The sequence below is a fragment of the Lyngbya sp. CCY1209 genome (genome assembly GCF_055795065.1).
In genome coordinates this window covers 1-52,660 of record NZ_JAYFER010000653.1, presented here as the reverse complement: position 1 = coordinate 52,660, position 52,660 = coordinate 1, and the positions used below count along the sequence as shown (strand labels likewise).

42 protein-coding genes are annotated in these 52,660 nt (G+C 50.3%); 16 read left to right on the top strand and 26 right to left on the bottom strand.

All coding sequences use genetic code 11. The annotated features are described in order from the left end of the window. Positions 1–422: 422 nt before the first annotated feature. The 4 genes from AC0QHF_RS27015 to AC0QHF_RS27000 all read right to left on the bottom strand — a co-directional run bounded on the left by AC0QHF_RS27015 (position 423) and on the right by AC0QHF_RS27000 (position 3,564). A complete protein-coding gene (locus AC0QHF_RS27015) occupies positions 423–695 on the bottom strand; it encodes a YciI family protein (protein ID WP_324707381.1) in 273 nt (90 codons plus the stop codon). Between the two features lie 14 nt (positions 696–709). Continuing rightward, complete coding sequence (locus AC0QHF_RS27010) at positions 710–2,038, bottom strand: DUF3370 domain-containing protein (RefSeq protein ID WP_324707380.1); 1,329 nt, start codon at positions 2,036–2,038, stop codon at positions 710–712. Positions 2,039–2,082: 44 nt separating this feature from the next. After that, positions 2,083–2,451 (bottom strand): response regulator transcription factor, encoded by a 369-nt coding sequence (locus tag AC0QHF_RS27005; RefSeq protein ID WP_324707379.1) that lies wholly within the window; start codon positions 2,449–2,451, stop codon positions 2,083–2,085. Positions 2,452–2,640: 189 nt separating this feature from the next. Further along, positions 2,641–3,564, bottom strand: coding sequence for a nucleoside hydrolase (locus AC0QHF_RS27000; RefSeq protein ID WP_324707378.1), 924 nt, complete (start codon positions 3,562–3,564; stop codon positions 2,641–2,643). Positions 3,565–3,658: 94 nt separating this feature from the next. On the opposite strand from AC0QHF_RS27000, the gene AC0QHF_RS26995 reads away from it, so the two are divergent. From AC0QHF_RS26995 to AC0QHF_RS26985, 3 genes are all read left to right on the top strand, one after another. Beyond that, the gene (locus AC0QHF_RS26995; RefSeq protein ID WP_324707377.1) at positions 3,659–4,453 is read left to right on the top strand and encodes a 2OG-Fe(II) oxygenase; all 795 of its coding nucleotides are present in this window, start codon (positions 3,659–3,661) and stop codon (positions 4,451–4,453) included. A 172-nt stretch (positions 4,454–4,625) separates the two neighbouring features. Beyond that, on the top strand, positions 4,626–5,117 hold the full coding sequence (locus AC0QHF_RS26990) for a DUF1269 domain-containing protein (RefSeq protein ID WP_324707376.1): 492 nt from the start codon (positions 4,626–4,628) through the stop codon (positions 5,115–5,117). A gap of 76 nt (positions 5,118–5,193) precedes the next feature. Then, a complete protein-coding gene (locus tag AC0QHF_RS26985; RefSeq protein ID WP_324707375.1) occupies positions 5,194–5,403 on the top strand; it encodes a hypothetical protein in 210 nt (69 codons plus the stop codon). A gap of 112 nt (positions 5,404–5,515) precedes the next feature. Here the strand turns inward: AC0QHF_RS26985 and AC0QHF_RS26980 are convergent, their stop codons facing one another. From AC0QHF_RS26980 to AC0QHF_RS26935, 10 genes are all read right to left on the bottom strand, one after another. Further along, a complete protein-coding gene (locus AC0QHF_RS26980; RefSeq protein ID WP_324707374.1) occupies positions 5,516–7,804 on the bottom strand; it encodes a beta propeller repeat protein in 2,289 nt (762 codons plus the stop codon). A gap of 350 nt (positions 7,805–8,154) precedes the next feature. Further along, the gene (locus AC0QHF_RS26975) at positions 8,155–9,138 is read right to left on the bottom strand and encodes a sulfotransferase family protein (protein WP_324707373.1); all 984 of its coding nucleotides are present in this window, start codon (positions 9,136–9,138) and stop codon (positions 8,155–8,157) included. A 388-nt stretch (positions 9,139–9,526) separates the two neighbouring features. Continuing rightward, positions 9,527–10,144, bottom strand: coding sequence for a serine O-acetyltransferase (locus AC0QHF_RS26970; protein WP_324707372.1), 618 nt, complete (start codon positions 10,142–10,144; stop codon positions 9,527–9,529). A 77-nt stretch (positions 10,145–10,221) separates the two neighbouring features. After that, positions 10,222–11,310 carry a glycosyltransferase gene (locus AC0QHF_RS26965; RefSeq protein WP_324707371.1) on the bottom strand — a complete coding sequence of 363 codons (1,089 nt, stop codon included), beginning with the start codon at positions 11,308–11,310 and terminating at the stop codon, positions 10,222–10,224. Positions 11,311–11,351: 41 nt separating this feature from the next. Further along, a complete protein-coding gene (locus AC0QHF_RS26960; protein ID WP_324707370.1) occupies positions 11,352–12,623 on the bottom strand; it encodes an O-antigen ligase family protein in 1,272 nt (423 codons plus the stop codon). 11 nt (positions 12,624–12,634) lie between these two features. Beyond that, on the bottom strand, positions 12,635–13,549 hold the full coding sequence (locus tag AC0QHF_RS26955) for a glycosyltransferase family 2 protein (protein WP_324707369.1): 915 nt from the start codon (positions 13,547–13,549) through the stop codon (positions 12,635–12,637). Between the two features lie 61 nt (positions 13,550–13,610). Next, positions 13,611–14,507, bottom strand: a complete 897-nt coding sequence (locus AC0QHF_RS26950; RefSeq protein ID WP_324707368.1) for a sulfotransferase family protein — start codon at positions 14,505–14,507, stop codon at positions 13,611–13,613. Between the two features lie 17 nt (positions 14,508–14,524). After that, positions 14,525–15,871 (bottom strand): flippase, encoded by a 1,347-nt coding sequence (locus tag AC0QHF_RS26945; protein ID WP_324707367.1) that lies wholly within the window; start codon positions 15,869–15,871, stop codon positions 14,525–14,527. 82 nt (positions 15,872–15,953) lie between these two features. Continuing rightward, positions 15,954–18,164, bottom strand: coding sequence for a GumC family protein (locus tag AC0QHF_RS26940; RefSeq protein WP_324707366.1), 2,211 nt, complete (start codon positions 18,162–18,164; stop codon positions 15,954–15,956). A 94-nt stretch (positions 18,165–18,258) separates the two neighbouring features. Further along, a complete protein-coding gene (locus tag AC0QHF_RS26935) occupies positions 18,259–19,347 on the bottom strand; it encodes a glycosyltransferase family 4 protein (protein WP_324707365.1) in 1,089 nt (362 codons plus the stop codon). Between the two features lie 712 nt (positions 19,348–20,059). On the opposite strand from AC0QHF_RS26935, the gene AC0QHF_RS26930 reads away from it, so the two are divergent. Then, complete coding sequence (locus AC0QHF_RS26930; RefSeq protein ID WP_324707364.1) at positions 20,060–21,268, top strand: glycosyltransferase family 2 protein; 1,209 nt, start codon at positions 20,060–20,062, stop codon at positions 21,266–21,268. Positions 21,269–21,322: 54 nt separating this feature from the next. Here AC0QHF_RS26930 and AC0QHF_RS26925 read toward each other — a convergent pair whose 3' ends face one another. After that, on the bottom strand, positions 21,323–21,598 hold the full coding sequence (locus AC0QHF_RS26925) for a hypothetical protein (RefSeq protein ID WP_324707363.1): 276 nt from the start codon (positions 21,596–21,598) through the stop codon (positions 21,323–21,325). 554 nt (positions 21,599–22,152) lie between these two features. Here AC0QHF_RS26925 and AC0QHF_RS26920 point away from each other — a divergent pair. Both AC0QHF_RS26920 and AC0QHF_RS26915 read left to right on the top strand, forming a co-directional pair. Beyond that, positions 22,153–24,891, top strand: a complete 2,739-nt coding sequence (locus AC0QHF_RS26920) for a cation-translocating P-type ATPase (RefSeq protein WP_324707362.1) — start codon at positions 22,153–22,155, stop codon at positions 24,889–24,891. A gap of 79 nt (positions 24,892–24,970) precedes the next feature. Further along, entirely contained in the window at positions 24,971–26,029 is a 1,059-nt protein-coding gene (locus AC0QHF_RS26915) for an AI-2E family transporter (protein ID WP_324707361.1), read from the top strand. A 197-nt stretch (positions 26,030–26,226) separates the two neighbouring features. On the opposite strand, the gene AC0QHF_RS26910 is transcribed toward AC0QHF_RS26915, so the two are convergent. The 4 genes from AC0QHF_RS26910 to AC0QHF_RS26895 form a co-directional block, all read right to left on the bottom strand. After that, positions 26,227–26,883 (bottom strand): HAD family hydrolase, encoded by a 657-nt coding sequence (locus AC0QHF_RS26910; protein WP_324707360.1) that lies wholly within the window; start codon positions 26,881–26,883, stop codon positions 26,227–26,229. A 99-nt stretch (positions 26,884–26,982) separates the two neighbouring features. Beyond that, entirely contained in the window at positions 26,983–30,657 is a 3,675-nt protein-coding gene (locus AC0QHF_RS26905; RefSeq protein ID WP_324707359.1) for an Eco57I restriction-modification methylase domain-containing protein, read from the bottom strand. Between the two features lie 83 nt (positions 30,658–30,740). Continuing rightward, entirely contained in the window at positions 30,741–33,914 is a 3,174-nt protein-coding gene (locus tag AC0QHF_RS26900; RefSeq protein ID WP_324707358.1) for a helicase-related protein, read from the bottom strand. Between the two features lie 164 nt (positions 33,915–34,078). After that, the gene (locus AC0QHF_RS26895) at positions 34,079–35,086 is read right to left on the bottom strand and encodes an NAD(P)-dependent alcohol dehydrogenase (protein ID WP_324707357.1); all 1,008 of its coding nucleotides are present in this window, start codon (positions 35,084–35,086) and stop codon (positions 34,079–34,081) included. A gap of 333 nt (positions 35,087–35,419) precedes the next feature. Here AC0QHF_RS26895 and AC0QHF_RS26890 point away from each other — a divergent pair, with 333 nt between their 5' ends. From AC0QHF_RS26890 to AC0QHF_RS26880, 3 genes are all read left to right on the top strand, one after another. After that, complete coding sequence (locus AC0QHF_RS26890) at positions 35,420–36,427, top strand: 2-hydroxyacid dehydrogenase (protein WP_324707356.1); 1,008 nt, start codon at positions 35,420–35,422, stop codon at positions 36,425–36,427. Between the two features lie 47 nt (positions 36,428–36,474). Further along, positions 36,475–38,058, top strand: coding sequence for a glucose-6-phosphate isomerase (locus tag AC0QHF_RS26885; RefSeq protein WP_324707355.1), 1,584 nt, complete (start codon positions 36,475–36,477; stop codon positions 38,056–38,058). Positions 38,059–38,146: 88 nt separating this feature from the next. Next, on the top strand, positions 38,147–38,842 hold the full coding sequence (locus AC0QHF_RS26880; protein ID WP_324707354.1) for a 2,3-bisphosphoglycerate-dependent phosphoglycerate mutase: 696 nt from the start codon (positions 38,147–38,149) through the stop codon (positions 38,840–38,842). A 3-nt stretch (positions 38,843–38,845) separates the two neighbouring features. Here the strand turns inward: AC0QHF_RS26880 and AC0QHF_RS26875 are convergent, their stop codons facing one another. After that, complete coding sequence (locus AC0QHF_RS26875) at positions 38,846–38,968, bottom strand: hypothetical protein (RefSeq protein ID WP_324707353.1); 123 nt, start codon at positions 38,966–38,968, stop codon at positions 38,846–38,848. 15 nt (positions 38,969–38,983) lie between these two features. On the opposite strand from AC0QHF_RS26875, the gene AC0QHF_RS26870 reads away from it, so the two are divergent. Both AC0QHF_RS26870 and AC0QHF_RS26865 read left to right on the top strand, forming a co-directional pair. Further along, the gene (locus tag AC0QHF_RS26870) at positions 38,984–41,209 is read left to right on the top strand and encodes a mucoidy inhibitor MuiA family protein (protein ID WP_324707352.1); all 2,226 of its coding nucleotides are present in this window, start codon (positions 38,984–38,986) and stop codon (positions 41,207–41,209) included. Between the two features lie 2 nt (positions 41,210–41,211). Continuing rightward, positions 41,212–42,786: a mucoidy inhibitor MuiA family protein gene (locus tag AC0QHF_RS26865; protein WP_324707351.1), complete on the top strand. Its 1,575-nt coding sequence runs from the start codon at positions 41,212–41,214 to the stop codon at positions 42,784–42,786. Positions 42,787–42,897: 111 nt separating this feature from the next. Here the strand turns inward: AC0QHF_RS26865 and AC0QHF_RS26860 are convergent, their stop codons facing one another. Next, positions 42,898–43,659: a peptidoglycan-binding domain-containing protein gene (locus AC0QHF_RS26860; protein ID WP_324707350.1), complete on the bottom strand. Its 762-nt coding sequence runs from the start codon at positions 43,657–43,659 to the stop codon at positions 42,898–42,900. 290 nt (positions 43,660–43,949) lie between these two features. Here AC0QHF_RS26860 and AC0QHF_RS26855 point away from each other — a divergent pair, with 290 nt between their 5' ends. Beyond that, positions 43,950–44,177, top strand: coding sequence for a LapA family protein (locus AC0QHF_RS26855; protein ID WP_324707349.1), 228 nt, complete (start codon positions 43,950–43,952; stop codon positions 44,175–44,177). Between the two features lie 105 nt (positions 44,178–44,282). On the opposite strand, the gene AC0QHF_RS26850 is transcribed toward AC0QHF_RS26855, so the two are convergent. The 4 genes from AC0QHF_RS26850 to AC0QHF_RS26835 form a co-directional block, all read right to left on the bottom strand. Beyond that, positions 44,283–46,559 (bottom strand): amylo-alpha-1,6-glucosidase, encoded by a 2,277-nt coding sequence (locus AC0QHF_RS26850; RefSeq protein WP_324707348.1) that lies wholly within the window; start codon positions 46,557–46,559, stop codon positions 44,283–44,285. Positions 46,560–46,728: 169 nt separating this feature from the next. Then, complete coding sequence (locus tag AC0QHF_RS26845; protein ID WP_324707347.1) at positions 46,729–46,959, bottom strand: hypothetical protein; 231 nt, start codon at positions 46,957–46,959, stop codon at positions 46,729–46,731. 48 nt (positions 46,960–47,007) lie between these two features. Continuing rightward, complete coding sequence (locus AC0QHF_RS26840) at positions 47,008–47,349, bottom strand: hypothetical protein (RefSeq protein ID WP_324707346.1); 342 nt, start codon at positions 47,347–47,349, stop codon at positions 47,008–47,010. A 14-nt stretch (positions 47,350–47,363) separates the two neighbouring features. Continuing rightward, positions 47,364–48,443, bottom strand: coding sequence for a glycosyltransferase family 4 protein (locus tag AC0QHF_RS26835; protein ID WP_324707345.1), 1,080 nt, complete (start codon positions 48,441–48,443; stop codon positions 47,364–47,366). Positions 48,444–48,818: 375 nt separating this feature from the next. Between AC0QHF_RS26835 and AC0QHF_RS26830 the strand changes: the two genes are divergently transcribed. The 4 genes from AC0QHF_RS26830 to AC0QHF_RS26815 all read left to right on the top strand — a co-directional run bounded on the left by AC0QHF_RS26830 (position 48,819) and on the right by AC0QHF_RS26815 (position 51,957). After that, positions 48,819–49,889: a hypothetical protein gene (locus AC0QHF_RS26830; RefSeq protein ID WP_324707344.1), complete on the top strand. Its 1,071-nt coding sequence runs from the start codon at positions 48,819–48,821 to the stop codon at positions 49,887–49,889. Between the two features lie 69 nt (positions 49,890–49,958). Next, positions 49,959–50,219: a hypothetical protein gene (locus AC0QHF_RS26825; protein WP_324707343.1), complete on the top strand. Its 261-nt coding sequence runs from the start codon at positions 49,959–49,961 to the stop codon at positions 50,217–50,219. A 70-nt stretch (positions 50,220–50,289) separates the two neighbouring features. After that, positions 50,290–51,459: a cupin domain-containing protein gene (locus AC0QHF_RS26820; protein ID WP_324707342.1), complete on the top strand. Its 1,170-nt coding sequence runs from the start codon at positions 50,290–50,292 to the stop codon at positions 51,457–51,459. Positions 51,460–51,552: 93 nt separating this feature from the next. Then, a complete protein-coding gene (locus AC0QHF_RS26815; RefSeq protein WP_324707341.1) occupies positions 51,553–51,957 on the top strand; it encodes a hypothetical protein in 405 nt (134 codons plus the stop codon). Between the two features lie 34 nt (positions 51,958–51,991). On the opposite strand, the gene AC0QHF_RS26810 is transcribed toward AC0QHF_RS26815, so the two are convergent. After that, positions 51,992–52,660 (bottom strand): Uma2 family endonuclease (locus AC0QHF_RS26810; protein ID WP_324707340.1); only part of this gene is annotated, 669 nt, incomplete at its 5' end.

The following is a 52,660-nucleotide window of genomic DNA, read 5'->3' as shown; positions in this document are numbered from 1 at the left end:
GAAAATCGGATCATCCACATTATCCCCGATGTGGTGCCGATGTGGGGCAAAGACGGCACGGGCGATCGCATGGTGTCTATGGGGTCTGCGGAGCGAATTGTGGCGGTGAATCGGCCTATACAGGTGATGGAGGGTGAAGGTTCAGGCAATGGCTAAAGTCGTCCTAGTTTAAGGTGTGTCAGTCCACTACTGGAATGTTTTATTTAAAACTATGAATTAGAAAGGAAATGGTGGGTTACGGCGCGGATGGAAAGTTGTGGGTTTTTCCGAAAAATTACTGCCTCGCCTAACCCACCCTACTATTGCCTTATCAAGGGGGGCTAGGGGGGATCGAAATAGAATATGTCGGCACATTTTCCCATTGTAAAAATTGTACCCCGAACTGTTGTGAAAGTCAACCTTTCTCTTTCACTTTCCACACCCTAATTTTCCCCCGCCACCACGCACCACTCATAGAGCTCGTAGGTGACGCAGTTGTTGGCGATCAGGGGGTCGGCGGCGACGATCGCTTCTGCGGCTTCCATCGATTCGGCTTCAAAAAGTAACATCCCTCCCCCCCGACGTTTCCAATAGCCGCTGCGGGCGTGATGTCCCTTGGCCGCCAGTTCTTTCACATAGGCGACGTGGGCCCGAACGTATTGGTCGAAAACCGATTTTTCGACGATTCCAGTTTCGATTTTGGCAAACCAAGGCATGATCGGCGCGATCGCTAATTTAGCGTTTGGATGGTCAACACTTGGGGCGGCGTGGCATCGGGGGGATAGAGAAACTCGAACTCCACCCGCCGCCGCGCCTGCGGCTCGATTTCCAATTGTATCAGGGGGGTGCCCTGCTGTCCCCGCTTTTGGACTAAGTGAAAATAGCGATTTTGCATCTCTCCCCCGGCGTCGGCGTAGCGGAAACGCACCGTCCCCCGGAAAAAAACGGCGTCGGGGAGTTCGTCGAAAAATTGCAGGCCCCCGGAGAGTCCGTCGGTTTTGAGGGGGGTTTCCAGGGTTAACGCCACGGTTTTGGGTTCGTCGGTGGGGTTGTAGAGGGGGAGATCGAGGGCGTAGCGGATGCCATAGTTGCCGTGGGCTCGGTAGGCGGTGTCGGGATAGCGGACGGCTAAAGGTGCACTTTGGATTTGGTCGGTGCCGAGTTGTCCGCCGGGGAGGGAACTGAGAACGTAGGAAATGGCGGCGCCGGGTCGGGGGATTTCCAGTTCGGGGATTTCGGCGTTCCAGGCGGAACCGAGGGCGACTCCGGCCACTCTGCCATATATAACAGTATCGGTTTCGGCGTCGGGGGGGGTGGGGACGCGATCGCGCGGCGTGGCGAGTTGTCCCCGGTTCAACAATTTAATCCAAGATTCTAGGGGCGGGGCGGATTCGCTCCCGTCGGGGTTCTGAACGGCGTATTGGGCTAAACTGGCGACATAAACCGGGTCGCTGCCCTGCAACTGCATCAGGAGCGATCGCCCGTTCAGGGGCGGTTCTAAGGGACGCACGGGGATGGGGGCGTTGATTAACATCCGATACCCTCGCGGCGGTATCGTGATCGTTTCGGGAAATTCGGACCCTCGCTTGCCCCGCAAAATATCGGCCATCACCCGAGAGCCGGGGCCGGCGTACACCTCACCTTGATTATTTTCTGCGATCGGGGGCAATTCTACAAAAGGCGCATCCGGCTGACTCAAATAACTTGCCGCCGTCAATATCTCTAATGTCACGGGTTCCGTCCCCGGATTGTAAACCAAAATCCCCAAATATAATGTCCGCAAATCCCCCGGTTCGGCGGGTTTGGCGACGTGGTGGGCAAAAATATCGAATCGCCCGTCCAGGGGAAAATTGAGGTGGGCCGTCGGTTGGCGTTTCCCCCGGGGCGAAAAGGTGGAGAGCAAAATTCCTTCGGACAGGACCAGTTCGGGACTGTTGCTGTTGAAAACGGGGATGCGATCGAGTTCTCCGGGCAGGGGGCGGACGTCGCGGGGTTCGGTAATGACGGGGGATGGAACTTGGGCGAATAGGGCAGGAGGCGTAAACGGCGATAGAAACATGGAGGCAAATTGATTCTGGATATCTGGATGATTATCAGATTTTTTTAGTCAAATAGTAAATTGTCTTCGAGCAACCGGGCGATCAGGGCGGCCCGGGTATTGACGCCCAATTTTCCGAACATCCGCCGCAGGTGGGTCGCCACCGTCCACGGGCTGATTCCCAACTGTTTGCCGATGATTTTATTGGGCAAACCTTCGGCGATCAGTCGGGCGATTTCTTGCTCTCGATTCGTGAGGTTGATGGCGGGATCTTCCGACGGGGAGCGACGGCGCACCAAATAATAGCGATCGCCGTCAATTTCGGCATCAAAAAGCACTTCATCGATCGCCTCATCGGTCTGTTTCAAAAGTTTTGCGGAAACTGAGGTTTGATTTTGATTCAGGAGAGATTTCAACATTTCGTGGAATGTCATCGCCTTACTCCGGTTAATGGTTTTTTGAGTAGTCGTCACCCCGATTCAATGAACTTTATGATGGCAGAATATAGCGGTTATCGATTTGCTGCGATACGGTTCGATCCCCCTAAATCCCCCTTAATAAGGGGGACTTGAAGTTGAAATCTGTATCGCCAGGACTGGAAAATTGCTGTATCTGCTCTGTCATTAGCGTCGCCACTGTTCCAAAATATAGGAATAGAACCAGTCGAGATCGACCCGTTTCATCATTTTAATCCTCCGACCTCCGGATTGTAAAACGATCCGGCCCTGACTTTCGCCCTGAGTGATTACGCCCGTTTCCAGGATTTGTAATTCATAGCGTTCGGGAGCTGCCAAATATGCAGTCGCCAGCACGTCCCAGAAGTAGTAATCTTGGGACATGGCGATCGCATAACACTGTCCGGCTAAATCGGAGAGGGGATACCGTCGCTGTCGGCCGAGTTGGCGGATCAAGTCGGAGGTCAGCGGGACAGTGTTGGTGATGTCGAGGGCACAGAGGACGACGGGAATCTGGGTTTCCCAAATTTGCGCGATCGCGAACGGGTCCCAGTAGGCATTCCACTCGGCCGAACCGTCTTGTCCGGGTTCGATGTCTTTGCCGACGTTTCCCGGTACGCTGAGGGCCCCTCCCATCCAGACAATCTTCTCGATGTTCGATTCGATATCCGGAGCAATTTTCAGGGCTTCGGCCACGGTGGTCAGGGGGCCCGTGACCAGCAGGGTGACGGGTTCGGCCGCGTTTCGGACCGCCTCGGCTAAAAATTCCTGTCCGGGTTCTGGGGCGAGGGGGGTGGCGATCGCATCCCGCTCATTTAAAATGGGCAGGTGATCGACGACGAAACAATCCCGTCGGAACCGGCCGGGAAAGGGATTCACGCCCCGAACCGTACTTTCGGCGACGGTGACATCAGTTTTCCCCATCAGATCCAAAATCTTTCGGGTCGCACTCACTGCCGGTCCGATGTAGCAGTCGGCGGGGGTGACGACGACTCCCAACGGTTGCACCCCGTCCATCGTCATCAGCAAAACGGTGGACAGGAAATCGTCAACGGCCCCGTCGTGGTCTAAGATTACCGGCAATTTGGACATGGGTGATGGAGAGGTTTCTGTTCGACGTTGTTATTTTATAGGGGAAGAATGGGAGAATATGCAGGTCGGGGCGTTTCGGGAGGAGATTTCGTCCATGTCCGATCGGGGTCAGATGCTGTCACAAAAGAGCGATCGCCTGGGGAAACTGGCGGCGCGATCGCTCGATACGTTAGAATCCCTGTTGCAGGATCGGGAGCTCTGCTTGCGGGAACGGGCCGCGATCGGCCTGAAAATTTTGGAGTTGGCGGGGGAAAGTCCGCCACCATCTCCCCCCAAGGATTCGCAATTTCTGCCGGGACGGTTCGTCCGCATCGAAAATTTTCTCTCCCCCGCCGAGAACCGACAAATCTTAGAATTGGCGATCGCGAATCAAAGTCAATTTGTCGCCTCCACGACCACGGGGGATGTCGCCAACTACCGGGAATCTTCTATCCTCTATGCGACCCACTTTCCCGACTATTATCAATTTTTCCAAGACCGCATTCTGCACACCCTCCCCACCGTCCTCTCAAAATTAAACCACCCCCGCTTTTCGGTGGATCAGGTGCAGATGCAACTGACGGCCCACCACGACGGCGACTATTACAAAATCCACAATGACGCCAGCAGTGCCAAGACCAAAACCCGCGCGATCACTTACGTTTATTATTTCCACCGATATCCGAAAACTTTTTCCGGCGGGGAGTTGCAACTTTACGATACGGAATGGCGCAACGGTTCGGCATCGGCCGGGGAGCGATCGACCATTATCGAGCCGCGCAACAATAGTATCGTCTTTTTTAACAGCCGATGTCAACATCAAGTCCTGCCGATCCGCTGTTCGTCCGGGCAATTTGAAGACGGCCGCTTCACCCTCAACGGCTGGCTGAGAAGGACAATTAATAATTAATAATTAATAATTCTATTAAATTTTGGGGGTTGGCTTTCCGAAAATTTGTGGGGGCGGGATCGGTCTTTGGGGATGGGGCGTTCAGTGCTTGGGGATTCTTAACCTGAAGATTATCCGATCGCGTGCCCTTTTGATTTATAATGCGCCCAATCGCTTTTTGAGGAGCTAAACGATGGCAACCTTAACTGTTTGGAAATATAATAGCGCCGACGGCGCCCAAAATGCCCTGAATAAGCTGAAGGAACTGCAAAAACAGCTTTTGATTGAAATTGAGGATGCGGCGATCGTCTATTGGCCGCAAGGTCGCAAGAAGCCCAAAACCACTCAGGCTGTCGATCTCGTCGGCGCGGGGGCCTTCGGCGGCGCGTTCTGGGGGTTGCTGTTCGGCCTGATTTTCTTCGTGCCCCTGTTCGGAATGGCCGTCGGCGCGTTGGCGGGGGCGCTGTCGGGACATTTCACGGATTACGGCATCGACGACGATTTTATCAAAGATGTCCGCAACCAAGTCACCGAAGGGACTTCCGCCCTGTTTTTGTTGACGGGTAAGGTGACGATGGATAAGGTCGAGGAAGCCTTCAAGGACGAAGAAAAAGGTCAATTAATTAAATCTAATTTGACATCCGAACAAGAAGCAAAATTGCGCGAAGATTTCGGAGACGAATAATTTCCATCTCAACAACGTCGGGGCGATCGCTCCGGCGTTTTGTCAAATCATTTTTCTCGATGGAGGGGGATTCAATATGTGGATCAAAGTGACCGATGAGGCGACGTACCTGATGAATGGCGATCGCCACATCGAAAAAGTGACCGGAAATGTGGTGGTGGAACGGGAGGGAAAAAAAATTACCATTCAAAATTTGCCCCGCCAGTGGTTCGTTTCGGAATCCCTCAACGTGGTCGTCGAATTGGATGCGGTGGAAGCGGACGTGCCGGAAATGAGGCCGATGTGAATTTCCGGGAGTTGGAGCGATCGCATCGGGATTTGTCAGCATCAAAACTGAGTCATTTTTGAGCTGCGATGGTTCTGGCAGATTCCGACCAATCCAATAATATCGATGTCGTTCAGTTGTTATTGTCATCGAAGGGCTGTCCGTAAATAAATCCATTTCCTGCCGTCCCCAGAAAGACCCGTCCAAATACATTCATGTCGCCCGTAATCACTCGACTTTTTTCAAAATAACCCATCGGATAATCGGCAATTTGAACCCAATTTTCGCCCAAATCTGTCGAGCGAAAAACGCCGGTTTCGCCGTCGATTTTACCTTGAATAAAGACGGTGGGTTGAGTGGTATCCGGTGCGGCTTTTCCAAAACCGAGAACGTTCGCTTCCTCGACGGCAACTTTGACAAAATCTTCTCCGAAATTGCTGGAACGGTACAAACCCTTTTCGCTGAGACTCACCCAAACCTCGCCCGCCATACCGGGTGCCGTTTTGACATTGGCACCCTGCCAGACCCCATCCGGTAGGGTTTCATTGACGATTTTCCAAGTTTCGCCACCATCGTCGCTGCGAATCAAACGTCCGCCGACATGGTGATAAATATAGAACGTTTCCCCGCGAACGGGATCGGCGGCCAACGCCTGCTGTCGGTTCCACAGATGAGTATGGGCGCCGCCCCCAATTTCTTCCCGTTCAAAGAAGGAAATCCGTCGCCAAGTCTTTCCTCGATCTCGGGTAAAATAGGGCGGTTTACCATTGCTGGGTTGCCAAACAATATTATTAGTATCAGTTGCAGAAACTGCAATATTACCGAATATTAAATCTTGGGGATGAGTTCCATTTTGAATCGAAGCAAAGTTGCTCCAAGTTCGGGCATAATTTGGCGAAAAGCCCGCCCGCATTTCCTGGGGATTGTGATGACTGGCTCCCACAGAAACAATAAAATTAGGATGATTGCTGCTGTAAGCTAAACTGGTGGTTGTAATAAAATTGCCATTCCCATGATTTTTGATCGGTGGAGAACATAAAGATTCATGGCGAAATCCGTCAAAGTCTGCGATCGCCGTGATCGGAGCGTCTTCTCCTGGGGTGCTGATAGCATCAAACGCAACGGTTTCTTCTAATCCGTTAACTGTAGCAGACCAATTGACGCTGCGATCGTTACCATTTTCTGTTTTCCAAATCCCAATACCATTGGTGAGCCAAACTTGACTCGAATCAAATGGAGAGACTGCAATACCTCCTGTCAGGCTATAGAAAATCCACTCCGGCCACCAAGAGAGTCCGTTGAGTTGATTGTTGAGCGCGATCCAGTTTTGTCCCCCGTCGTCTGACCGATAGATATCATTGGGTGTCATGGGATAAGTCACGACAAAAATTCGGTTTGGCTGATTGGGAGCGAGTGCGATCGCAGAATAGTTTCGCTCTAATTTTGGCGTGATATCTTGCCAGCCTTCCCGAGTCAATTTCCAAACTCCTCCGCGCGGATCTTGTTGACTGCGATAAAAAGTTGTAATCAACTCACCACTAGGATTGACAACCGCCTGTTGGGGAATGAGTTCTTTTGGAGGTCCCCCGGAAAGATGCTGCCAGGTTTCTCCCCCATCAGTTGTCCGGTAAATTCCTTCACCGGAAACACCCGCATAAACCACCTTTGTTCGATTGTCAGTTAGACCTGAAAAAGGGTCAAAAACAACAGAAGTGACTCCCGCTTGCTTGTCAGTGTCAGAGTTGGGTTGACCGATGGGGACAAGCTCGGGATTAATTTGATTCCAAGATGTCCCCGCATCTGTACTTCGCCATAACCCATTCAAGCGAGAACCAAAGTAGATCATATCACTATTATTGGGATCGACCGCCAGCCGTTCTCCTGTCCAACGCCACGGCTCGTTTCCTCCCATCGGTAAGGATAGGTCTAAAGTTTTCCAAGACTCCCCCCGATCTGTAGATTTGAGTAAAACTCCTGAAACAAGCTGTTGTTGTGAACGGGTATAACCGCCGATTGCAATGTAAACAATATTTGGGTCATTCGGATCGAGTGCGATACTCTCAACATGATCGTCGGATACATTTTGAGGAACTGAATCAGCACTTAAAAGTTGCATCCAGCTTTGGTTACTGGGATTCCAACGAAAAACCCCGCCGACATCTGTACGGGCATAGATGAGATTGGGTTCGCGAGGATGGATGACAATACCTGTCACAAATCCACCCGCTCCAATTTTGACCGGACTCCATTCATAACGTTCACCTATGGAAGTGCTAAATATTGTTTTTTCCGAGGAGGGATTGCAGGATTGAAGAGTTGATGCTTCTTGCCAGAAAAATTTGATAAAAAAGACGGATAGTAAACCTAAAGCTCCCACACCGAAGTAGAAAGCTTTTCTTGGGGATGTTTTTTTCATTGCCATCAATTTCACTGAATCAACGATTCTTTCATTATCAAACCAATTTAAATATCTTTAAATTTTTGTCTTTTCAATAAAGGTTAATAGAGAGCGAGTCGTACATTACTGGTAAGGGTACAGTATAAATTTCAGCCCCCATCTGTCAGTCCCATGAAATACGACCAAAAGAGACTGAAAATATGATCTATAATTTACCAGGTTAGTGAGTTACATCTGGCTGGGAAAAGAGTAGGGAGTAGAAAAGAAGTTTTTACCATTACCCATTCCCTCCAAGACTAACAGTGGTACCTCACCAACTCGAAAAACGCCATATGCAGTTTTGGGATAAAATTGAGCGATCGATCGGCTATGATTCAAAACTTTGTGATTAAATTTAATACTCTTTTGCGTATATCTTTTGAAGTGAAACTTTTTTGAATATAAAACCACGCAGCTTTTTGAGATATATTAAGTATAGGACCTAAATCTTGAAGCTTAGGTTTTTTTCCGGATAGAGAATAACCTATATTCAGCATATCTTGACCGGCTACTTTTTCACAAAGCCAAATTTCTGCATCACTTAAACTTCGTTTACTTTTTCCTTGAAAGGATGAGTTATTTCCAAAATCCTTCAAATCAACATGAGAAAAATTGGCACTCATGAAATCACCAACCTTAGCCATAGTTTCATTTGTTTGTTCGATTAATTCTTCATAAAAAACCAACAAAAACTGCTCGGGTTTCAGATCTTTCCAAGTATGGTATGTGTGAAGAGAGGCTTTCCAAGCCATAGATTGCAAGATGGGATGGTAGCGATTAGTATCGTGATATCCATTAGAAGTTACATACTTATAAGAACGAATAACAGAACGAGGATCTCGCATCAAAAATATAAACTTGGCATCCGGAAATTTATCAAGTAACTTATCAATATGCAAATAGTCTTGAGGTGTGTTGTATCCCCAAATCTTTTTGCCGACTAAATTGGCACTAAATTCCATAATACTTGTTAAAATTGTAGCCCAGTTCATATCAGCTTGTTCGCCACATTTTATGGCATAACTTTCTAATTCTCGTTCGTCTGATTCAGAAAGCATTAGTCCACACTCTATTGGTGGAGAATCCGGACGTTCAACTCTTCCTTTAATTAATTTGAGAATATATTGGGCAAAATCTCGATTGAGATGGGAATCATTTTCATTAAAACCACCGAGAGATTCTACATACTGTAAATAGTAGAAATCATTGACAATAAATAGATCTTGACTTTCATTCAACAACCGTGTAAATAAAGTCGAACCACTCCGTGGCATACCGACGACGAATAAAGGACTCGTTGCTTTCTCGCTTTTTTTCATTAGTTCTCAAAAATGAACGACAGACGGATATCAAAAGCTTATATGGCGTTTCTATTGATGGTGAAGTACGATTTTGGAGTCCAAATCTACTATGCTTTACAGCTTAATTCAATCCATCAAAAAAGTCAAGGATTTTCGGACTCATCAAGGAAATCGCTGACTATCAAGCTATTACGAACTTATCAATTCTCCAAACCCTAGCCCCCAGCCTTTTGAGAAGGTTAGGTTTGATCAATGTTGTTCATGGGATTAGAGCTGATTTGTCAAGAGAATCTTAGCAATACCGAATCGTCTGCCAGCACTGGATTTCAGCGATCGGAGACTCCCGGGGATATTTTTCTGGGAAGTCTCGTCACACAAGGATTTCAGCGACTGCAGAAATCAGATCTTAAGATTCAAGAGAATTTGTTAGAACTTCATTATCCTTTTCAGATCGGTAAAGGATAAAATCTTTTGAGCCTTGATAGCTAATTACTTTGGCGGGAATTCCAACAGCAACAGCGTTATCGGGTATATCTTTGGTGACAACAGCATTCGCCCCGATCGCCACATCATTTCCAATCGTAATTGCGCCAAAAATTTTTGCACCAGGTGCAATATAAACTCGATCGCCAATTTTAGGACATCCTCGTTTTTCCTGTCGCCCACCAATACCAATTGTCACCTCTTGACTTAAGTTACAATAGTCACCTATCTGAACATCACAATGAATGTAAATGCCACCTGCATGAGGAATAAAAACTCCCTTGCCAATTTCCGCACGATTGGGAATTTCCATTCCGGTCATAATTTCGACCAATTTTTGCCAAATTGCACAAAATGCTTTCAAAATCTGTCGAATTCCTGGAATATGAACTTGAGTATGAACCCAACGACTCAATCGATATTGAGTGAGCGCCCAAATTCCTTGCTTAGACAAGATGACTCGAACCCAAGAAAGGTTGTCCATATAAACATATCTATCAATATCTGCCTTCAATGCTTCCCAAAAATCCATTTTTTCCATGAACGCTATGAATTGATGAACACCTATTATTTTACTCTAAAAATTTCCCCAAAACCATATCCAATCGGGTTCGAGCATCACCGCCATAATTTGTGATATTTGTCAACAGCATTTTCTAGAGAAAAGGTATCGGCACGCTTTTGTATGACAACTGAATCAGTTGGTGAAGCGATCATTTGAAGAATAGCTTTCGCCATTTCATTCCGATCTCCAACATTCACTAAAGCACCATAACGACCATTGTCTAAAATTTCTGATGGACCACTTTCACAATTGGTAGAAACCACCGGAGTTCCAACTGCCATAGCCTCGACTAAAACATTACCAAATCCTTCCCAAGCAGACGAGAGAACCAGAACAGCAGACCGCGCCATGTAAGCATAGGGATTGGCAACAAATCCCGGAAAATCAACCTCTTCTTCAAGACCTAGCTTTGTTACCAAAGATGCTAAATTCGAGCGTTCTTCTCCTTCGCCCAAGATCATCAATCGGACTCGTTGCTGCTGTCTAACTTGAGCAAACGCATGAATTAGAGTTGGAAAATCTTTTTGTTGATTTAAGCGTCCAACCGCCAGAATTACCGGAGGTTGGTCGGGAAAAAACCAATCATGTTCGATAGGTTGTTGAGCAGTTTCAAGAAGTTCATTGGTGACAATAGGATTGTAAATAACGTGGATTTTCTGAGAGTTCAATCCAATTTTAAGTAAATCATCAGCCACACCCTTAGATACGGAAACTACTGCATCAGCCCAAGGATAAAACCATCTGACCATCAGAGGGGATAACTTTCGTTTTAGCTGAGTTGCATTTTGGGATTCTCGTGAAAGATTGTTATGAACGGTCACAATCGCTTGAGTCTTAACTTGAGCTAAACGGTGAGCAAGAAGAGCGACAACATTCGTATCTTCCAATGCAGACAGCAAAGCCACTGGACGTTCGGCTTTGAGATAACTAATCAATTTTGGCAAACCTTCCAAAAGTCTTTGTTTTTGAAAGTCAATCACCCGAACTTTGGGTGAAATTTGAGACAAATAAGGACCTTCAGCCTTTACTAAAATTAGATCGACACTCATCCCCCGGTCGGCAAAGCCACTGGCCAAGTTAATCATAACTCGTTCGGCTCCCCCTCCATCTAACGAACTTAGAAAAATTGCGATTTTCGTCATGGCTTACTTTTTCCTACTCATTTTCAAGGTTAAAAATTTGATCAAAAATGTGACAGGTTGATACGCTTTTCAGTCAAAGGTTTAAAGTTTGATAAAGCGAGAGTTACATAGAGAACCCAAAAAATTGAATTATGTTCAATCAAAGTGGTTTCCGTTTGATTATAAAGAATAATAAAGGATAGATACATGAGTGGCCACAGTCCTTCTGATATATCCGTTACACGAGCCAATACAAAAGATTTTCTGGCAACACTAACAAAACTGAATAAAAATAATAAAGTACCGATCAAACCAAAACCCAGAAATAACTCGATAAAGCCATTATGAGAATGAGGTGGAATATAAGTTGTTCCATAAACTTTACCGACATAAGCAGATTCTCCATAAACACCATGCCAGAATCCCATATATCCATATCCCAACCAAAATCTTTCTTGAATTTTATCTAGCAGAGCTGACCAAATTACTGTGCGTCCTGATAGCGTCAAATCTCGTCCGGCTGCCAATAATAATCTTTCGGCATTACTGACCAGAAATGTAAGAATGCACCCAATTATTAATGCACCGCTTAGAAAAAACGGTATTGCTTTCAAAGGATACCATCTCAAAGCTTTGAAGATAGAATGAAGTAAAACTATCAACATCAGCAACATTAAAGCTGTTTTAGAAGCAGATAAAATAACCATAAAAACAAACAAAAAAAGGAAAATTTTTTTTAAAATCCCTTCTCGTTTGCTTTTTACTGTCGTCAACAAAAAAGCTAAAAAACCCAATATCATTAAACGAGCTAAAAGATTTTTTTGAATTAATAAACCTCGCCAAGCACCAGCATGAATTCCATACTCTATTCCACTGCCTGGAAGAGCTAGAGTAAAGAGTAAATTTAATAATAATGCAACTCCCAATGCCCTGGTTATTAACTGCAATTGCTCAGGTAAAGAATAACGGGATGCCAGATATATACTGAATACCGTGGTTTCTAAAAAAGCAATTGAACGACGCTGAGTTAAAGCGGGAAAATCAGACCATAAAAAAGAGAGAAGAATCAGTATCACTAAGCCCCATATAAATCGTCCTCTAAGAACAGTTGTCAATGTCTTTTTCCATCTATCAAACAAAAAAAATAAAGCAATTAAAAAGATACCATGCTGCATGAGTGAAAGCAGAGGAGTCAGGGGATTATAGCTTAAAATTACTTCCTGTTCACCCTCTGAAGCGCTAAATAAACTTTCGGCATCTAACGAGCGAGTAAAAAAGAGCAAGGCAACAATTGTAAAAAGATGTTCTAAAGATTGAGGCAGCTTTTTTATCATTATCATTTTGTCTATCTAAATTTAATACGATAATACAAGCTTCTCAAGTAAATTTCTATTTTTTCCATCAACAATAAGCCGACAAAATATTTTTCAATCAAATGTTTATGGTCATCATTATTTGAGTTTAATTTTTGATATTTGCTCAGTCCCATAGCAAAAATATTATGAGAAAACTTGGCAATTGATGGAATGTTTTTTCTGAGGTGATACGCAGTCAAAATTTCTATTTTTGATCTGAGATTTTCGCGATCTTTTCTCATTGTATAAGCATTATTGCCGTGTATCCTTTGCAAAGCCAAGTCATTTAACAAAATAAAACCAGGACTCAATCCAAACGCCGCATATTTTAAATAATCATCACTGGTAATTCTTATTTCTTCGGGCATTGGAAGAATTTTTTGCAACAGATTACGTGAAAAGCAAAGTCCAGAAGTGACCGTACCTTTAAAGGGTATATAATTCCTGAGTTTACCACGGTTGATATGAGGTCTGACATCATAAACACCTGATACGCCTGTATGATTTATTGTTTCGCCATATTTTGATAAATCCTGAGTTACATAAGTCAATGGATGAAAACACCATCCAATCTCTTGATGCTTTTCAAAGCAGCCAACAATCTGTTCAACCTTTTCTGGTAAAAATACATCATCGGCATCAAGAAAACAAATGATATCTCCTTTGCTTTGGGCAAATCCAAAATTAAAAGCAGATGCTTGACCACCATTTTCTTTAAATATTGGAATAATGTTATCATGATAAGCTTTGATGATTTCGTGTGAGTCATCTGTCGAACCATCATCAACAACAATAATTTCCACATTGGGATAGGTTTGACTTAATACACTATCTATCGCTTCGGATACAAAATGACCGTAGTTGTAGTTATTTATCAGAATACTAACCAAAAATTTGTCTTTCATAATTCGTCAATTTAAAGTGGAAGGTGAGGCAACTCAATCCATTGAAATCCAGTGGCTTGATTTATTGTTTCCAATGACCGAGATCTTGATTCAATATATTTTCCAACTTTATCACTTCTTCCCGAAATTCATCAACCAACTCGGAACGAAAAGTGGGCATTAAAGGGTGTCGCTGATATTCTTTATAGTTCATCTTTCGGATCGCATTTACAATGCCAATTTTTTTTAATCCGACCGCCTTTTTGACCCTGTTAATTACATTTAAAAAAGCGGGTGGTGTTTGGTCTGTCAGTCGTGCAAGCCAAGCATTTTTATATTTTTTATTGGCGTTGATTCGGGGAAAATCACTTCTATTGTCTGAGGGGACTTCTAGAAAGGATAGAACTTCTTCGTAAACACATTTTGTTGATTTTTGGAAATCATCAAATAATATAATTTTAACCTGTTCAGGGCTAAAAAAAGATAGTAGTTTCTCAACTTGAGAACCGAGTTTTCCAATCATGCGATATTGCAATGCTTGTGAATTTTTAGCCAAGGGAGGAAGATGTTCTCCTCTTTGCCTTGCATCTTGTAAACGCCAAGCTTTTTCAAAGTCAACTTCATTCTCATCTTGATTAAAAACGAGCTGAGAGTGATAAGAGTAAACCACATCTACGGGATTACGAAGCATGACTATGATTTTAGCATCAGGCTTATAATGGTATATTTTTTCAATCGCTGTCGCCGAACATAAATAATGAACAGATGCTTCTCCAATTGCTAATTTTCCATCTGCATCCTCAAATAAACTTAAATACTGTTCCCAAGTTTTGATATCTGGAAGTTGAAATTCTTCGGCAAAAAAACGAGGTTCTTTCGGTCTTGAAATATAAATATTTGGATGTTCGCTGAGATAATTACTCAGAGCAGTTGTTCCACATTTCGCAGCTCCGACGATGAAAAAGTTGGGTTGATTCATAATTTGGCATTACTCCGCTATTTGATCGTCAAAATGGTCGAATTTATTTTCAATCTTTTGTAGGCAAATACTGCCAAAATAGCATTCCAAACAACCATGCTAATTGCTGTTGCTGTTGCTGCCCCCTCAGCGCCCCACCCTGGTATTAGTATAACATTTAAAAAGATATTTAGCAAGGCACTAATTGTTACCCCTAAAGCTGTATCGCGCTCGTGACCTGTCATCAACAAAAGCAGGGCTACTGCACCCGTGGAAGCATTGATAAGCTGTCCCAAGGACAAGATATTCATAGCAGTTTGTCCTCGAACAAATTCCGCTCCAAAAAGAAGCAAAAACCATTGGCCAAATATCATTAATATGAGTGCAATTATTAAGGCAGAAACAAAGGCTATTCGACAACTATTAGAAACGATTTGCTGTAATCGCTTGAGATTGCCTCCGGCATACAAGCTGGCAAAATTTGGAGCCAATGCTGTGTTAATTGCAATTAATACAAATGAAATCAACCCGGCACCACGGTTCGCTACTGTGTACAGTCCCACGGAGTCAGAGCTTTTTAAAATCCCCAACATCACCGTGTCTGTTTGGTTATTAATTAGATACATACCGCCTATAAGTAACATTGGAAATGCACTTTTGATCCACTGTTTTTTATGATATTTTGGAACGGCATTCTTGATATTTTTGGGACAGCAATTCTGGAGAAAAAACAAGCCTGCTGTGTAAGTTAATAGATTCGCCAATAAATAAATAATCATTGCATAGAATGCCGTCAAACTTTGATTATAAATAAAATATATTACACTTAAACTAGCGATCAATAGGGTCGGCCGAATTAGCATTTCTGGGACTTGCCCAATAACAATGTGACGCAGTGCTTGCAGAGTTGATTGTCGGAGTCTTGAAAGGGCTATGAATGGCAATGAAATCATAGCCATCACAAAAACGGGTAATTGGCTTGGATTGGATGTTAGTGTTAACCCCCAGGCAATTAAGGATGTCAGTACAGCCCAACCAGTGGCATTCAATAAAACCACACGATTTGACCAATCAATTAAGCCTTTTGCTAGATTGAAGTTGGATTGAGTTTGATACATGGCTACTTCCCGAGTCACCAATCCTTCCAATCCAAAAACTGCTGGAATGACTAACAAATTGACCCAGGCTGTAGCATACATATAACTTCCAAATTCTTGGAAACCCAAAACACGGGCCAGAAGTACACTATTGGCATACAGCAAGAAAGCATTGATAACTTTGATACCAAAAGTCCCCGTTGCAGCTTTGATCAAAGATTTTTTTAAACTATTCGTTGAGCTGGTATTTTGCAAGTTTGATCGAATTTTATTTATAAATTTAATCATAAGTTTGATTTGCTTTGTTTTTAAAAATGTTGGTTACATTAAACCGAAATTAAAAGGCAGTTTAAAATGAATGACACTTTTATTATCGGGATGGAATATTTTCTTCATTCTGTATCTGGGTTGTCGCCACATTCGTATCGTTTTTAAAATAATCTTTTGTATAGTGAAAGTAACTATCTGGCTCGTTCTCAACGATCACGCCATTCGTGACCAAGCCCAAAACTTTTTGGCCGGATTTCATCAGTAAATCTTTGGCGGCGATCGCACTCACACTATCTATCACTTTCGGCCTTGAAACCAAGAGCATACCATCACTTTTTTTGCCCAAAGTTAAAGCATCTGCCACCATTAATAGGGGAGAAGTATCGACGATAATAAAATCATAAATTGTCCGCAGATCTTCGATCAAGCTATTCATCCGTTGAGATTCGAGAAGCGCCAATGAGTTGGGGGGAACCACTCCGGAAGTCAAAATATCCAAACAGCGATCGACCTGCTTAACTGCATGATTGAATCCGACCTTAGTGACGATCACATCACTCAATCCCACGTCATTTGTTAAATTCCAAATGTGATGTTGCTGAGGATGATGTAAATCGGCATCAATTAGTAAAACTTTACTCCCCACTTGAGACATGGCCGCCGCCAAATTGGCTGAAACTGTAGATTTACCTTCTTTGGACACGGCGCTCGTAACGACTATCAAGTTAAGTTCCCGGTCGGGACTGATAAATTTAAGATTGGCTTGTAGCATTCTATATGCTTCGCTGATCATAGAGTGAGGAGCATTTCTCACTTGATGCTCGGGAGCAACGAATTCCGATCGCATACCCGGAAGGGCAACTTTCTTTTTTGAATTTGGAATCATCCCCAACAAGCTGTAGGAGTTAAATAGAGTTCTCAACTCTTTACTCGTTTTGACCGACCGGTCGAGTAGTTCCAAACAAAAAGCAACAATTACATACAAGGCTGCACCCACTACAATTCCCATCGCTACGATGACTTTTTTGCTGGTCGAAACCGGATATTGTGAAATAATAGCTGGACTAATAATTTCGGCATTTCCTACATTTTGATTTTCGGCAATTTGAACCTGTTGTAAACGATCGACCAAGATCGTATAGGTAGCCTGTGCCGCCTCCACATTTCGTTCGAGTTCCCGTTGAGCTTGTTCCAGTTGGGGCAACCTTTCGGCTCTTTGTTTTCTTTCTGCACGGATCAGATAGAGAGATTCAAGCTGTTTTATCAACCCCCTAAGTTCCGTTTCCAAAGCAACGAATTTTCCGGCTAAATCTTTTTCTAATTCACCCATCGAAAAGCTGTTTGGGGCATCGTTCTGATTTCTCGTCACGCGATCGACTCGATCTCTCAGAAGTTCTTCAAAAGCTTTTTGTTGATTTTCAAGTACGGTGATTTCCGGTGAAGTCTCTACAAAAAGACTTCTTTGAACGGCTAACTCATCTTCTATTTCCTGCAGTTTGCTCAGGGCTTGTTGTACCGATTCGGATTCACTTAATGCATTCCGCTCGATCGCTTCTTCGGCAGAAATCCCCAACTTATTTTGAATTTCGACGGTTTGAGCTAAAATCTTTTCGATCTGAGTTTGGGTGGTCTCAATTTGAGTATCTAGTTGCTCAATTGTTTGCACTGCCAACAAAGATTCTTGTTCCAAGTTAACAATATTATTTTTTTCCTTAAATCGACGGAGTGCTTCCTCCGCTTGCAAGAGTTCTTGCTCGTTTCTGGGAAGTTGTTGGTTGATAAACTCTCGTGCAGCAGCCGCTTCGGCTCGATTGACCAGCAGGTTATTTTTGATATATACTTCCATTATTTTATCGACTACCGCACTGGCTTCTTGGGGTTCCGAACTGGTGTAAGAAACTGTCAAAACGTCAGTTCCGGGAATTGCCTTTACTCCCAACTTTTCCATAAAGTTTTCATAGATCATCGGTTCACCCTCTTTTGTCACCAGGTTGAGTGATTCGATGGTCTGGTTGACAATTGGACTTGAACGGAGTACCTCTACTTCGGTGTCCAATGGGGTGTCCTGCATATTCAGAGAGTCTAACGTGCCAATTTTCTCTCCGGCTTCTGTCAGTAATGCAGAAGTGGGATTTTGTTTTTTCAAGCGCAACTTACCGTAGGCCGCATATTCTTCTTCTGTCGATAAGGCTGAATATGTGGCCGCTCCTACAGCCAAAAACCAAACGATTGTTGCGGGCAACCAGTGTCTTTTCAGAATGAGCCAATATTTTTGAAGGTCGATTTCTTCCGGATAGTCTTTTTGATCCATAATCTAAATATTAAAATGGTTGACAATTCTCATTTTTCCGAAAACAATAATGTTGATGAGTTAAAGTGTTTCCTTGCCTCCGTCCGACTTAGTTTTAATGACTGATTGTATTTTTGACTGCCATTTCATTACGGTCATACTTTTTCGCAGACTGCTCGTAGATGTCAGACAAAAATACGCAATATCTTTTGATATCTAAATCCTTGGCTTTCTCTCGGCTGGCTTTCCCGATACGCAGCCTTAAGGACTCATTCTCAATTAAAGTTTGCATTGCACAAGCGAGTTTTTGAACATTTCCCGGCTCAACGAGAAGACCCGTTTCTTGGTCTGTAATAACTTCGGGAATTCCACCGACAGGAGTGGTGATGCACGGCAGTTCCCAACTCATTGCTTCTAGCAGTGCCATGGGCAAACCTTCTTGATAGGACGGCAAGAGAAATGCCTGTGCTTGAGATAATAAATCATCCCGTTGTTTCTCATCGATCCAACCGGGAAATTTGACATGATTTTCAATTCCCAATTGTTTGGCTAACTGTTTTGCCGCCTCTTCTTCCCCAGTTCCAGCCAGTACGATCTGTACTTGGTTTTGTTGGTCAATGGGTAAAGAAGCAAATGCATTCAGTAAGTCGTCAATTCCTTTTCGTGGAGTGATTTTACCCAAAAATACAAACTTTAATGGATGACTGCTGCTGCGATTGGGAATCCGAGATGGAATCGTAACCGGATTGTACATTCGGATGACTCGGTCGGGAGCCAGGTGACAATTTTTGATATAGAACTGTTTCCAACTCTCCGACAAAGCGATGACATAGTTACACTGCTGAAACATCCAGTTGACTGCCCGTTTAATGGGTTTTGGTAGTTCCTCATGGAACTGGGTAAATTCTGCCCCATGAGTATGTAAAATAATGGGTTTTTGATACGCCAACGAAATCAAAATAATTATCGATTTGCGAAGGACACTTCCTCTTTCAGAAATATGAATATGAACCAAGTCTACTTTTCCACCAATCAGTTGCCACAAGAATGCCATCAATGCTTGTGCAAAATTGGTCAAGCGATTGGCATCTTTGCCATTCCAGGTTGATATGTACTGGATTTCTATTGACTCGGCAACGTTTTCTCGGATCAATTTTGATACTTTACCCATGCCTCCCTTTTCATCGGGGTTTGGTCCAAGCATGGCGATCCTTAGTTTTGGCATGATAACACACAGAATAGATGAGTAAAATTGAGAATTGGGTCAGCTAGATCTGACTCGGTGATGAAATCAGCGTGACCGCGCTGATCTCTCTTTTAATTTTTTTTAGATCCCTGAAGTCAGTTCGTTGAAGGGGGCTGTGAAAAATCTTAGATGCACCAGGCGTGAATTGAGCGTAAAGCCCGAATTTAATTATAAAGCGATCAAGTGTCAACTGTCAATATTGGGGACGATCGCCTGCAAGTTGTGAAGGTTGGAAAGCCGATAGGAAGGCTTTGTTGCCCGAACAAACTCGAGACCGGCCATCAGATTGATAGCACATTATCGAGAGCTTTTGTCCGGGGATATGGGCCGAGGGGATAGCCTGACATTTAAATCTATTGCCGGAAAATCTGTCATTTTTTCGGGAAAAAATGCGACTTTTGAAGAGACTGAGCCTGGTTTGGAGCGGTTTTCGGGTCGGGCTCGTGGAATCCGACCGGCCAATTTTTGTGGAGACCCCGGTTCCGCAGCACTGAGAGTCAGCCCGAGGACTTCGGGCCGGGTTCCCGGTCTCGGAATGGCTTGTAAGGAACCGCGATCGCCGCCGAACCTCCAGTGGATTGGCGATCGAGCGCTTCTCCGTCCGGGTTGAAATGCCGACTGTCGGGGCTTAGTATAATTATAAAATCCGTGATTGAGCCCCCAAAAGATTGTGAATGAGCTGCTGAGTTTAATACTTGTCATCCTCGCCTTCGGGTTGGCAATTCCGATCGCCGTTCTCTGGATCGAATGTTGCGTCGCCTTCTTCGCGGGTTCCGATCCCACATCCGCCCCCGACTCCCCGGAACCGAGGATTTCGGTATTGATTCCGGCCCACAATGAAGCGCCGGTGATCGGGGCGACCTTGACCGGGATTATATCCCAACTGAAAGAAACAGACCAGGCGATCGTCATTGCCGACAACTGCACCGACGAAACGGCAACTATTGCCCGCGAGAAAGGTGCGACGGTGCTCGAACGCCAGGATCGGGACAACCGGGGTAAAGGATACGCCCTCGACTACGGCTTGCGACACCTGCGCCAAAATCCGCCGGAGGTGGTGGTGATGGTGGACGCGGACTGCCGGGTGGAACCGGGGGCGATCGCGACCATCGCCCGAAAAGCCCGAGAGACGGGAAATGCCGTCCAGGCCCTCTACCTGATGGAAACCCCCCCCGATCCCTCCATCAAAAATTCCATTTCCGCCTTTGCGTTTTTAGTGAAAAACTGGGTTCGCCCCCTGGGGTTGGCGCGGATGGCCGGACCGTGCGTCCTGACGGGGACCGGCATGGCCTTTCCCTGGTCGGGGATTCAGTCAGTATCCCTGGCCAGTGGTAATATCGTCGAAGATATGCAACTCGGGGTCGATCTGGCGATCGCGGGCTACCCTCCCCAATTCACGGCCGCGGCTAAAGTCCTGGGGCTGCTGCCCACGGATGAAAAAGCCACGACGAGTCAACGCACCCGCTGGGAACACGGCCACCTGGAAACCCTGCGGACTCAGGTGCCGCGACTGCTGAAAGCCGCCGTCTCGAAGGGGCGCTTCGATTTATTCCAAATGGCGATGGACCTGTGCGTCCCGCCGCTGTCCCTGCTGGTGCTCCTGTGGGTCGGCGTGGGGGCGATCGCGCTACTGGCGGGTCTTTTGGGCTTCTCCTGGCTTCCCGCCCTGATATTGGGGGCACAAGGGCTGTTCCTGATCCTCGCCATCCTGCTGGCCTGGGGCAAATTCGGGCGATCGGTCATCCCCCTGAAAACCCTGTTGGGCATCCCCCTCTACATCCTCTGGAAAATTCCCCTCTACCTGGGATTTTTCGTCAAACCCCAAAAAGAGTGGGTGCGGACGGAACGGGATCTCACCCCTCCATCCCAATCGAAATGAAGCCAATCCTAGGGGCGCCGTGCCTTGCGCCCCTAGGATTCCCACAGACTTCGGTTAAGGGGCGATCGTTTCAGTGACCGGATTGACGACATTTTGATTCACTTCGGAATTGAGAAATGTCGATGAGGTTCCCAGAGAAAACGCAATAATAATCAGAGCAAAAGTCAACAAAACGCCGAGCCAAGATCCGCCCTCATTGTTGTTTTTGTTTTGTTTAGGTTCTGTTGCCAAATCCCGCTTAAAATCACAGGAGATACATTGGAACACAGTCTCCGATCGCTGGACGACGGTGCGTTTGCCGCACTTGGGGCATTCAATTCCTTCCTGCATGACTCTGCCTCCCGCGTTGATAGTTACACCTCGGCCCGGGTTGACCCGACCATACGTTGCCCTCCACACCAGTTATGCAGTTTTAATGCTTCTGTCCGGATTGCCATCCCATCTTTGATACGTCCAGTCTGTCCGATCGCCCCGCCACCGTCGATCGGAATAAGTTCAGGAGTTGCGAGAAACTCGGGACAGATTTGGACTGAAAAAGGCGGGAAAGTTCAGTGCCCTCTCGGTTGTGTTGTCCTACAGGTTCAAGCGCATCCATTCCCGAACTTTTTGGAAAAGAGGGGCGATCGCGCCGGACTCATTCCCAAGTTAAACCGCCGCCCCCAAAATTTCCCACAGTAACTTCACGGAAACTTTGAACAATCTGCAAGTTTTGTAACGGTATTTGTACAGATGGCGGGGGAAGCCCTTCGGGGTTGGTATCTTCTGTTACGCTGGTGATGGGGGGAAACCGAACCCGAACGGCAAGTTGAACCGACACGGCAGAGATTCGCCGACGCCCGAGATTTGCGATCGCCCTCCCCAACCCAAGCCCTTCGAGCTGACATATGAAGACCGTTCAACCGACAGACTGGCACGCCCTCCCCACCCGGGAGGTCATCCAACATCTCGAAACCGACCCGCAACACGGTTTATCTGCACGACAAGTCATGTCCCGCCAGGAAGAATACGGCCCCAACGCCCTGACCGAACGGCAGGGCGAAAGTCCGATCGTGGCGTTTCTCAAGCAGTTCAACCAACCCCTGATCTACATCTTGATCGCCGCCGGCATCATCACCGGACTGCTGCGGGAGTGGGTGGACATGGGGGTAATTTTTGCCGTCGTGCTGATCAATGCCGTCGTGGGATTCGTGCAGGAAGAAAAGGCGGTGCAGGCGATGGAAGCCCTGGCCCGGGAAATGCAGAACGAGGCCACGACGATCCGCGATCGCCAAAAACAGAGAATTTCCGCTGCGGAACTAATCCCCGGCGATCTCGTCGTCCTCCAGTCCGGAGATAAAGTGGCCGCCGACCTGCGCCTCCTGCACAGCCGCGATCTGCAAATCGACGAGTCAGCCCTCACCGGGGAATCCGTCCCGGCGGAGAAATTCCCCGCCCAACAGTTGCCCCAGGATACCGCCCTCGGCGATCGCGACAATATGGCCTACTCCTCCACCCTCGTCACCTACGGCACCGGCACGGGGGTGGTGGTGGCCACGGGCGACGGCACCGAAATCGGCCGCATCAACGAGATGATCGCCTCAGCCGAGATGCTGGAAACCCCCCTCACCCGCCAGATCGAAGCCTTCAGCCTCGCCCTGATGAAAGTGATCTTGGCGATCGCCGGACTGACCCTGGTCGTGGGGTTGCTGCGGGCCGAAACCGTCACCCTGGAAGTCGTCGAAAAAACCTTTCTAGAAATGGTCGCCCTGGCGGTGGGGGCGGTTCCCGAAGGCCTGCCCGTCGTCGTCACCATCACTTTGGCGATCGGGGTGTCGCGGATGGCGACGCGAAACGCCATCATCCGCAAACTGCCGGCGGTGGAAACCCTGGGCAGCACCACGACGATCTGTTCCGACAAAACCGGGACCCTCACCCAAAACGAAATGACCGTCCAGGAAATCCTGGCGGGGACCGGGCGGTTTGAAGTGTCCGGTGTCGGCTACGGTTGCGAGGGAAAATTCACCGGCGGGGGCCGGCTCGTCGATGCCACCTCCGATTTGGCTTTGATGGAATGCCTGAAAGCCGGATTTTTGTGCAACGATTCCCGCCTGGTGTCCACGCCAGAGGGATGGCGGGTGGAAGGCGACCCCACGGAAGCGGCTCTGATCGCGGTGGCGAACAAAATCGACGGCTCGTCCCCCCCTTGGGATGACAAATTTCCCCGCCTCGATGCCATCCCTTTTGAATCCCAGTATCAATATATGGCGACCCTGCACCAGACCGGGGAAGGTCAACCACCCGTTGCCTATATTAAAGGATCGGTGGAGCGGATACTGCCGCGCTGTCGGGACGGGTTGGACGGGGACGGGACGGCGATTCCCCTCGACAAAGGGGCGATCGAAGAAGCGGTGGGGGAAATGGCCGATCGCGGGCTGCGGGTGCTGGCCTTCGCCCGGGCCGAGTTCAGCCCCGCCACCCACTCCCTGGACCACGATCGCATCGCCGACGGGTTGACGTTTTTGGGGCTGCAAGGGATGATCGATCCGCCGCGACCGGAGGCCATCCGGGCGATCGAAGTCTGCCTGCGGGCGGGAATTCAGGTGAAAATGATCACCGGCGACCATGTGCGGACGGCGACGGCGATCGGCCGGAAAATCGGACTCGACGGCATCGACGGGGAGGGGTTTGCCGTCAGCGGACAGGAGTTGGCGAAATTGTCCGATGGCGAACTCAGGGAACTCGTCGAGCGGGTGTCGGTGTTCGCGCGGGTGGCGCCGGAACAGAAACTGCGCCTGGTGAAAGCCCTGCAGGCGGGCGATCGCGTGGTGGCGATGACGGGGGACGGCGTGAACGACGCCCCGGCCCTGCAACAGGCGGACATCGGCATCGCCATGGGGATGACAGGCACGGAAGTCGCCAAGGAGGCGGCGGACATGGTGCTCACGGACGACAATTTCGCCACCATCAAGGCGGCGGTGGAGGAGGGGCGAAGAATTTACGATAATATCATCAAAAGTATTATTTGGCTGTTGCCGACAAATGCCAGTCTGGGTTTGATTATTGTTATCGCCTCGTTTTTTGGTTTGGAAATGCCCGCGACTCCCCTACAAATTTTGTGGATCAATACCATCGCGGCGGTGTTGTTAGGGACGACGCTGGCGTTTGAAGTGGGGGAACCGGGGATTATGGAACGGGCACCGCGCCCCCCGAAAAGTCCCCTGCTGCGGCGGGCGGATGTCCAATGGATCATGGTAGTGGGCGGGATTTTGTGCGCGGCGGCATTTTGGGTTTACCACGTGGAACAGGCGAACCTCGAAACCTCGTTGGAAGTGGCACGAACTGCGGCGGTGAATGCGATCGTGTTCGGGCAGATTTTTCTATTGTTCCACTGCCGATCGCTGCGTCATTCGATGTTCACGTTGGGCTTATTTTCCAACCGCTGGCTGCTTCTGGGGGTGGCGTTGATGGTGGGGGTGCAACTGCTGTTCACCTACCTCCCCGTCATGCAGCAACTCTTTAAAACCGCCGCGATCGGGTGGGATGAATGGGGAATTATTTTGTCAGCTTCCCTGCTGATTTATCTGGTGTTGGAACTGCACAAATGGTGGCGGCAGCGCCGAAAAAAGGCGAAACTGCATCGATAACAATTTCCCCCTTTCGATAGGCGATCGCCGGGAAAATTCCCCGTAAGCTAGAGGGACACTGACGGCAGGACGGGGGACGATGCAATCCAAAAAATTGAGTTCCGGGCGATCGCGGGCGAAGTTTATCCTGGTCTTACTGAGCATTATCGCCATTATTTTGATCGTGGCATCTCTGCGGGCAACCCGCGCGGTTTCGATGCCTCTAGCCTTCGCCTTTTTGATCGCCATTTTGGTCAATCCCCTGCAAACCCGCCTCGAACGCCGCCTGCCGCAGTGGCTCAGTTTGGCGATCGTGTTGTCGGTCATCGCGGCGGTTTTGGGGGTTTTGATCGGGGCGATCGATTTGAGTTTGGAACTGATCGAACCCAAGGTTCCCGGATATATCGATCGCTTCCAACAGATCGCCGAAAATATCCAATCCGGGCTGGCAAATTACGGCTTTTCCTTTTCCCGAGAATCCGACCAGTTGAGCCAAGCGATGGGACAGGTCGTCACCCAGGCGATCGGCGGGTTGAAATCCCTGCTCGGCGCCGTCAGTTTATTGATCCTGATTTTTTCCTTTTTGGCACTGTTGCTTTTGGAAGTCAAAAAATACGCGGAACGCACCCACCGAGCCTTTCCGGAACGGGCGGGAAATCATATCATCCACGCCGTATCGAGCATGAGCCGACAGTTGCGACGCTATTTTTTGGTGATGGCATTTACCAGCGTCATCACCGGCATTTTGACCGCTTTTTGGTGTCTCATTTTGAATGTCGATTTGGCGGTCGTCTGGGGCCTCATCGCCTTCGTCCTCAATTTTATTCCCACTTTGGGATCAATCGTCGCGGTGATCGTCCCGTCCTTCGTCGCCGTCCTCTTTCACTCTCCCGGAACGGCGATCGCCACCCTGGTCGGATTGGCGGTGCTGCAAGTCGTCATCGGCAATTTTGTCGATCCCAAACTCCAGGGAAAATATTTGAAACTCTCTCCGTTTGTCGCCCTCGTTTCCATCGTCTTTTGGGGGTGGGTTTGGGGTATTCCCGGCGCCTTTATCGGCGTTCCGATGACAGCGGCGATCGTTTTATTCACCCACGAATTTGAACCGACCCGCCCCATCGCCGTGATGTTGGGAGATGCGGATCATCAATCGAAATAAAAGCGATCGCGATCAGGTTTTTTAGTCAAATCATACGGTGTATTTTTTCCACTGTTTCCGGTGAAAATAACGGTTCCCCTGTTTCCGCATGGACGCAGCCTGAAACATTGTCAATTACGATCAGCGAACCTTCCATTTCTAGGGTATAAGTGACCTGTTTTTCTCCCCAATTTTATTGCCAATCATGGGTGTACATTTCAACCGATCGCACTTTGCAAGTATTGCCACAATTCCCAATCCTCAAAATTGTCGATGACGCGGGTTGCCCCGGCTTGTTTCAACCCCCCCGGATCGTGAGTGGAGGCGACGCCGAAGGTTTCGATGCCGGCGGCGACGGCCGCGCGAATTCCCGAGGGGGAATCTTCAAAAACAATCGCCTCTGTCGGGGAAACATCCAGGCGATCGAGGATAGTTTTATAGGGGGCAGGGTCGGGTTTTCCGACACCCACCTCTTCGGATAAAATGACGTGCTCGAAGCGATCGCCCAACTTTAGAACCTCCAACATAAACACGGCATTTGCCCGGGGCGCGTTGGTGACAATTCCGGTTTTCAATCCCTTTTTTTCGATCCAAGCCAACAGTTCCATCAACCCCGGCAGCGGTTCCAAACCGAGGGCAATTTCCCGAAATCTCGCCTCCTTGCGATCGGCCAGATCTCGCCCCTCTTCCGGGGTGAGTTGGGGGAGAATATCCCGGACGATATCGGGGTTGAGGCGGCCGCTGATGCGGGCGTTATAAAATTCCGGATTGAGTTTCATACCGTAATCCGACAGGACATCCACCCAGGTTTGATAGTGGAGGGGGTCGGTGTTGGCGAGGGTTCCGTCGAGGTCAAAAATAATGGCGGTGAGCATCAGATCGATTATCAAATTACCGAGCAGCGTAGCACGGCCATCCTGGCCGTGAGCCCCCGGCTGGAAGCCCGGGCTACTCGTTGTTAAGTGCGGTTTCGATTATACTGATTTCTTCGTCGGTGAGGTTGTAAAGTTGATAGACGAGGCGATCGATTTCTCGTTCCTGTTCCCTGACGTCGGCGTTGGGATCGGTTTTTTGCGATCGAGGATTTGTCGGACGAGTTTTTCGATTTGTTGACTTTGTTGGGGGTATTTTTTGCGATCGGGGATGGGGATTTTGGAAACATATGTCGGCTTAAATTCATAAAATCCATTTTGCTTAGAAGGTGCTTGTTGTTTAATAAAAAAACACATTGAAGCGGAGTTTAAAATTGCCAGAGTATAATCAATATTTTTGTCAATCACAATTGACGTTTTATCATTACTAAGTTTCTCAGAAAAATCCATTGAGTATTGAACATCTTGGGCGAGTGCAGGGATAATAATTCTTCTGATTTTAAATTCATCCCAATATTGACAAGAACGCAACTCCCAAAAATATTTTCCCTGATCGCACCGTGCAATTAATTGTTTTCGATACTGATTCATCCAATTCCAAATAGCCGGGTAAGTTTTCGCAAAAATAGCCTCAGCTTCTTTGTCAAATTTGTCACTCCAAGGATGATTCTTGTTTTCCGAAGATTCAATTTTGATTAAATACTTTTCTGCAAATTGAACGACCCACCGTTTGACATCACGACCTCGAAGGTATGGCTTCAACACCTCCTCCGAAGACGGATGTTCTGCAATAAGACGATCGCGGGTTTCTCGATCCACCACAAACGCCTCATTCAATCCCGTCAAAATCCCACGATAAAACCGTCCGTTGACATACTCACCCAGAGGCGTTCCGGCATTCCGCAGCTTCTCCAACAACTGCAACACCTCCGACGACTCCAGACGCCAGCCATCCCGCTTCAACTCCGCCTGTGGCATGGTAAAACTTTCCGTTTTCCAGACTTGTAAAAAATCACCCAAATCGCGATTCTGTTCCCAAGTTAAAACTCGGGTTCGATGTTCCTTCGTCGGTTCCCCCCGTTTCGCCAATAAAATACTCGGATAAGCGATCGCCTTAAAAACAGGTGCATCGCCGAAATCAATCACCTGAAGTAAACTCGTGCCACTGGCGAGATAATTCCGCAACTTTTCACCGTAACCCGCCCGAAAATATTTATTCGAGCAAATATAACTCAAAATTCCCCCCGAACGAAGGATCTTGATCGCCTTTTCAAAGAAAAAGACAAATAAATCTGCCGTTCCAGTATAGCAATAATATTGTGATTTTAACTTATCTTTAATCGGTTTAATTTTTTCCTGCCGAACGTAGGGCGGATTGCCAATTACAATATCAAAATTCGCCACATTAAACATCCACTCGGGCGCAAAAAATGGGGCGATCGCCTCTTGGTCGTAGGGATTCCAACTCGCCAAAGAATCCGCCACCGAACCGGGCAACCCCACGGATTTCAACGCCTGTCCGATTTCCCCCCGCAACTCGGCATCGCGATCGCGATATTTCTTTTTAGTGGCGGGCGTTTTAGCCGTAAAATGTTTCTGTCGGACGATCGCCAACTCCTTCTCTTTTTCCACAACCTCCGTCGGACGCAAGCCGGGACGTTCCAAGGAAATCAGAGTATTGGCAGCCACAAACTTCGTCTCCAAGTTCGGCAACGGTAAAATCCCCCGGTTGGGCAAATCCTCCGTCGTCTCCTGTTCCACAATCAAAGAAACAAAACATCGCAACTTGGCAATTTGTACGGCGATGGGTTGAAGATCGACACCATAAATACAGTTTTGAATCAAAAACAATTTTCGCCCGTAGTCCAAATTTCCCCGCTGGAAGGATTCCTCAATATCGGCGATAGCGCGATCGCGAATTTCCGGGTCGGGAATTCGTTCCGCCTGTTCGATTTGTCGAGCTTTCCAGCGTTCGTTACCTGGATCGAGCCGTCTGAGCAAAAACACCAATCGCTGCAAAATTCCCATCGGAAACGCACCGGAACCGCAGGCCGGATCGAGCACTTTGACCGTATCGATCGCCTCGATCAGCGCCACGATTTCAGCCTCGGAAAAATGGGGAGATTCCGCCCCGTAATCGAACAACCCCCGCAGTCGCCCCTCCAGCGTAGCACGGCCATCTTGGCCGTGAGATTGACCGTCATCGGACAGGCTGGAAGCCTGGGCTACGCGGGAAGCTTGGACGATGCGGGGGTGGTTGAGGAAGTGGGCGATCAGTGCTTCGTCTACCATGTAGCTGACAATCTCTCGGGGAGTGTAGAAAGAACCCGTCTCTTTTCGCGCCGTCGTTCCGGTTTCCGGGTTGTAGGATGCCAGCAGGTTCTCGAAGGCTTTCCCCAGCAGTTCGGGATCGAGGGCGACATCTTCCTCCAGGGGGGTGTTTTCGTCGATGGTGAATTTGTAGCGGTGGAAAATGGAGAGTAAACCCCGCACCGAGACTTTCTTTTTCTTGGTCTGTCCGTAGGCTTTGCTCAAATCGACCGTTTGTTCGGTTCCGAAAAAGAGTTCGTTGGGAACCTGTAGCGGGTTGTCGGGGCGATCGGAAAAGCCGTCGATCCGCACCACCCGATCTTTCCCGTCGTCCCCGGCTTCGGTGCGATCCAAGCATTCAAATAGACCGCCGTTTAAAAATGGGATGTCTTTGATCAGGGTCAGCCACTTGTTGGGATCGGTGAATGAGTTCTCGTAGCGAAAGCGGTTGTGAGCCATATAATTGCCGTCGCGATCGCCTCTTTGTCGTCCCCGCTTGCGAAATTGACGATTTTCGGCGTTGTGGGCGCTGGGTTCGGTGTTCAGGGTGGCAAAAAATAGATTTTGCAAAATGGCTTTGTAATAGCTGCTGTCGTCCGGGTCGAGGGATTTCAACAGCTTTTCGACTTCGGCGCGATCGAACAGGGCCGGATCGACGAGGTGTTTCTCCCGCAGGAACCAGACGAACATCAACCGGGAAATCAGCCGGATCAGGCTAGTTTTATTGCGCCGATCGCGATCGGTTTCGGCGCCGTCGGGGAATTCGACGCGATCGACGGCCCAGAAGTACCAGTCGGAGAGCTCGTTGAAGAAGCGCCGATTCAGTTCCGAGGTATCCAGTACCAGCTTCCACGCGGCGTGGAGTTCGTCGAAGTTCGTCACTTTTCCCCGTTTCTTTCCCCGTTTCAAGACTTGGGGGAGAGACAGATCGAATAAGATGTCGAGGTGTGCCCGGTGGGGTTGGCGGGTGTGAATATCTTTGACCAACGTGACTTTTTCCAACACATCGCGATCGCTTTGTCCCTTCTGTTTGCTGGGACGGCGATCGACCACCGCAAATGTCAACAAATCGCCGTAGCCGAACAGGACGAAAATGGGAATGTCGGAGGTTTTGTTGAGTTCCCGGACGATTCCCGCCAACTGCGATCGGGTGTACTCTCGTTTCCGCAGCGTCAACCCCACGAACAGGTACGACTGGAGGTAGTGGCGATCGAGGGTTCGGAAGTTTCCCGCCGGATCGATATCCTCATCGACGAGTTGAAAGAGCCCGTCAACCCGCATCCAGTCGGACACCAAGGCGCGATCGGGCCGGAGATCGAATCCAAATTCCTCGATGAATTCTCTCGGGTCGTCCGTTTCAAAACCGCGATCAGTCGGATAACCCAGGGTGTCAAACAATGCCAAAAAGCGATTTTCCCGGCGATTCAGAACGGCTGCGATCGCCTCTTTCTGTCGGTCTGCTTTCATCTGTCTCCTCCGTCACTCTCACCCCTCCCCGATCGCGCGTAGCACGGCCATCCTGGCCGTCAGATACAGGCTGGAAGTCTGTGCTACGGTGGCGCGGGTGTGCCACGACTGATGACGAGCCAGGTGATCAACTCGAAGGCGGTATTTTCGTCGATTTGCACGTCCCGCTTTGGCAAAATGCCGCGCTTTCCAGACTTGAGCAAATTTCCCTTTGCCTTTTTCTGGTAAGTGTGCCGGATGCTGGCGATCGCCCGGTCGAGTTGCTGGCTGTACTGAGTCATATTTTCGCCGTTTTCGGTGGCGCGATCGAACCATCGACACAATTGTTCATATGGTTCGGTTTTCCCCGAACATAACACCTGCCATAATTCTAATATCTGCTTCGGCTGCGTGAAGGAGTAACGCACCTCGCCATCATCGCGGACGTAGGCCAGGAAATAGGGCTGGAGGGGGTTGAGCATCTGATTTTCGGCTTCTGAGCGATCCTCTTCGATTTGCTTGAGGCAAAACAGCACGCCGGGTTGAATGATGGGATAGTCGGGATGGGTGGGAACGACTGCGAACATTCCGGAGGGCGCTTCTTCGAGTTCCTGGCGATGGCGATCGAGGTAGCGCATCAGTTCCAGACGAAAATCTTCCAGGGTGAATTCTGTCAAAGATACATTATCATCCAAGTCTTCCAGGTCGATCGCCTCTTCTTTAAGTTGCAGCAATTGGCGATCGCGGTAACTCAACTCATCCCGAAGTTCGGCTTCCATTTCTAACAAGTTATCTTCCGCCGTCGCCGACAAATCAACCAAAGCCATCCGCGCTTCGACTCGATTTTTGAGATTGATATAGCCGTCGAGATCTTCCGTCGGCCAGAAGTTGATCAACTGAACGGAAGGGTTGAGACTGCCGATGCGATCGATCCGCCCGAACCGCTGGACGATCCGGACTGGATTCCAGTGGATATCGTAGTTAACTAAATAGTCGCAATCTTGCAGGTTTTGTCCCTCGGAAATGCAGTCCGTGGCAATCAGCAAATCAATTTCTCGATCCTGCGACATCGTGGGTATGGCAGCGCGATTTTTGGATCTGGGAGAAAAGTTGGTTAAAATCTGCTCGAAGTGGCGATCGCCGTAGGTGGTTTGATTGTTGCCGCTTCCCGTTACCAGTGCAATGTGAATGTCGAGTTCTATTTGCGACCAATCTTTTAAGGCGTCATACAGATACTTAGCCGTATCGGAAAATGCCGTAAAGACTAAAACTTTTTGATTGGGTTCTCCGGTTTTGTTCGCGGTCGGATTTTTAACTTTATCTTCGATAATTTGCTTCAGTTTTTTGAGCTTCGCATCCCGATTGACATCGACATCTTTGGCTTGGCTGAAAACTTTGTAAAGCTGTTTGCGATCGCGGCTCAGATCCCGTTTCCAAGCCTCAAGATCGAGGTGCTGTAGCTGATATTTGAAGCGACTCCCCACCTCCATTGCAGCTTGGGTTTCTTCATCCATCTCTTCCCCATTATCGTCCACCTCAATTAAAGTTTCGTCTGCGGATAAGTTTCCATTGCTGTCGATATAATTATCGATTTTTTCTTCCAGTTTTCGGATCTTCTGAATGGTGCGTTCCAGTGTGAGTTTAAAAGACGCGATCGAACTTTCCAGGCGCTTGAGAAAATTCATCCGCATCATGGCAATCAGATAATTTTCCCGGTTCGCCTGAGTAAAGTTTTTCTGAATAACTTTTCCTTCGTAATTTTGTTTGAATGCATCCAAAACATAGTGCGATGGATTGAACAGCGACAGTTGATAAGCCGAAATTTCCTCGTAGAGATCGCTGTAATCCATGAAGTTTTCATCGATATCAATATCGGAATAGACGGAAATCGGTTTTAATCGTTCTGGAAATCCGCCCAATTCTTTGACCGTATCCGCATAGTAACGTTCGATGTGCTTGCGCGATCGAGCCAATGTAATTCCGTCGAGAAGTTTGAAAAAGTCGGCATTTAACCGCAGCATCAGATCTTGGCGATCGCGCCGAGATTTTTTCGACCATTCCTTGAACCGCTTTTTCGCCGTTAAAATAGTCCGGTTGAAATCAGAAATCTCCAAACTCTTCGCAAACCCGCCGGGATTTTCTCCCGCAATCAAAGTTAACTGATTTCGCAAATCTTGGAGATCATTGTTGACGGGAGTTGCTGAAAGTAACAAGACTTTCGTTTTTACTCCCGCTTTCAATACGGTATTTAACAAAAACTCGTATCGACTCGGCTGATAATTTCCCTCCCGATCGGTCTTCCCGCGTCTGTCATTGCGGAAATTGTGGGATTCATCAATAACAACCAGATCGAACGTATCCCACCGAAAGGTTTGCAAATCGATATCTCCAACCTTGCCACTGGTACGAGTCAAATCTGTATGGCTGAGTACCGTATAATTCAATCGATCCTCGATCAAAGGATTTAACTGACTGTTGCCAGATGCCAAATAAGTCGTCCAATTACTCCGCAACTTTTTCGGACACAAGACCAAAATTTTTTCATTTCTATCTTGAAAATATTTGATCACTGCCAGGGCTTCAAAGGTTTTTCCCAAGCCGACGCTATCGGCTAAAATACAGCCATTGTGGGCGAGAATCTTCTCGATCGCCGCTTCCACACCGTCCCGCTGAAATTGGAACAGCATATTCCAAATCTTGGATTCCTTATACTGGCTCTGGCGACTGATTTGATTTTCATCTTTGAATCGCAGAAAAGAATCGAAGAGATGAAATAGAGTTTTATAATAAACAAACTCTGGCGCGATATCTCGATAAATTTGTTCGAGATAATTCAAAACCCTTTCTTTGACATCTTCGACCAGCTTATCGTTATCCCAAGTTTCATCAAACCATTTTTTTAAATCTTCCAAATCTCGGCGATCGCACACCACCAAATTAAGTTCGATATTGCTGGAATTTTCCTGAAAACCCAGCCCCTTAACTGTAAAATTTGAGCTGCCGATAATTGCTTCTTTATTATTGTCCGGCGTTTCAATATGATAGAGTTTTCCGTGCAGCAAATTGGACTGAAGGACGGAGCGAATTTCGACGCGATCGCGAATCCACTCGGCACAATCTCTCGCCACCCGATGTTGGGACAGACGTTTTGTCAGGGCGATCGCATTATCTTCCAGGCTGAAGACTTTCGCATCCTTCGGGGGCGAAATTGATTTGACAAACCGGGGTTCGCCGAATAAAAATCGCAGATTATCGACGCTTTCTAGTTGGCTTTGCAACGCTTCAAAAGCGTAGATTGTGAAATAAGCAGATACAAAGGATAGCCGAGAACCCGGTCGAATCAAATCTTCTAAAAAGTTCCCGACAGTACCGCGATCGCGATTGTCGCGAATCCCCGATTGAAAAACTGAAAGTTGGCGATCCCCCCTCATTTTTGCCTCCGTCAAGAATTGACGAGAACCGCCCGATAACGGACTTTATTTTCCCTCACCCGCCGCAGGGCATCATTCACCTTTTCCATCGGAAATACCTCCACAATCGGCTTGATTCCGTAGGTCGCTGCCACGTCCAACATCTCCCGCATTATCGCCCGTCCGCCGATGGGAGAGGACATGATCCGCCGCCGTTTCATCAGCAGGGGAAATAGGGGCAATTTCAGGGGTTCGTCGGGGACGCCGACAAAACTGAGAGTGCCGTCGGAGTCCAGAAAATTCAGGTAAGGCACCCAGTCCAGAGAGGCGGGAACCGTACTCAGCAGGATATTCAGGGGTTTTGAAGGGGCGACCGGGGCCTCCCCTTTGCCCACGACGATCGCCTCGTGGGCGCCGAGTTGGGCGGCAAAATCGGCCTTATCCTGGGAGGTGGTGAACACCGTGACGCGGTTGCCCAGTTTGGCGGCAAATTGGACGGCCATGTGTCCTAAACCGCCGACTCCGATCACGCCGATCTCCTGTCCGGAACTCATTCCGGCGTAGCGGAGGGCGGAATAGACGGTGATCCCGCCGCACAGTAGGGGGCCGGCTACTTCGGTTTCGATCGCGTCCGGGATGGGAAACACGAACCGGGAGTCCATCGCTAGGCGATCGGCGAATCCCCCCGGCCCGGTGGCGATCAGGGCTCGGGTGTCGTCGCAGAGGTTTTCGTTGCCCCGCAGGCAGTCCATGCACTGCAAACAGGACGATCGCTGCCAACCTACCCCGACGCGATCACCGATTTTTAAATGCTTCGCCTGGGGTCCGATTTCCACCACTTCCCCGATGACTTCGTGGCCGGGAATCAGGGGATAATTCGACATTCCCCAATCGTTATCGATCATGTGGATATCCGAGTGGCAGATCCCGCAGGCGAGAACCCGGATGACACAACCATAATTGTCGGGAGATTCTATCTCAAAATGGTGGGGTTCTAACGCCGCTTTTTCCTGTTTGACTGCGAATCCTTGAGTTTCCATATCGGTCGGTAATGAAAAGTTAACAAAAAATTGATGGTCGGTGTTATTTTGAGAGGTAGAAGTCGGCGGCCGAAGCCGTTTTCCGCCCGCCGGGAATCCGTCGGCACGGTTTCCGGGACTCTGACTCCGGATGGAATGGCCAGACCGGTCGTCCGGGAGCCTCCTGAGTCCCGAGTTTCGGGGGATGCGGGCGATCGCCCCCGTCCATTCTTAATCTTTTTTTAACTCAAATGGCGGGCGGTTAAAATATAATGCTCCCACGACGGTGACTGACTTCCGTAATATCACCCGATCGCTATAAAAGTAAACGTTCGAGAGGTTCACGACCGAACAATGAAAGTCGCTGTTTTTGGTAGCCAAACCTACGATCGCCGGTTTCTGGACGAGGCCAACGCTCGCCGGGAAACGCCCCACGAGTTCGTTTACTTCGAGGCCCGGTTGCGATCGCGGACGGCTCCCCTCGCCGCCGGATTTCCGGCGGTCTGCATTTTTGTCAACGACGAAGCCGATGCCGAAACCCTCAAAATCTTAGCACAGAATGGCACGAAATTAATCGCGCTGCGCTGCGCCGGATTCAACAACCTGGATCTCCAAACTGCGGCTGAATTGGGGATGACTGTCGTCCGAGTCCCGGCCTATTCTCCCTACGCCGTCGCCGAGCATACGGTGGGGTTGATTTTAACGCTAAACCGCAAAATTCACAAGGCTTACAACCGCGTTCGGGAGGATAATTTTACCCTCAGCGGCCTGTTGGGTTTCGACCTGAACGGCAGCACCGTCGGCATCGTCGGGACGGGTAAAATCGGCCTGATTTTCGCCCAAATTATGCACGGATTCGGCTGTCATTTGTTGGGATACGATGCCTATCCCAATGATGAATTCAAAAAAATTGGCGACTCGCGCTATGTAGACCTACCCGAACTGTTTGCCAATTCGGACATCATTTCCCTGCACTGTCCCCTGCTCCCCGAAACCCATCATATTATCAACGAAGGGGCGATCGCACAAATGAAAAAAGGGGTGATGCTGATCAACACGAGTCGGGGGCCGCTGGTCGATACCGAAGCCGTCATTCGGGGGATAAAATCCGGGACGATCGGTTACTTGGGAATCGACGTTTACGAGCAAGAAGACCAATTTTTCTTTGAGGACTGGTCGGAAGAAATTATTCAAGATGATACATTCCAATTGCTGCAATCCTTCCCCAATGTTATCATCACCGGACACCAGGCATTTTTTACGAAGAATGCCCTGACCGCGATCGCGGAGACGACCGTCTGCAACATCGCCGATTTTGCAGCGGGGAAGGAACTAAAAAACGCAGTCAAACTTCCCCATTAGCGACAATTTAATCGACCTCGAACGTTCATTTTATCGGATTCTCGACTATGACTCAGGAACTCTGGCAAAAATATCAAGATTGGCTGTACTACCACGGGGGACTCGACCTGTACCTCGACATCAGCCGGATGCGGTTCGATCCCGGTCTTTTGGATACCTTAAAACCCCGATTTGAAAAGGCGTTCAAAGATATGGATGCTTTGGAAAAAGGGGCGATCGCCAACCCCGACGAAAACCGGATGGTGGGCCACTACTGGCTGCGCGATCCGGATCTCGCCCCCGACGATTTCGGAAAAGAAATTACCGAAACTTTGGAGGCCATTGAAACCTTCGTCAAACAGGTTCACGACGGCACGATCAAACCCCCAGAAGCAGACCGATTTACCAATATTTTATCCATCGGTATCGGCGGTTCCGCCCTCGGCCCGGAATTTGTCGCCGAAGCCCTGTCCCCGGACGTTCCCCCGATGGAAATCGACTTCCTCGACAACACCGATCCGGCGGGGATCGATCGCGTCCTCAACCGCCTCCGCGATCGCCTCAAAAATACCCTCGTCATCGTCACTAGCAAGTCCGGCGGCACCCCGGAAACCCGCAACGGGATGTTGGAAGTCAAGCGGGTTTACGAACAGCAGGGGCTCAATTTTCCCGCCCACGCCGTCGCCATCACCATGATCGGCAGTAAAATGGACGAACTCGAACGCATGGAAGGCTGGCTGGCTGAATTCCCCATGTTTGATTGGGTGGGGGGACGCACTTCGGAAATGTCCGCCGTGGGGCTATTATCCGCCTCTTTAATGGGCATCAATATCCGGGAACTGTTGGCCGGGGCGAAGGAAATGGATGCCGCCACCCGAGTCCGCGAATTCCAACAGAATCCGGCGGCGTTGTTGGCGTTCTGCTGGTACGCCAGCGGTGAGGGCAAGGGCAAAAAAGATATGGTAATTTTGCCCTACAAGGATAGTTTATTACTATTCTCCCGATACCTGCAACAGTTGGTGATGGAATCCCTGGGGAAAGAAAAGGATCTCGATGGCAACGTCGTCCACCAGGGGATCGCCGTTTACGGAAACAAAGGTTCCACCGACCAACACGCCTACGTCCAACAACTGCGGGAGGGCGTTCCCAACTTTTTTGCCACGTTTATCGAAGTGCTAGAAGACCGAGACGGGGAATCGATGGAAGTGGAGGAAGATGCCACATCCGGGGATTTTCTCTCCGGCTTTTTGCTGGGAACCCGGCAGGCGTTGTACGAAAATAATCGCGATTCGATTACCATCACAATTCCGACGGTGAATCCCCGCACCGTGGGCGCATTAATTGCCCTCTACGAACGGGCGGTCGGCTTGTACGCTTCCGTGGTGAATGTCAACGCCTATCACCAGCCGGGGGTGGAAGCCGGGAAGAAAGCCGCTGCCTCGATTTTGGAATTGCAACGGCAAGTTTTGAAGGTGCTGCGGAGTGCTTCTCAGCCTTTAAGTTTGATGGATTTGGCGACCCAAGCCGGGGCATCCGAACAGGTGGAAACGGTTTATAAAATCGTCCGCCATTTGTCCGCGAATAAGCGGGGAGTTTCTCTGCAGGGCGATCGCGCCAAACCCGAGAGTCTCAAAGTTGCCTATCAACAGTAATCGATGGAAACGCAAAAAATCACCCTGGAGGTAGATGGATTGCCGCCCGATTAAAACCATTGTAAACTTGTAGAATGATCCAAAAACGATGTCTCAACTGATTTTAATTCGGCACGGACAGAGCCTTTGGAATGCGGCTAATAAATTTACCGGCTGGGTGGACGTTCCCCTCAGCGAACAGGGCCGCGCGGAAGCGACGATCGCCTCCTGCAAGTTGCGACACTGCCGGATCGATGTCTGCTTCACCAGTATGCTATTTCGGGCGATCGAAACCGCCGTCATCTGCCTGACGGAAGTGGACGATATTTGCGGCGGAAAAATCCCCATCATCAAACACAGCACCGACGAAGAAGATTGGCACGGCTGGGACAAATACGAGGGCAACCCCGAGGAAGAATTGCCCATTTTTCTGAGTTCCAAACTCGACGAGCGCTACTATGGACAATTGCAGGGGTTGAACAAAGCCGAAACCGCCGAACGGTTCGGGGATGCCCAGGTGCACATTTGGCGGCGTTCCTACGACGTGCAGCCCCCCGGCGGCGAAAGTTTGGAAGACACCCGCAATCGCACGGTGCCCTTTTTCCGCGATCGCATTTTCCCCCACATCCGCGAGGGCGACAACATCCTGATCGCCGCCCACGGCAACTCCCTCCGCGCCATCATCATGGAACTAGAAAATATCTCCGAAGAGGACATCCCCAATTTAGAACTGGGAACCGCCGTCCCGATCGTTTACGAAGTGGATAAAGAAGGGAAAATTTCGGACAAGAAAATTTTGAAGTAATTGTCATTGACAATCTGAAACATCGGGGTCGCAGTTGCCGACCTCTTTTTTAATACCAAAAAACGGAACGATGGTGTTAAGAAAGGTAAAGCCAGATCGGCGGGCGGTTAAAATGGTGTCAGCCATGAATGGTAAACGATCATGCAGCTAACTTCTCACATCGATCGCGTCAAACTTTACGCGGCCGGCGCCACGGTATCGCGGGTGGCGACGCTGCGACAGACGGAAGAACAGGTCGAAATTCCGGGGCTTCCCCTGGCTTTGGATGATGGCAGCGTGCGGGTTCGAGTGGAAAGCGATTCGGACAATTGTGCGATCGCCACGGATGTCCGCATCGGGCTGGCGGTCCCTTCTCCAACCCAAACCCCGCCCCGTCCCGAAGCGGCAGAAATTCAGGCGGCAGAAACTCAGGTCAAACAGTTGGAACAACTGTTAAGTTTGGTTAAAACTGAAGTTAAAGTTCTCGCCCAAATCAAAGTTCCCAACCGCCCTCAAGGGGATGCAGATATCGCCCCACCCCCCTCCCAGACGGCGATGCGAATGGCGATCGCCGAGTATAAATCCGAACAAATCCGCGCCCGGATTCAAGAAAAACGAGACATCGACGAACGGCTGCGCCGCGCCCGAGAACATCTCGAGGATTTATTACAAAAAGAAAAGCGGGCTTCTTCCGCCCGAGAAGCGAGGCCGAACGAATTGCGAAAAATGGCGATCGTCCGCCTCAGTTATCCGGAAAATGAAAGCGATCGCGCCCCATCTGAACAACGGTTAATTCTCGAATATTTCGTTCCCGGCGCCCGTTGGACTCCCACTTATATTTTCCGTTTGGATACCGTCAACAATACCGCCGCTATCACCCTGCGGGCTTTGATTTGCCAGCGCAGCGGCGAAGACTGGTCGGGGGTTTCTTTGGAACTTTCCACAGCCCGACCCCAGATGTGGTGCGAGTTGCCGGAGTTGCCCACATTGCGCCTCGGCCGCGCCCAACCCCTCCTGAAATCCTCGGGGTGGCGATCGCCTCCGAAAGGGGCACAATTGCTGTTTGAAGACTACGATCGCTACCGCACAATAGAAGTGCGAGAAGAATCAAAATCTGTGAGGGCACCGCAGATTTTCCCCGAGGAATTGCGTCCGATGGCTCAATTGTTCGATCGGTCAGAAGACGACTTCGAGGCTCAATTGTTTGAGCGGTCAGAGAGCGAGTTCGAGGAGGAACTTGATTTATCAGAAGAAGCGGAGGATCTATTATCCGACGAAAGAGATGATGAATTTCACGAGTTGACCGCTTTATTCCAGGAAAGAAACACCCTATCTTCCGGCACAAAGGAATCATTTTATCAGGATGATTTGGCGGGACGAACGGCCGATATGGGGGGCTTGTCCGAATTTTCTGCCCCCCTTTCTGACATTCAATCTGGGGCGAGGCAGGCGACAAAATTTGCCCGTCAGGCCCTCTCTGATCGCCCGCCGGTACGGACTCCTTTTTCCTTGGAATACAATCTCATGGAAATGGGGAAACCGGGCGATCGCGAACGGCGCGGAAAATTATTCATAAAACAACGGCGAGAGATCTATTTAGAATTTCTAGACCGCCAGAATGCTGCGGTCAACTTCGACTTTATGTCCGTGGTAGAAACTGCCATATCGAAAGCCCAAAGCTGTCTCAACTTACCCCTTCCCGGCGGTGGGATGAACGTCCGGGAGGTCGCCGGTTCCTTCGACTACGCCTACCACTCAGATGGTCGGGTCGATATCCCTTCCGACGGCGAATTTCATTCCGTGGCTTTGACCCATCAAAATACGGATCTGGACATTTATTATGTCGCCGTTCCCCGGTTCGATGAAAATGTATTTCGGATGGGAAAACTGTACAATCCCTTCCAATCGCCCCTATTAAAAGGTTCGATGGATGTCTATCTGGATGGGGAATATCTGTTGTCATCGACGCTGCAAACAGCCCCGCCAAAAGCCAAAATGAATTTGGGTTTTGGGGTCGAACAATCCATCAAAATTGCCCGCAATACATCTTTTACAGAAAACCGGGGTAGCGACCTGATTATCGGGGGCAAAGCGTTGCGACATGAAATCAAAATAGACGTTTCAAACAATCTGTCAAAAGTCGCCGACATTGAGATCCGAGAGCGACTGCCCGTCCCGCAAAAAGATGCCAAAGTTGATGTGGCGATCGATGCTGTATCTCCGGACTGGAAAAAATACAACCAAACCGAATTGGGTTTTCCCATCAAAGGGGGTTATCGTTGGCGGGTCAATTTGGCACCCGGAGAGCGACAGTGTTTCTCCGCCCAATATACAGTCACCATTTCCGAAGACAGTGATTTGATCGGCGGAAATCGCCGGGAGGAATGACCATGCAAGCTACATTAAAAGATGTCAAAAAATTGACGTTGACCGCCCCCATTTCTACGGTGACGCTGTTGGAAGATCGGGCGTCGGTCAATCGCATTTTAAAAGCAAATTTGGCGGCGGGTTTGTGGTCGATTCGGATCGAAAATGTGTCGCCACTGATCGCCAACAAGTCCCTGCGCGTCGAATTCAATGGCAATTATCCGAATGCCCGGATCGACGATTTTCGGGTACGTCGAAAAAAGATTGTCAAAGAAAGCAGCCAGCCGGAGGAAATTCGGGCGTTGACAGCCGAGGCGCGATCGCTATATAAAACCCTCGTAGACCTTCAGGAAAGCTGGCAAGAGCGCGAGATGTTCCGCGCGGAAATTGACACCATTCTCAAAAATGATATTCAAGAGTGGATGGTCGATGCGACTTGGGGACAATTTGACCTCGACAGGGCGAAGGAACAAATCCAAATCCTATTTCAACAGTTGCGAGAGAGTCATGCCGAAGCGATCGAGAGCGATCGCACCCGCACCGAATTGAATCAACAACTGGAAGACATAAATACCCGCATCGCCGCTTTATCCCATCCAGCTCACGTCTACATTACCGATTTAGAAATTGACGTGATGATTCCCACGGAAGCGGAATACGAACTGGCGATGGATTATACGGTTCCCAATGCCCTCTGGCGGCCCTGGCACCACGCCCAATTGTTATTCCGAGAAACGCCCGACTTGCTGTTCAAATGTTACGGCTGCGTGTGGCAACGGACCGGAGAAGATTGGCACGATGTAGACCTGATATTTTCCACGGCGCGACCCTCCCTCGGCAGCGACCCGCCGCTGCTGACCGACGACCTGTTAAACGTCCGAGAAAAGGCGGAAAGGGTGGTGGTGCAAGCCCGCGATCGCCGGGTCGAAAAAGCCGGTTTGGCGGATCGAGAAAGTGCGGATTCTCTCGCGTTACCGGGAGTCGATGACGGCGGGGAAGTGCGGATCTTGCGATCGCGCACCAAAGCCACCATCCCCTCCGACGGTCGCCCCTACCGCATCCTTTTATTTTCCGCCGCATCGGATGCCAAAATCGAATATATTTTGAAGCCCGAAATGGCGAATCAAGTGGTTCTCAAAAGCGAACAGACGAATACCGCAACCTTCCCCATTTTAGCCGGCCCCGTGGATTTACTCCGCACCACCGAACAGGTCGGCAAAACGGCTTTGGGGTTCGTGGCATCGGGGGAAAAATTTGCCCTGGGATGGGGGCCGGATGCGGCCATCCGCGTGCAGCGAACCCACACTCAAAAAACCGAACGGCATCCGATTACCCGCTGGAAAATCGTCACCCACACCCTCCGGATCTTTATTTCCAACATCGGCGAAGAAACCCGGGTCATCGAAACCACCGAACGGGTGCCCATTTCCGAATTAGAAACCGTCAAAGTCGAGGTCATTCCCGATCGCACGACGGAAGGTATCACCGCCGATATCAACGGCTTTTGCAGTTGGCAAGTGACCGTCGAACCCTACTCCCAAAAAAAGATCGAACTCACCTACAAAGTTTCATCCAGTCCCCAGGTCGAAGGGATTTAATATGGAACCGCACTCGGACAGTCGAAAAGGGCGCAAACCTTGCGCCCCTACAATCTTTCCGCCCCAATCTAGAAAATCCATCTGCGAAATCTGCGAAATCTGCGGATCTTCTTACCGCAACATCCATTTATTTTTCGCCCACCGATCCAAACGCTTGCGGAGATCCAAATCGGCAATTCCGGTTTCTTTCAACCCCAATTCTCGCTGAAACTTCTCCACAAATTCTTCCGTTCTGCGATCGTACCGTTCGCTATAGGCAATCAGGGGGCGGGGTTGAAACACCAAGTTCAAATTGTGCTGCAAATTGCGGACAATTTTCGCCAGCATTTCCTGAGTTTCCGGGTTGCCAGTCCCCGTTTGGGGCAAATCATAATCCGCTTGGAATGAGGAAATATTGGCATATCCCAAACCTTTGATGGCTTGGTCAAATTCTTCGGGCGGAAAAATGGGAGTGATCGGACCGGGAGGTTCGGGCTTGGATCGATTTTCCCACCAGAAAGCGGTATCCTGAATTTTATCCCGGACGTAGGTATCAGCCACCCCGGTGACGGGCAGATCGTATTTTTTCTGAAATTCTTTCACCGCCGCGATCGTTTTCGGGCCGTAAAATTGGTTGCCGGGGAGGGGGGGAACGGGACGCACCAGGGTATTGAGATCCTTGTGCAGTTGGCTGACAATTCCGGCCATTTCGCCCTGGGTACGATCGCCCGGAATGCCATCGACAGCCAGTCCGTGTTCGTTCTGAAAAGCCCGGATCGCCTGTTGGGCGATCGCATCACCGGCGATGGGGTCGAAAGTCACCGGAACCCCGTATCCCAAGCCGTAAAGCACATAGCGCAGTTCGCGATCGCTGTAGGGACGCCAATCTACCATAGCTCCAACCTCTTCATATAGTTACGCACCATTCAGTTTAAGACGGTTGGGAATCGAGCGATCGCCATTCTTGCTATACGCGGGTGTAGGGTGTAGGGTGTAGGGTGTAGGGAGGAAAGAGAAGAAAAAAAAGAGAATTGAGAACTTTCGATACCTCCACACTCCTCCCGCAGGATTTAGGATTCTGTCCCCCGTTCGCCTAGCGTGCCACAGGCAAACAGAACTGCAAACACGGGATCGCCATTCTTGCTAAACTGAAAAGCGCACGGTCCCCATTCCGCACCCCAGCCATGAAAACTATCTTCCCCCTCCTCACCAGTTCGATTTTGGCGATTTGGGTCCTCGCGATCGCGATCCTCTCCGTCCAAAATGCCACCCCCGTCTCCCTCAAATTCCTGGCCTTCGAGTCCATCCAGATGCCGGTGGGGGTGGTGTTGGCGTTCTGCGTCGCGATCGGATTGATCGGGGGTGCGATCGCTCTGCCGATTTTGCGTCGGGGTGGCAGTTCCAGAATTTAGAATAATTGATAATTGATAATTGACAATTGATAATTTTTTATCCCCGAATTGGCGGGAAGGGCGAATGCCATTCGCCCCTACAATTCCCTACACCCCACACCCTCATCACGCCTCGATCGCCACCCGCAAATTCCCCCGTTTCCGCACCACCCGGCAAGCCGTCGCCCCCTTCGCCTTCTCGAACTCCAGATCCAGGAGTGTCTGCCCGATCTTGAGATTCGTCAGGGACAGGTACTGCACCGACTCCGGCAACGTAGGATCGACGATCCGCAGACAGTTGTTGGGGGCGTCCGGCACCAAATTCAACATCACCTGCAACAGTTGAAACACCGTCCCCGTCGCCCAAGCCTGGGGAGAACAGGCCACCGGATAGCGGATCGGGCTGCTGTCGGGGGTGCGATCGAAGCCGCAGAACAGCTCCGAGGGGCGGGAATAGGGCTGCTGGGCCGTCATGTCGAGGATGCCTTTGGCCAACTCCAGGGCCGCATCCGTGAACCCGATCGCCCGCAGTCCGGCGGCGATCATCCCCGTGTCGTGGGGCCAGACCGAGCCGATGTGGTAGCCCATCGGGTTGTAAGCCGGGGAGGAACTGCTGAGGGTGCGAATCCCCCACCCGTTGAACAGATCCGGCGCCTGCAACCGCTCGGCGACGCTGCGGGCCTTTTCCTCGGAAAACAGCCCCAACCCCAGGCAGTGACCGGGATTCGAGGTGATGCTGTCCGCCGGTTTCCCGTCTCCGTCCAAAGCCAGGGCGAAATAGCCCGCCTCCGGCAGCCAGAAGTCCCGCTCGAAGCGCCGTTTCAGGTCTTCGGCCTCCTCCCGCCAGCGATCGCCCGACTGCAGTTGTTGCCGCACCCGCGCCAGGTGGGCCATCCGCATTTTGGCGGCGTAGACGTAGCCCTGCACCTCCGACAGAGCGATCGCCCCCTCGGCCAATTTCCCGTCGGCATCGACGATACAATCCCCCGAATCCTTCCAACCCTGGTTGCGGAGTCCCCCCGGCGACTTGCGCTCGTAGGTGAGATAACCCGTGGCCGCCAGACCGCGATCGATCCAGTCCATCGCCGCCAGGGCGCAATCCCAGTATTTGTCCAAAAAGGCGCGATCGCCCGTCCAGGCGAAATAGTCGGCGTAGAGCATCAGCCAGAGGGGCGTGGCGTCCACCGTCCCGTAATAGGGCGTGTGGGGAATTTCGCCGCAGCGGGCCATCTCCCCCAACCGCAACTCGTGGAGGATTTTGCCCGGTTCCTCCTCCCGCCATTCGTCCGTCACCTTGCCCTGGTACTCCGCCAGCACCGCCAGGGTTTGGCGGGCGATGTCCGGGTTCAGAATCAGGGTTTGCATGGCGGCGATGATCGAATCCCGCCCGAACAGGGTAGAAAACCAGGGAATCCCCGCCGAGAGGATTTTGCCGTCGCCGAAGGTTTGGGTCAATAAATAGATATCCCGTTCGGCCCGTTCGATAATTTGATTCAAAGAGCGGTTGTCCGTGCGGATGCGGGTGACGCCCTCGCCCCACCGCTGCGCCTCCATCGTCTCCGCCGCGATCGCCTGCCCGAGGGTCGCCGGGAAGCTCACCGAGGAGGCGGGCCGGCTGTCGATGGACGGCAGGATGCGGTAGCCCAAAACCCGGGTTTCGTGGGATTGCAGCGACAGCCGCCAGATCGCCGTGTAGCCCTCGAACCGGTGCGGCGGTTGGCGATAAAACTCGATCCGAGATTCCATCAACGTGCCGTCGAGTCCCTGGTAAGCCAAAATCAATTCCGCCCCCCTCTCCGCCGACGATTCCGGGGGGCGTACCCGCCGCATGACAGTCCCCGTGCGATCGCGCACCCGGCCCCGAATTTCAAACAGATCGGCGAAATCCGCGTCGAAACTCAGACTCAGTTCAAACTCCACCGGTCCGGTGCCGTAGTTGGTGAGGGTGAGTTCCTCAAATAACCCCCCTTGCAGCACCAAATCCCGCTGAATGCCGACGGTTTCGGCAGGGATCTGGCGATCGCTGACGTAGGGATTCGCGCACAGCGCCGACAGGGTAAACCCCCGCCCCGCCGTGCTGCTGAGTAAAATCAGCGGGCGTCCCTCGAACTGCAATTCAAGGCGGCTCAAAAACCGCGTATCCCGGCAAAACAGCCCCAAACTGGTGTCATTTTGGGTATCGTCGGAACAGCCGGGGACATTGCCCCAGGTGTCGGTAATCAAAAAAACGTCATCATCCTTGAGGGTGAGGGTGGGTTGCTGCCGTTGGATGGTGCAGGGCCATTCGGGGATGGGAACCTGTTCGGCGGGGGCGAACGTCCGCCCGTCGAGTTCCACCAGCGATTCGCGAATCGCCCCAAAATCCGGTGTTTTTGGTTCGGCGGAATTTGACGATTTGACCATCTTTCTAGTTTGAAAGTGAAAAATGAAAAATGAAAAATGAGGGGAGAGCCTTTTGAGAGGATTTTGGCGATCGGCTCGGGGGTTGATTTCCGAGCCGTCTACATTTTAGTCAGAAAAAGCCTCTCTATTTTTCTCCGTGTTCTCTGTGCCTCCGTGGTTCAATTCTCTTCTATCCGGCGATGCGATCGCCCGCCATTTCCCTCGCGCCAGATAATGGCGGCAGGTGGCAGGTGCGGGGGATTTCCAGGCCGATCGCGCCGACGTAGATGGCGAGGTGCTGGCGGTAGAAACCGCCCAGGCGGGAGGCGATCGCATCCCAGTGCCGCTGGTGCCGCATCTGGTTCACCTCGTCTGTGGGGACGGTTTCCGGCGGGGTGGCGGGCGATCGCAGCAGGATCACCTGATCCGCCGACGGCAGAAGCGGTTCCGGCGTGCGGCTCGAATGGACTCACCGCCAGCCTTTTTTCTGTTGGAAATAATAGCCGACCCGGGCCGAAAGGTCGTCGAAGCTGTGGAAGAGGGGACTGAGTAAACCGCTTTTGATCTGGAAGGATTCGATCGCCTTGGCGAATGCGGAGGCATCGTCACCCCCGACGGACAGGCGCACAATCCGGCAGTGGGGGGCGATCCGAGTCGTTGCGGGTTCGCCGTCACCCCCCCGGCGGGCGAACAGATCCACCGTCCAACCCCGCTGGGCGAGGGCTGTGGCGACGGACAGCAGGTTTTCGCAGGTGGCCGGATCTCGCTCCAGGGAAAGAAAGGCGATCGCGGGTCTTGTTTCGACAGACATTGACATTTCCTCCCCTAACTGGCTTTTAACATCGGCGATCGCAGGTGGCCGTTGTTGACGAAGCGATCGATGAGAATTTGTTGATAGGCGGCTTCGTAGCCGTCCACCATCCGCCGGACGCTGAAGTTGTCTTCGACGTGCTCCCGGCAGGTGCGGCGATCGAGTTTCTCCACCTTCGACACCGCCGCGACGCACGCTTCCAGGTTTTCGCACAGGAAACCCGTTTTTCCGTCGGCGATCACTTCCGGCGCCGAACCCAGAGACATGGCGATCACGGGGGTGCCGCTGGCCATCGACTCGATCATCACCAGTCCGAAGGGTTCCCGCCAGGTGATGGGGAACAAAGTTGCGATCGCCCGTCCCATCAGTTCGTTTTTGAGTCGGGTGTCGGCTTCTCCCAAAAATTCGATCTGTTTGCCGTCGATGTGGGGGGCGACTTCGCGATCGAAGAATTCCCGATTTTCAAAATCGACCTTGCCCGCCATTTTCAACGGCAAACCCGTCCGCTTGGCGATCGCGATCGCCAGGTGGGGTCCTTTTTCCACCGACATCCGCCCCAAAAATGCCAGGTAGGGCGGCTCGTCCGGTTTTCGATAGAATTTGAACTGCTCGGTGGCGATCGCATTGTAGACCGTCGCCACATAATTCAACTTCAGATCCTCGCGCCGTTGGGAGTTGGAAATACTGACAAAATTCTGCTGTCGATGTTGGCTATAAATCTGCTCCACCAGCGGCGTTAAAATACCGTGAATGGTATGGATGACCGGCGTTTTGGTGAAACTTGCGTAGGGCAGAGCTGCGAAATCCATGTGGGAGTGAATCAGGTCGAATTCCCCCGCCCGTTTGAACGCCTTGCTCAACTGCATCTGCTCGTAAACCGCATACTCCGGCGGCAGGACTCCCAGCGATCGCAATCCGGTTTCGCATCCCGGTTCCAGCATCGCCAAAGTCTGCGAATCTCCGGTGGCAAATAGCGTCACGTCGTGGCCGCGACGCACCAGCTCATCCGTCAACGTACTGACGACGGCCTCCGTTCCGCCATAGGCGGGAGGTGACACCCGTTCCCACAGGGGCGCAATTTGAGCAATCCGCATTGTAATCCTCCTTAGCTTATGGTCGCAGTGTAGAAAAGCGTAGAAAGAAGAATAGATTGGACTGAGTTTGATGGCTCCGGAGTTTCGGAACGACGCCCCGAAACCATCGGTTTTGTTGTATCAGTATATTCACGGCTGCGATTTTTTCAACGTACAGATATCACAACTGTGGGGGTGAGAAAACCGTACTTGCCACTCAGGTGCGATCGCGTCAACTGCGCCACAAGTCAGGGTGACGCGGACATTTTATGTGGCGATCGCCCCATTTTTCAAGGGGTCGGAGCGCCCATTTTGAAATTTCAGAGAGCCGTCACATTTAGGTCATCTTCCTTTCCTAACTTAGATTTCAACAACCCCAAGGAAAGCGAAACCACAATGGTTTTAGATGCATTAGTCCCCACCGATCACAACACGACCCCCCTCGTCCCCGGCGCGATGGTTTCCGGAACCGTCGGCAATTTAATCGACAATGGCGACGACTTCCTGTTCTATCCCACCGGCGGCGGAACCACAGTTGTCGATGTTTCCCCCCTCCCGGCTTGGCAACTCGGCTTACTCCCCGGCGAAGTCGTCACCCTGCAAGTCGCCGAATGGGACGGCATGGAAATCGACACCAACAGCATCACTCGCCCCGACGGTTCTTTCGTCCTGGGAGCACCGGCGGCACCCCCTCCCCCCGTGGTTCCCGGAGTCGCCCCCGTTGACCCGCTGACGGGTCTTCCGGCGGCGCCCGTCCCGGCCCCTCCCGTGATGGGTATGGGGACGACGACCCTGACCGGGACGGTTATCGCCCAAACGGATGTCGATAGCTTCTGGTTCCAAAGCAACGAAATCGGCCAAATTCTGGTGGACGGGTCGCCCGAAGGTGATTTCCCCGTCCCCGTGATGCCGGGAGAGGTGTTGACCGTCACCGGAGATTTCGACGACTACGATTTCGACGCCTACAGCTTGACCCGGGCTGACGGTTCGATGTTGACACCCGCCCCAGTTGCCCCCAATCCCCCGGTGACGCCCGTCCCGGCCCCTCCCGTGATGGGTATGGGGATGACAACCCTGACCGGGATGGTTATCGCTCAAACGGACGTCGATAGCTTCTGGTTCCAAAGCAACGAAATCGGCCCGGTGGAAGTGGACGGGTCGCCCGAAGGTGATTTCCCCGTCCCCGTGATGCCGGGAGAAGCCTTGACCATCACCGGAGATTTCGACGATTATGATTTCGACGCCTACAGCTTGACCCGGGCTGACGGTTCGATGGTGACACCCGCCCCGGCCCCTCCCATGATGGGCGGTTCCATTCAAATGGAAATCGACGATGACGACGATTGGCGGGACTATTCCCCTTCTAACCCTTGGGAATCCAACGGCAGCGATCGCGATTATGACGACTACGACGATTATGACGACTATGACGATTATGACGATTACGACGACTATGACGACGACTAAAATCGTCCCGACGCTCAATTAACGCTCTGATTTAAACCTGCAAAACCATTGATTTAGGAGTTATTGACCATGAAACCGTCTTTAAAAATTGCCACCCTGTTGTCCTTGGCGTTTCTCAGTTTGGGAGAAAGCGCGAATGCGGCCATCACCGCCCCGACTCAAAATCCGGTCAACCGCATCCAAATGGAAATCGAAACCCTGCCGGAAGCGACGACCTCGGAGGACGGGTATTTGACCGCCGACGCCGACAGCGATCGCGACTACAACTATGACACCGATCGCGGTCGCGCTTCCACCCGCCGCCGAGCTCGCTCGAACACGCTGGCTTAGAAACCGATTCGATTCCGGGGGATAACTCGATTCCCCCGACCGCCCCTCCCGCCGAATTCCCGAACCTTCGATGCAAACTTTCACGACACTGTTAGACCCATTTCCCCTCGAAACATTTCTCGAAAAATATTGGACGCGAGAAGGTCTGGTCATACCCGGCACAGATGCCGATCGCTTCGGACATTTATTTGATTGGGAATCCCTCAACAATTACCTGAATTTTTACCCGTTAAAATTTCCGGAAGTCCGCGTTTCCAAATCCGGTCAAACCCTGCCGGAAGCGAAGCGGCCCCAAGAACTGATCGAACAGTGTCGGGCGGGGGGGACGCTGGTGGTCGATCGCCTCCACGAACGGGTAAAAGCGATCGCAGAATGGGTCGCCAAACTGCGAATCGAACTCGGACACCGCTGCCAAGTCAACAGCTACTGTTCCTTTCCCGGACATCAAGGTTTTTCCCGTCATTTCGACTCCCACGAAGTCTTTATTTTACAACTCTCCGGTCACAAACACTGGCGCGTTTTTTCTGACACTTTCGTTTATCCCCTCGCCGAACACCGTTCCTCCCAATTTACCCCCCCGGAAACCGACCCCTACATCGACATCATTCTCCATCCCGGAGATCTCCTCTACATCCCGCGCGGCCACTGGCATTATGCGATCGCGGTGGACGAACCCTCTTTGCATCTGACTCTGGGAATTGACGGCCCGAACGGCATCGATTTTAGCGACTGGTTGACCCGGGAATTGCAAGAGTTTCCCCAATGGCGAGAAAGTCTGCCTTTGTTGAATCCGGACGATCGAGAAAACTGCCGGAAACATTTGCGAAATTTGGTGCAAAATTGGATGAGTCTGTTGGAGTTAAACGAGTTGATCGATCGCTATCTCGACGAACAACTTTTGCAGGGGCAACCCCCCGTCCAATTCGGTTTCCCGGCCCAGATGGGATACGATATCTTTCCCCACGGCGATCGCACCCAATTCTATCGCCCTCCCCAACCCGTACAGATCTCTGAACTGACAGAAACGGACAAATATGAAATTAAAACCGGAGGCAAGAAAATCTCCCTAAAGGGCATCGAAAAAACGGTTTTGGAGCGCATTTTTGCGGCGACCGAATTTGACGGACTCGACGTGCGGAAGTGGTTGCCCGGTTTCGATTGGGAAACGGAAATCGTGCCGTTTTTATCTCGTTTAGTGAAAGCGGGGATTTTGATCGTGCGATCGGATCGGATCGATTGATGTCGGTTTTTTCGACTTAAAATGTAGTATTATCAGATCGGACACCGTGCATTCGGGATGATAGATCTTGTATTTTAACGATAACAAGTATCTATGAACGATCTGCCCAAATTTAAGTCCGGTCAAATTGTGGCGTTGGAAGCCGAAGATGCCTGTCTGTACGCGGAGGTGATTCAAGTGGTGAGCGATCGCCAAGTGTGTTGGGTTCGCCCGTTAATGTTGGTCGAATCCGCTGCGGACGATCCTCCCGCGTCCTACGATCTGCGCGAGAGTTCGGACTTGATCTGGCCGCTGCAACTGTTTCGCGCCGCTTTGGATACGGAGGCGATCCCGCTGTTGGTTGAATTGGATGCCGGGGCGGAAAAAGGGGCGATCGCACCCGGAACCCACCGACGATTTCGGGCGTTTATTTCTCGAATTTGGAACGCCCACCCCCGCGCCTTTCAGAAACTCGGAGAAACCGGCGAAAATCAATCCGCAGGAGTCGAACATCCCTGATCCTACGGATTTTTTCAAACCGCTTTTGCCTCAATTAAGAGTCTGGATCGAAACCGAGCGATCGCAACTGTTCTAACAATTGTTGCGCCCTCAATTCGGCTTCGTCTGCGCGTTGGCGTTCGGCTTCGGCGCGTTGCTGTTCGGCTTCGGCGCGTTGCTGTTCGGCTTCGGCGCGTTGGCGTTCGGCTTCGGCGCGTTGGCGTTCGGCTTCGGCGCGTCGGATCTCCTCAAGTGCGGCTTCTTCCGGGGTTGGCACCAACGTCCCTTCCGGCGTAAAATACCGCAACTTCTCGTTTTCGATCCCGAGATACAAACCGAGTTCCTGACTCCACCGCCAACCGCGATCGTTGGGTGGAATGTCCTGATATTGGTTTCCGATCAGCCGAAATCCTTCAAATTCAAAGGTATTTGGGGAAAACCAAAAATATTCGGGTGTCCGAAATCGGTTTTGATAGAGCAGTTTTTTCTCGGTGCAATCGACGGTTGCCGTGCTGGTGGAGAGTAATTCGATAATTACATTGGGGTACTGTCCCCCCTCTTCCCACACCACCCAGGATCTGCGGGGACGTTTCTCGGTGGGTTTCACCAGGAAAAAGTCCGGCCCGCGAAACTCCCGGTTTCGCAACTGTTGACGGCTAAAATAGATCGTCAGGTTGGCACCGATAAAGAAATCTTCGCGATCGCGCCACAGCCACTCCAAACA

Coding starts and splice junctions, on each gene's coding strand:
- AC0QHF_RS27015 (WP_324707381.1), bottom strand. CDS start 695: ATGCCTTGGTTTGCCAAAATCGAAACTGGAATCGTCGAAAAATCGGTT.
- AC0QHF_RS27010 (WP_324707380.1), bottom strand. CDS start 2,038: ATGTTTCTATCGCCGTTTACGCCTCCTGCCCTATTCGCCCAAGTTCCA.
- AC0QHF_RS27005 (WP_324707379.1), bottom strand. CDS start 2,451: ATGACATTCCACGAAATGTTGAAATCTCTCCTGAATCAAAATCAAACC.
- AC0QHF_RS27000 (WP_324707378.1), bottom strand. CDS start 3,564: ATGTCCAAATTGCCGGTAATCTTAGACCACGACGGGGCCGTTGACGAT.
- AC0QHF_RS26995 (WP_324707377.1), top strand. CDS start 3,659: ATGTCCGATCGGGGTCAGATGCTGTCACAAAAGAGCGATCGCCTGGGG.
- AC0QHF_RS26990 (WP_324707376.1), top strand. CDS start 4,626: ATGGCAACCTTAACTGTTTGGAAATATAATAGCGCCGACGGCGCCCAA.
- AC0QHF_RS26985 (WP_324707375.1), top strand. CDS start 5,194: ATGTGGATCAAAGTGACCGATGAGGCGACGTACCTGATGAATGGCGAT.
- AC0QHF_RS26980 (WP_324707374.1), bottom strand. CDS start 7,804: ATGGCAATGAAAAAAACATCCCCAAGAAAAGCTTTCTACTTCGGTGTG.
- AC0QHF_RS26975 (WP_324707373.1), bottom strand. CDS start 9,138: ATGAAAAAAAGCGAGAAAGCAACGAGTCCTTTATTCGTCGTCGGTATG.
- AC0QHF_RS26970 (WP_324707372.1), bottom strand. CDS start 10,144: ATGGAAAAAATGGATTTTTGGGAAGCATTGAAGGCAGATATTGATAGA.
- AC0QHF_RS26965 (WP_324707371.1), bottom strand. CDS start 11,310: ATGACGAAAATCGCAATTTTTCTAAGTTCGTTAGATGGAGGGGGAGCC.
- AC0QHF_RS26960 (WP_324707370.1), bottom strand. CDS start 12,623: ATGATAAAAAAGCTGCCTCAATCTTTAGAACATCTTTTTACAATTGTT.
- AC0QHF_RS26955 (WP_324707369.1), bottom strand. CDS start 13,549: ATGAAAGACAAATTTTTGGTTAGTATTCTGATAAATAACTACAACTAC.
- AC0QHF_RS26950 (WP_324707368.1), bottom strand. CDS start 14,507: ATGAATCAACCCAACTTTTTCATCGTCGGAGCTGCGAAATGTGGAACA.
- AC0QHF_RS26945 (WP_324707367.1), bottom strand. CDS start 15,871: ATGATTAAATTTATAAATAAAATTCGATCAAACTTGCAAAATACCAGC.
- AC0QHF_RS26940 (WP_324707366.1), bottom strand. CDS start 18,164: ATGGATCAAAAAGACTATCCGGAAGAAATCGACCTTCAAAAATATTGG.
- AC0QHF_RS26935 (WP_324707365.1), bottom strand. CDS start 19,347: ATGCTTGGACCAAACCCCGATGAAAAGGGAGGCATGGGTAAAGTATCA.
- AC0QHF_RS26925 (WP_324707363.1), bottom strand. CDS start 21,598: ATGCAGGAAGGAATTGAATGCCCCAAGTGCGGCAAACGCACCGTCGTC.
- AC0QHF_RS26920 (WP_324707362.1), top strand. CDS start 22,153: ATGAAGACCGTTCAACCGACAGACTGGCACGCCCTCCCCACCCGGGAG.
- AC0QHF_RS26915 (WP_324707361.1), top strand. CDS start 24,971: ATGCAATCCAAAAAATTGAGTTCCGGGCGATCGCGGGCGAAGTTTATC.
- AC0QHF_RS26910 (WP_324707360.1), bottom strand. CDS start 26,883: ATGCTCACCGCCATTATTTTTGACCTCGACGGAACCCTCGCCAACACC.
- AC0QHF_RS26905 (WP_324707359.1), bottom strand. CDS start 30,657: ATGAAAGCAGACCGACAGAAAGAGGCGATCGCAGCCGTTCTGAATCGC.
- AC0QHF_RS26895 (WP_324707357.1), bottom strand. CDS start 35,086: ATGGAAACTCAAGGATTCGCAGTCAAACAGGAAAAAGCGGCGTTAGAA.
- AC0QHF_RS26890 (WP_324707356.1), top strand. CDS start 35,420: ATGAAAGTCGCTGTTTTTGGTAGCCAAACCTACGATCGCCGGTTTCTG.
- AC0QHF_RS26885 (WP_324707355.1), top strand. CDS start 36,475: ATGACTCAGGAACTCTGGCAAAAATATCAAGATTGGCTGTACTACCAC.
- AC0QHF_RS26880 (WP_324707354.1), top strand. CDS start 38,147: ATGTCTCAACTGATTTTAATTCGGCACGGACAGAGCCTTTGGAATGCG.
- AC0QHF_RS26875 (WP_324707353.1), bottom strand. CDS start 38,968: ATGGCTGACACCATTTTAACCGCCCGCCGATCTGGCTTTACCTTTCTT.
- AC0QHF_RS26870 (WP_324707352.1), top strand. CDS start 38,984: ATGCAGCTAACTTCTCACATCGATCGCGTCAAACTTTACGCGGCCGGC.
- AC0QHF_RS26865 (WP_324707351.1), top strand. CDS start 41,212: ATGCAAGCTACATTAAAAGATGTCAAAAAATTGACGTTGACCGCCCCC.
- AC0QHF_RS26860 (WP_324707350.1), bottom strand. CDS start 43,659: ATGGTAGATTGGCGTCCCTACAGCGATCGCGAACTGCGCTATGTGCTT.
- AC0QHF_RS26855 (WP_324707349.1), top strand. CDS start 43,950: ATGAAAACTATCTTCCCCCTCCTCACCAGTTCGATTTTGGCGATTTGG.
- AC0QHF_RS26850 (WP_324707348.1), bottom strand. CDS start 46,559: ATGGTCAAATCGTCAAATTCCGCCGAACCAAAAACACCGGATTTTGGG.
- AC0QHF_RS26840 (WP_324707346.1), bottom strand. CDS start 47,349: ATGTCTGTCGAAACAAGACCCGCGATCGCCTTTCTTTCCCTGGAGCGA.
- AC0QHF_RS26835 (WP_324707345.1), bottom strand. CDS start 48,443: ATGCGGATTGCTCAAATTGCGCCCCTGTGGGAACGGGTGTCACCTCCC.
- AC0QHF_RS26830 (WP_324707344.1), top strand. CDS start 48,819: ATGGTTTTAGATGCATTAGTCCCCACCGATCACAACACGACCCCCCTC.
- AC0QHF_RS26825 (WP_324707343.1), top strand. CDS start 49,959: ATGAAACCGTCTTTAAAAATTGCCACCCTGTTGTCCTTGGCGTTTCTC.
- AC0QHF_RS26820 (WP_324707342.1), top strand. CDS start 50,290: ATGCAAACTTTCACGACACTGTTAGACCCATTTCCCCTCGAAACATTT.
- AC0QHF_RS26815 (WP_324707341.1), top strand. CDS start 51,553: ATGAACGATCTGCCCAAATTTAAGTCCGGTCAAATTGTGGCGTTGGAA.